Genomic DNA, 57,671 nt, shown 5'->3' with positions numbered 1-57,671 from the left:
GTGGTAAATTTGGAGAAAAATTCAACTATTAAATCACCTTCTTCTATTATTAAATTGGGTAATAATGGCACTGTAAAAATTATCCGTAAGTAAAAAAACAGAAATTCCAGACATTCTTGTTGGGGAGTTATACCAGGCTTGACAATTCAATGCGGAAGTAATTAAAATTATGACCCTAATAAATTACAAAGACAATTTAAAAGACCCCATCTTCTTAACTATTGCTGAAGCGGCAAAGGAACTTTCCGTTGATAGCTATCTAATTGGTGGATATGTCAGAGATCTTTTACTGGGAAAGGGTAAATCTAAGGATATTGATATTGTTGCCGTTGGTAGTGGGATTAAGCTCGCTAAAAAAGTTGCTTCAAAACTAAGTGGAAACCCAAAAGTTTCAGTTTTTAAGAACTTCGGTACAGCAATGTTAAAACACCACCACTTGGAAATAGAATTTGTGGGTGCCAGAACGGAAAGTTATTTGAAAGATAGCCGAAAACCCATTGTAGAAGATGGAAGCCTATTAGACGACCAAAAGAGGCGGGATTTTACTATCAATACTTTGGCCATATCCCTCAATGAATTGGATTTTGGTGACTTAATAGATCCGCTTAATGGAGTTAATGATCTTCAAAACAAACTAATAAGAACTCCTCTGGATCCATCGATTACCTATTCTGATGACCCTTTAAGAATGATGAGAGCTATTCGTTTCGCTACTCAATTGGGTTTCGATATTGAATTAAAATCGCTTCAGGCGATTATAGAAAATAAGGAACGAATAAAAATTATTTCTGAAGAAAGGATAATTGATGAATTGAATAAAATTTTGGCATGTGATCAGCCGTCCATTGGTCTTAAACTTTTATATAATACTGAATTATTGCCCTATATCCTGCCGGAATTGATTGCTTTGGAAGGAATTGAAGAAGTTGAAGGCCAGCGCCATAAAGATAATTTTTGGCACACCCTCGAAGTTGTCGATAATATTTCGAAAACTACTGATAATCTATGGTTGCGTTGGGCAGCACTGCTCCATGATATTGGCAAGGCCCCTACCAAAAGATTTGACAAAAAGATTGGATGGACGTTCCATGCGCATGAATTTGTTGGTTCTAAAATGGTGTTTAAATTATTTAAAAGATTACGTATGCCGCTGAACGACAAAATGAAATTTGTTCAGAAAATGGTTCGTATGAGCTCCAGGCCAATAATTCTTTCACAGGATCATGTGACAGATGCCGCTGTGAGAAGGTTGGTATTTGATGCAGGTGATCATGTAGATGATCTAATGACATTATGTGAAGCAGATATAACGACCAAGAATCCTAAGAAACAAAAAAAATACAAGAACAATTTTAAAATTGTAAGACAAAAAATAATTGAGGTTGAAGAACGTGATCACCTTAGAAATTTTCAACCACCCATAAGTGGGGAGGAAATTATGAAAACCTTTGATCTAAAGCCCTCTAAGGAAATTGGCATCATAAAAGATGCAATTAAAGAGGCGATTCTGGAAGGTGAAATTCCAAATGAATTCGGTCCGGCCTATGAATTTATGATAAAAAAAGGTGAAGAATTAGGGCTTCACAAAAAGCAGGAATAAGGAATTTGTGTTGTCTTAATTATAGTAATTTTGCTAGTTAAATAGAGCTCGTATGCAGAAGAATTTTAGAAAAATCGCCAAAATTTCTTTGGTTTTGGTTTATTTGGTGATTATTGCCGGAGCCGTTGTGCGAATGACAGGAAGTGGTATGGGCTGTCCTGATTGGCCTAAATGCTTCGGGTATTATATACCTCCTACTGAAGCATCTGAACTTGAATGGAAACCGAACCACGATTATAACAAAGGACAAGTAATTATTCTGAATGAAACCCTGCAAGTTGCAAAAGAAGATTTAAAGACTTCAGATGTTTTTGACACCACTAATTGGGAAACATATACCAAACACGATTATGCAGAGTTTAATCCATGGCATACCTGGATCGAATTTATAAATCGCCTTTTGGGCGCCCTGGCAGGTTTGGTCATCTTAGTGCTTGCAATCTCTTCAATAGGATATTGGAAAAAGAATAAAGGTATAACCGCAATATCATGGCTGTTGGTTTTATCCATGGGCTTTCAAGGTTGGTTAGGTGCTACCGTGGTTTATTCGGTTCTGGAACCGGTAAAAATTACCATACATATGGTTATGGCCCTATTTATTGTAGCATTATTGGTATATCTTCTCTTCATTACAGATACCCGTCCTCTGCAAAGGACATATGACAAAAATGTAGCAATAGGTTTTTGGGTGGCATTAGCTATTACTTTGTTTCAAATCGTTATGGGAACGCAAGTCAGGCAGTTTGTGGACCACCAGATAGATTTATTTGGTGAAAATGACAAATCTATGTGGCTTCAAGATCCCTCAATTCAATTTTACGTTCATCGCTCCTTTTCAATTTTGGTTGTACTGGTAAATGTATCCCTTGCATATTACATCACTCAAAAGAAATTGGACTTTTCTAAATTTAAATGGGTTTTAGGTATTCTATTCCTTGAAGTAGTCTCCGGGGTTGTGATGTATTATTTTGATTTTCCATTTGCAAGTCAACCGCTTCATTTAATATTGGCGGCCCTGCTCTTTGGCATTCAATTCTATTTGGTTTTGGAAGCCACAAAAGTTATAAGAAGTCATAAAACTTCTTAACTTTGCCCCCACCAATAATTGAAAATTAATGATTTATAAAATCAGGATAATCCTGGATACACCGGAAGACATCTTCAGGGATCTGGAAATAGAACACCATGCTACTTTAGAAGATTTTCATAACGCTATAACCCAAGCCTTTGGTTTTTTAGGTAATGAAATGGCTTCTTTCTACCTATGTGATGAGCAATGGAACCAGGACGAAGAAATTCCTCTTTTCGATACAAGTGAAAACGGTGCTGATGTGCGTTTGATGAGCGAAACTACCTTGGAAGAAGTGTTAACCGAAGAGTCGCCCAGGCTTATCTACGTTTATGATTTTTTAAGCATGTGGACCTTTTTTATTGAATTAGCAGATATTGTTAAAAAAGAAGATGGAATGTCTTATCCAAATGTATTATTCAGCTTTGGTGAATTACCTGATGCTCCGCCGGAAAAGAAATTTGAGTCTGATACATCATTTAATTTTGATGAACCCCTGGATAATTACGACGATTTGGATTTTGACGAAAATTGGAATTAACTTGGCCGTTGCAGGTACTCGATTACCAATATCCGTAAATTCCTTATTTAACTATCCTAAAGATTACCTCTGAACCTATTTTATAAAACATAAATAAAATCCCCAATAATTAATATGATAAATCTATATCCCTGTCAAATTCAATGTATTTCACTTCACCGTGTAGGCAACAAAAGCAAAGCGGAACCTGTGTTCCTATCCCAGGCGCCCTATAGCCCGGATGATGAAACTACCGGTTTATTAAAAGAGTACTTTTTTAAACCTTTCCGGGAAAAAGAAGAAAATTATTATCAATTGGCTCACGAAATTGATCTTGAATTCAATGAAGTTTACAAACTGGTCACTGAAATTTTTGAAGAGCCGGAAAAGGCTCATCAAGTCTCAATAAATCTGACTAAACATCTCTATGAGCAATCCAACCATCCCCATATTAAAAGCGGTGAAGTTTATATTACACATTTGACCGATATACTTCTGGATAATAAAAAAACAGATGCTATCGGGATCTTTAAGAGTGAAATAAAACAGGATTTTCTTCAATTTTCCGAAAACGACAACAATCTTAATCTTCTTGTTCAAGAAGGAATTAATCTGAATAGGCTGGACAAAGGTTGCCTAATATTCAATGTGGACAAATCAGAAGGTTATAAAGTTTTATCCATTGACAGTAATAGATATGATGCTAAATACTGGTTAGAGAATTTTCTGGGCGTGAATGTATTGGCCGATGACAATTTTTATACAAAGAACTATCTGAAATTTTGTCAAAATTTTGCTAAAGACGTCGTACTTCCTGCAGAAGATAAAAAACAGGAAGTCATGTTTATGAACAGGGCTGTGAACCATTTTGCAAAAAATGATTCTTTTGAAGAAACTAATTTTCTGAATGAAGTACTGGAAAACCCTGATCTTATTCCGGAATTTAAACACTATAAAACAGAGAAAGGCCCAAAGTATAGCATCGAAGATGTATCAACCTTCGATATTGCCAACAAAGCAGTGTCCGAGACGCGCAAAAAAATAAAAAATGTAATACAATTAGATACCAATATACAGATCAAAATGGATTTTATTAACCCTGAATCTGCAGAGAGATTTGTAGAAAAAGGATGGGATGAAGAAAGACAGATGTATTATTACCTGGTCTATTTTAACAAAGAACAAAAAACCTGAGTTTTAAGGCAGTTTAATTTTCTTTTCAATGATTTGCTTCATGCTGACATCCTCATAATTACGCTTCACAAAATCAAGCGCTAGATCCAATAATTCACCCATGGTTGTGCACTTCTTGAAATTAACATCCAGGGTTAGTTCATAGATCTGCTTGCTCAATGTATCAATATTTTCGGGAAGTGAAATGTCATCAGATTTACAAATATTCACCAGTTCGTTAATTCGGTCACCAGAACTAATAATCCGCTTTGCTACTATAGATCGCTCCTCAATCTTATACTGATCTACAGAATCTCTTTGAAGCTTGTTTTGTACCATTTGAACCATAATGTAGTTCTCCTTGAAAAATTGAGGCCGGTACACCTTGAGTTTACCTTCAAAGCTTTGTTGATCAAAATCTATAGCCCTGATTTTATAGACCACGTGGTCAAAATCATGCATTGGAACAATCACATAATTATATGATCGCATGTCGCCTAAAAGCCTGATCATACATCTTTCATTAAATTTTACGAATTCCTTAGCCAATTGTGCTTTTTCAGATTCTGTACAATTGGGAAGCATATCTTTAATAAAAACATCTCCCGGTATACCTGCAATATGCTCCTCTATAAGTGTATCCTGATGAACCAAAAAGTTTAAGTTATAAGGAGATAACATATGTTCTAATTCCAAACCATAAATTCGTGAAGCATCTGTTTTTTTAATGTAGAAATATAAAAAGTTATCATTGAGAATATTCCTCACCTTAATCCGGAAAGGCCTGGAATTACCAAAAGTGCAAAAATCTACGGCATCAATATTTAAATATTGGAAGATTCGATCACTACCGTCAGAATGCAAAATAGAATATACCTGTTTCAGGCTCTGATCAATTTCAAGTCTTTCAGAATCGGAGTAATACACTCTTACCCATAGCGTATCCTCCCCGTCGTCATCATATACTACAACCGAACCAGCAAAACGCAACAGGTCTTCATAAAAAATTGGTATTTCAATTTTCCGATTATACCGGTCCAAATAAGCGTCCAACTTTGGACTTACGGGATAGGCTGGTTTTTTCTTCGACATTAATCGCTCTCCGGACATAACTAATTTTATTAATTCATTGCTTTTGTAACAAAATAACGATTTAATCGTCAAGTATACTAGATGCAACCCAAAAACTCCATTCTAATTTGGAAACAATTTTAACAGTAAACAATCTTACAAAGAAATTCGGATACCTTACTGCAGTTAAGGATTTATCATTTTCAATTGAAAAAGGCAATGTTTATGGAATACTTGGGCCCAATGGAAGTGGAAAATCTACAACGCTTGGGATAGTATTAAACGTAGTGAATGCGACTAATGGGAGTTTTTCCTGGTTTGATGGTACTATCTCTACCCATGATGCCCTGAAAAAAGTTGGAGCAATAATTGAGCGTCCTAATTTCTACCCCTATATGACTGCCATACAGAATTTGAATTTGGTCTGTAAAATTAAAGAAGTACCGGAAGACTCCATAAAGGATAAATTAGAACTAGTGGGATTGTGGGAAAGGAGGAACAGCAAGTTCAGAACGTATTCACTCGGAATGAAACAACGCCTTGCTATTGCTTCTGCCTTATTAAATGATCCTGAAATTCTAATTTTAGATGAACCAACCAATGGTTTGGATCCTCAGGGAATACATCAAATTAGGGAAATTATAAAGAAAATAGCTTCGCAGGGAACTACTATACTTCTTGCTTCGCATTTATTGGATGAAGTAGAAAAAGTATGCAGTCATGTGGTTATTTTAAGAAAAGGAGCGAAACTATATTCCGGCCGTGTTGACGGTATGCTGGCTAGTTTTGGATTTTTTGAATTAAAGTCAGATAATAATGAGGAATTGATAAACTTCTTAAAGGAGCATCCAAATTTTGATGAAATTAAGACAGAAAACGGAATTATTACTGCTTTTCTGAAGAAGGAGATGAACGCAAGTGAACTGAATAACATACTCTACAAAAAGGGGATTGTACTCTCTCATCTGGTTAAAAGAAGAGAAAGTCTGGAAGAACAATTCCTTACCCTGACTGAACATCAAACGGTTTAACTTTCCAAACAAAAATAATAATGAAAAGGTTATTGCAGATAGAATTTATAAAGCTTTGGAACAACAGATCAAGTAAGATTCTGATTATCTCCTATTTCGTACTTCTCACTTCAATAGCATTGGTTGCAGCCATTAAATTTGACATAGGGCCGGTAAAATTTCATTTAGCAGAACAGGGGATTTTTAATTTTCCTTATATCTGGCATTTCAACACATTTATAACCGCTTTTTTTAAACTATTCCTTGCTATAGTGATTGTCTCCATGATGGCCAATGAATACAGTAATAAAACGATAAAACAGAATTTGATCGATGGCCTTTCTAAAAAGGAATTTATCTTGTCGAAATTCCTTACCGTCATTTCATTTGCCTTAATTTCCACAGTCTTCGTCTTTGTAGTATCAATGATCCTGGGACTTATTTATTCCGATTATAATGAAATCTCCATTATTTTTTCTGATATGGAATTTCTGTTGGCTTTTTTCGTTAAACTCGTTGGATTTTTTTCATTCTGTTTGTTCCTGGGAATGCTTGTGAAGCGATCAGCCTTTGCACTGGGTTTCCTGGTTCTATGGCAGGTTTTCGAGGGATTTGTGAGAGGGATGATTCGCTGGAAATTGTTTGATGGTGAAACTACCGATGCTATCATGGGCTTTTTCCCTTTGAATTCAATGTTTAATCTGATTAAAGAACCATTTTCCAGGCTCAGCGCTGTTCAGACAGTTGCCGATCAAATAGGAGAAGAAATTTCGCTTGATTACCATGTTCATTTTCATGAAGTACTCATCGTCATTGGTTGGACTGCTATTTTTATCTATTTATCGTACGCTTTGCTTAAAAAGAGAGATTTGTAGTATCTTGTGGTGTTTGGAAGAACACTATGAAAAAGATCAGGACACTATTGCTCTTTCTGATACTTTGCCCCTTTCTAGTCTTAGGCCAGGGCGAAGCTTCCAATTGGTATTTCGGTGATAAGGCCGGTTTGCGGTTCAATAATGATGGTAGTGTTACATCCCTTACAAATGGTAAAATAAATACTTTTGAAGGTTGTGCCGCAATATCTGATACTTTTGGTAATCTTCTTTTTTATACTGATGGAATCACTGTTTACGACCAAACAAATGAAATAATGCAAAATGGACAGGGCTTGTATGGCGACTCTTCAAGCACACAGTCCGCATTAATCGTTCCTAAACCCCAGGATCCCAATCTGTACTATATTTTTACTGTTGACACTACCATTTCTGAAACAGATCCCGATTATGGGCTGAATTATTCTGTTGTAGATATATCAATGAATAATGGGAGGGGCGCTGTAATTCAGAAAAATATAAATTTATTAAGAGACTGTTCTGAAAAAATATCGGCAGTTCTTAAAGACTGCTCAGATAATTCAATATGGGTTCTTACACTGGCATCGGCAAATGGAGGAGTTGGAAATTTAAATACCTTCTATAGCTATGAAATCAACAGTACAGGTGTAGTAAACACTCCTGTCAAAACTACATTCAATGATTTATTTGTCAATGACCCCAGAGGCTATTTAAAACTATCAGCAGATGGAACTAAAATAGCAAGTGCCAATGTGATTAACGGACTCTTTATTTATGATTTCGATGCCACTACGGGTGTGCTTAGTAATCAGCAAAGAATTACAATAAATACACCTTATCAATTCGCATACGGAATTGAATTTTCTCCAAACAGCAATTATCTATATGTGCATTCCTCAAATAACATTTTGGATAATTCTGCTCAATTATCCCAACTACTGCAATACGACCTCACGGAAACTGATATTTCGGCTTCTGAAGTAGTTTTAGATTCCAGGGAGATATTCAGGGGTGCCCTTCAAATGGCTAATAATGGAAAAATATATAGAACCATCGCGGCAAATTATTTTCAGGGTTCTCCATATTTAGGAGCCATTAATTTTCCGGATGAAAAAGGAGCTGCCTCCGAATATGAACACAATGCTATAGAATTAGATGGGAATGCCACTCAGGGCCTGCCTCCTTTTATTCAGTCGTTTTTCGGTAAAACACAACTGGTACTGAACTCCGATGGAACCAGGAGTAGTACCCTTGCGAAATGCACAGGAGATTCGTTTAGACTGGAAGCTGAGGAAATACCGGGAGCAACTTATTCCTGGTTTAAAGATGGCTTACCAATAACGGTAACAACCGGTTATTTTTATGAATCAACCAATGCTGACCCGGACGATTCAGGACGATATAGCCTGGAAATTACTACACCCAATCCTTCCGCATGTCCTATCCTGGGCGAAGCATTGGTGAATATACTTCCTGTTCCCGACCCACTACTATCCCTGGAACTATGCGATTTTGATGTTATCAACTCAAATGATGGTATTACTACTATTAATTTGGAAACTATAAACGATGATCCGGAAATAACATTTTATTTCTATGAAAGTGTCTCGAACCGTGATAACGACATTAGAATTTCTAATGTTTCTGAGTATCGGAACACTTCCGCTTTTAACCAGATGCTATATTACAGAGCTGAAAATATATTGGGATGCACCTATTTTGGGGAACTTCAGCTACAAATTTCCCCGGTAACTATTGCAACAAGTCCTTATGGACCTTTTTACGGCTGCGATGAGATTGCCGGCGATGATATCCTTTTGAGCAGCTTTAACCTTGAAACCATCGCTGAAAACTATACGACCAACGAAATTAGGTTTTATGAAACGTTGGAAGATCTATTTTTAGAGCAAAAGGAATTAGCAAATCCTTACGTCTCTGAAAGTTCTGTAATATATAGCCGGATAGAGAATTCCGGAGAATGTCCTGCTGTGGATATTATAGAATTAGTAGTTACGGAATCTCCTGTTTTAGCGTTGGAAGAAAGCTATATCCTATGTGAAGGAACTGAGCTTCCCATCAAAGGTCCTGAAGGTTTTAATTCCTACAGATGGTACCAACAATTGAATAACCGTGAAGAGTTGGTTACAGAAGGTCAAACGGCAATTTTTACTGAAGGAGGTGACTATGTCCTGGAAACTACTTTTCTATATAATATCGATGGTAAGGAAGTCCGCTGTGAAAATAGTGTAGATTTTACCGTTATCCTTTCGAGTAAACCAATTATCAGAAATATTGATATTGTTGATTTTTCAACTAACAATTCTATTGAAATTGATGTCGCGGGAGCAGGCTTGTATGAATACTCTATTGATGGTACTTCCTTCCAGACCGAGAATACTTTTTCCAACATTGAACCAGGTTTTGTAACCCTGACTGTACGAGACACAAATGGTTGTGGGGAGACAGAACAAGAAGTATCGGTTATGGGCTATCCCAAATTTTTTACACCGAATGGCGATGGTATAAATGACCGCTGGCAAATTACAGGGTTAAATGAACAGTTTCAGCCTAAAGCTTTGATCGCAATTTTTGATCGTTATGGGAAAATTGTAGCTCAAATTGATGCCGGAGATGAAGGATGGAATGGAACCTCGAGCAGTAATATCCTCCCGGCATCTGATTATTGGTTTAAATTAATATTGCAAGATGGCAGGGAAATTCGAGGGCATTTCGCCTTAAAAAGATAAGCTTGTTCACAAAATAAAAGGTTTTGATATTGGATATTGAAAAATATAAATGAAGTTAATTAAAAGCAACATATTATTCCTGATAGTTCTGGGGCTTTCATTTAATACCTGGGCACAGACCTGTAATTCCCCGGTATTGACTTCTCCTGTTGATGGTGCAGTAAATGTACCTGTGAATTCAACCATTACCTGGGATGCTGTGGTTGGTGTGCCTGGTTATGTTATTTCTATCGGTACTACCCCCGGGGGAGTAGATATTGTAAATCAGGTTAATTTGGGAAATTCCCTTTCTTACACTCCTCCTTTCGGTTTACCTGAAAATACTCAGATTTATGTAAGCATAACACTTTTCTTTTTTGATGCCGATATTCCTGATGTTGTATGTCCAGGTGAATCCTTTACAACAGAAGATGTTACCAGTCCACCGGCATGCACGACGGTTACCAATCCTGCTGATGGTGCAACCAATGTAAATATCGCTGCCAATATTGTATGGAACTATTCTCCCACTGCTACAGGTTATAGAATTTCCCTTAGTACAGTACCAGGTGCAGGTAATATTGTAAATAATGAAGACATAGGTAATGTCCTGTTTTACAACCCAACGATGGATTTTTCACCCAGCACTGAGATATTTGTTCAAATCACGCCTTATAATGAAAATGGTGATCTGTCACCTTGTCCGGAACAAAGTTTTACAACCGGGACAATAGCCACGGCACCGGGTTGTACAAGCCTTACTAATCCTTTGGATGGAGCCATAAATGTACCCCTTACACCTTTAATAGAATGGACTGACATACCTGATGCTGTGGGATATAGAGTAACTATTGGCAGTTCTCCCTTTACGGCAGAAGTTCTGGACAACGTTATTTTTACTACAAATTCTACATTTGTAATCGACTTTGAGCCAAACTTAACTTTTTTTATTACCATAATTCCATTTAATGCCGCGGGGGATGCCATTGGTTGCACCCAGGAGTCTTTCTCCACCATAATCGGATGCGGCCCCTATTTTGATTCAGTAACAGGGGAACTTGTCATAATAAATCCGGATATATCCTTCCCAGACACAATTTCTTTTTGTCAGAATGAAATACCATTTACAGTTTCATCGACAGATATGGCGGAAGGTTTTAGATGGTATAAACGTGACGAATTTGGAAATGAAACCCTAATCTCCGGAGGTACACAGGTATCCCTCTCAGAAGCAGGAGAATACAGGTATGAAGCATATAATACAGTAATGCAGGCCAGTGGCACTATAGAATGCCCCTCATCACAAGTCTTCAATGTGATATCATCGGAAATAGCAACTATCAATTCAGTTTTGATAACAGAACAGCCAACAGGAATTGACATTACCGTGGATGCAAGCGGAATTGGTAATTACGAATATGCTTTAAATAACATAGATGGACCTTACCAGGATAGTAATGTTTTTAACAATATCCCCGCAGGTTCGTATACGGTTTTTGTCAGAGATAAAAATGGATGTGGAATAGCACAGGAAAGTGTGGAACAGGATTTAACTTTGGAAGGCTTCCCCAAATTCTTTACTCCAAACGGCGATGGGATTAATGATTTTTGGCAGTTCATTCCAACCCCTTTAAGCGGTGAAATAAACATAGACGTCATATATATATTTGACCGATATGGAAATTTATTGGCGCAAATAGAACCTTCTGCTAATGGTTGGGATGGCAGTTTTAATGGCAGGCCCCTACCCTCTTCTGATTATTGGTTCAGGGCAATTTCAGAAAGTAATGGTCAAATACAAGGTCATTTTGCATTAAAAAGATAATAAGAATTGAGCAGCCTCATGGGCTTATAAAATGAAAAAGTCAATACTTATCATAATATTTATATTTAAGGCAGTTACGGCCATTGGTCAGGAATGTCCCAGGCTTACCAGTCCCGCTGATGGTTCTTTGGGAGTCCTTGTAAATACTACTATTAACTGGCCCCCTGTCCCGGGTATAATTGGATATTTGGTGTCTCTTGGGACCACACCTGGCGGCGGTGATATTCTGAACAGGCGTTCCGCCGGCCTTACCAATAGTTACACCCCTGAAGTGGGTCTCCCGGAAAACACCACCATCTATGTTACAATAAGTTTGTTTTTGTCTAATGGGCAGCTTATAATTTGTACAAGTGAGTCCTTTACAACTGAAGATGTTACCACCGCACCACCATGTACTTCATTGACAGAACCACTGAATAACGACGGGAATGTTTCAGTAAAAACAGAACTCAACTGGGGCTATGCGCCTACTGCTACCGGATATAGAATATCTGTTGGCACCATGCCGGGAGCCACCGATTTAATTGATAATTTGGATGTTGGAAATGTATTGAGCTATAATCCTTCGGATGATTTACCGCAGGATACACCTGTTTATGTTACCGTAATTCCATATAATGAAAATGGGGATGCCGGATTATGTAATGAAGAAAGCTTTACGACCGGAAATGCCGTTATAGATTGCAATGCCTTTTTTGATCCGGTAAGCGGTGAAATTATCTCAAGAAAACCTGAAACCAATTTACCCGGTCAGATTGGCTTATGCAAGAATGAGTTACCAACTCTATATAGCAGTATTGATTCGGCAGAGGGCTTTAGATGGTACAAGGTAAATGATGACGGAACTGAGACTTTACTATCATCAACAGCAACAGTCTCTTTGTCTGAAGTAGGCCCTTATCGCTACGAGGCCTATAATTTTGTTGAACAGGGTGGGGAAACCTTTGAATGTGCAGTATCCCAGGAGTTCAACGTAGTATTATCAGAAATAGCACAGATTACCTCCGTTTCCGTCGAACGCCAAATCGATGGTAAAAGAATACAGGTGGAAGTTAGCGGGCTTGGTGATTATGAATATGCGCTGGACGAAATTGATGGGCCATATCAGGACATGCCAATATTTAACAGGGTTTCGGAAGGTACCCATATCATATATGTCAGGGATAAGAATGGATGTGGAATCGCCCAACGTTTGGTTGAAAGGGAATTGACAGTTGATGACTTTCCTAAGTTCTTCACCCCCAATGGTGACGGGATTAACGATTTTTGGCAATACATTGCCCCGCGTGAAAGAAATGAAATTCAACTGACTTATATTCAGGTTTTCGACAGGTATGGCAACTTTTTAACTCAGATTATGCCAAATTCAAAAGGATGGGATGGTACGTTCAATGGCCAACCACTTCCTTCTTCAAGTTATTGGTTTAGAGCAAAGGATAATTTAAATAATGAAGTCCAGGGATTTTTTGCCTTGAAGAGATAAACCATATTTAACAATTGTCCTGCTAAGAAAACTATCGACCCTTTTGTAACTTTACCAAATGAAATTTAAGGTAGTATCAGAATTTGATCCAACAGGAGACCAACCCGAAGCCATAAGCCAGTTAACGGAAGGCATAGAAACCGGGGAACGCTATCAGACATTATTAGGTGTTACCGGATCCGGTAAAACATTTACGGTGGCTAATGTCATTCAAAGTGTTCAACGTCCTACTCTTGTTCTTGCCCACAATAAAACATTAGCAGCCCAGTTATATTCAGAATTCAAGCAGTTTTTTCCGGAAAATGCTGTTGAATATTTTGTCTCTTACTACGATTACTATCAGCCGGAGGCTTATATCCCAACTTCCGGATTATACATAGAAAAAGATCTCTCTATTAATGAGGACATTGAAAAACTGCGCTTAAGTGCCACTTCGTCCCTGTTGTCGGGAAGAAGAGACGTTATTGTCGTGGCATCAGTTTCCTGTTTATATGGCATTGGCAATCCGGCAGAATTTCAAAAAAACGTAATCTCAATTGAGAAAGATCAAATTATTTCTCGTACTAAATTCCTTCATCAACTTGTACAAAGTCTTTATTCAAGGACAACGGCCGATTTTAGAAATGGAAATTTCAGAGTAAAGGGTGATGTGGTAGATGTATTTCCAAGTTACGCTGATCATGCTTTCAGGATTCATTTTTTTGGAGATGAGATAGAAGAAATTGAAGCTTTTGATCCCTATAAAAATAAAGTGCTGGAGATCTATGAAAACCTCAACATTTATCCTGCAAACATGTTTGTTACCTCTCCGGATATCCTGCAGGATGCTATTCATCAGATTCAGGGAGATTTGGTCAACCAGGTGGATTATTTCAGAAGTGTTGCCAAACCACTTGAAGCGAAACGGCTGGAAGAACGTACCAATTTTGATTTAGAAATGATCCGTGAATTAGGTTATTGTTCCGGCATCGAAAATTATTCAAGATATCTGGATGGTCGTGAACCCGGAACCAGGCCATTCTGTCTGCTGGACTATTTTCCGAATGACTATTTAATGGTTGTTGATGAAAGTCATGTTACTATTCCACAGGTCCACGCTATGTACGGAGGTGACAGGTCTCGAAAAGAAAATCTGGTTGAATATGGATTTCGCCTACCGGCAGCAATGGATAACCGGCCTTTGAAATTTGAAGAATTTGAAGCACTTCAAAACCAGGTAATCTATGTTAGCGCTACCCCGGCAGATTATGAATTGCAACTTAGCCAGGGGGTATTTGTAGAGCAGGTCATTCGTCCGACAGGTTTATTGGATCCGGAAATAGATGTTCGTCCAAGTTTAAATCAAATCGACGATTTGGTTGAAGAAATTCAGCAAAGGGTGGAACTGGACGAGCGGACACTGGTAACAACACTTACAAAAAGAATGGCTGAAGAACTTGCCAAATATCTAGCCCGAATTAATATAAGATGCAGATATATACATAGTGATGTAGACACTTTGGAAAGGGTTGAAATCATGCAGGATTTGCGAAAAGGTGTGTTTGATGTCCTTATTGGTGTTAATTTGTTAAGAGAAGGACTCGACCTGCCTGAGGTATCTCTGGTAGCTATATTGGATGCAGACAAAGAAGGTTTCCTGAGGAGCAACCGTTCATTAACACAAACGGTGGGCAGGGCAGCCCGCCATTTAAACGGGAAAGCCATTATGTATGCCGACAAGGTTACGGCAAGTATGCAAAAAACAATTGACGAGACTAACTATAGAAGGGAAAAGCAAACAAACTACAATTTAAAAAATAATATAACCCCCAGAGCACTAAATAAGAATTTGGACAGCGCCCTTGCTAAGAATTCTGTTTCAACATATCATTTTGAAAAAGAGGAAATTAGAGCAGAGGAACCCGACTTGCAATACATTACAAAAGAGCAAAAGGAAAAATTGATACGTGATAAGAGAAAAGCTATGGAAAAAGCAGCAAAAGAATTAGATTTTATGCAAGCTGCTAAATTCAGGGATGAAATAAAAATGCTTCAAAACCTGACATAAAAAAAGAGCGCCCTGAATAAACAAGACGCTCTTCCTAACTAACCAACTAAACAAACAAACCAACATGAAAGCCCGTTAGGAGGGCTCCTCATACTTTATGAATCCTTATTTCCCAATTTCAATCAATCTCTTGGGCTTGGGAAGTGACTCTTCTTTCTTAGGTAAAGTGAATTTTAAAATTCCATTATCATATGAAGCTTTAATTCCTTCTTCATCAATAGTTTCAGGAAGAGTGAAAGCCCTTTTAAAGGATGTATAAGAAAATTCCTTACGGGAATAACCATCTTCTGTGGCTTCTTCTTCTTTTTTGATTTCACTGGAAATTGTCAAAACCTGTTCATCAATTTCAATGTTAAAATCTTCTTTTTTTCTCCCGGGAACTGATAACTCCAGTTCAAAACTTGTTTCGTTTTCAAGAATGTTTACAGGAGGAAATGTCCCACGATAATTTTCCAGACCCCCAAACCAATCAGGTTTAAAAATTTCATTCATCAGGTCAGGAAATACTAAATTGTTTCTTCTGATTATACTCATTCTTTTATATTTTTTAATTAAGACTATTTATTTGATTAGTAATAGACAAATGATATACCAAGTTTATTTAACTGCCGTTTTGACTTGCTTTAAGTAGTTATTGATGCCATTATGGCGTAATTATAAGATTTTAGGGTATTCGATAGCGCTTCAATAATCGTAAATCTTATTGGAAACAAGGTATTATATAATCAGGAAAGTAGTATTGAGCAGAGGTAAATGCTCAAATCTAATTGTAATGTGCTTTAAAAATATTGATAAGTACTTCGGGTGGAATTATTTTGTCCGGATAATCATGCATAACAGTAAGTACCTGTTCTATTGCAGAAGGAGGTAAGCCCATACCCAGGCCTATATTGTGTAATTTACCTATTTCAACAAGATGTTGTTCCTGGTCTACATTCATTAGTAATACCAATCTGTGAAATTGCAGAATACGATCAGCTTGTGTTTTAGGAACGATGATTTTTGCCTGATTTTCGACAAGCGAATCAAATGTTTCCTTGGCAATATCCAAGCCATCAGCTACGCTTAAAAGAAAATTATATTCAATATCTTTTAAAGCGTGATCAGCTTTTGCAAAGGCAATCATTTCGGATAAAATACTAAGCTTCTCTTTATAGGTACTCATCACCTTGATTATTAAACCACTCTTGAACAGGTCATAAGTATAACATTAAAATGACCAATTTCGTATAAATAATGTACCCTTAAATCCAAAAATTTAGATTGCATGGTAATTTATAATACCTTGCATAAAATAGCGGTTATGACGAATAACGACATATTAAAAAAACTTCGGGTAGCACTAATGCTTCGTGATGATGAAATTGTTGAAATTCTTGAATTAGTTGATTTCAGAATTTCCAAAAGTGAGATAGGTGCATTTTGCCGTAAAGAGGGACATCCCAAATATCGTGAATGCGGGGATCAGGTATTGAGGAATTTTCTTAATGGGTTGGTAATTCATTTGAGAGGAACAAAGGAAAATCCAAAAAACCCAAAGGAAGTTTTGAATAAACCTAAAGCGCAGAAAAGCATTCCTGAAAGAAAGTTTGACAAACCAAAGAAAAAGCCAGATTTAGGTTATGTCAAATACAAAAACAAAAAAAAGTCCTGAATTTCATCAGGACTTTCCTATAACACAACAGGGTTTTATGCTGTAATCCTAACAGGCAACTTATACATTTTGCCTTGTTTAACTTCCTTTAGTTCAACTTTTTTGTAATTCAGTTTACTTTTGACAAATAATTCTAAATCTTTATCATTCGTGTCTACTGAAATCACCACAATTTCACCTTCACTATTCACTGTAAAAAGAACCTGGCCGGTTAAATCGTAATTGTCAACTGCCAAATTATTTTCATTCAATAGTTCCCAAATTTGTGTGGAAAGATTTTTTTGGGGATCTGTGTTGTCAGAGGTACTTGCTAAAAGATTTCCGGAAACAAGTAGAGCTGCAGCTACCAGGACTAAACTGATTTTTTTCATGACTTTGATTGTTTAATGATTGATGAATAAATTAATTATATACTAAAAGAGACGGTTATTAATTGGAATTGTTACAGTAGAATTAATTTTTAACATAAATTTAAAAAATAGTGTTTTGATATTTTCCTGAATAAACACCAACCAAACGGATGACCATTAAGAGACCTTTTAGCTATAATGAGCGGCTGATTCAAATCCCCAAATGATGAGTTGTAAAACATAAAAAGGGCAACGTTTAACACGTTACCCTTATCACAATTTGGAAAATTTATGCAACCTATTTCTAAGCTAAAACTTCTTTTACTTTATCTGCTGCCTCCTGGAATTGAACAGCAGAGTGTACGGCAAGTCCGGAATTATCAATAATCTCTTTGGCCAATTCGGCATTTGTACCTTGCAGACGGACAATTATAGGTACTTTTATTGCATCCCCCATATTTTTATACGCATCAACCACGCCCTGAGCTACCCGGTCACATCTTACGATACCGCCAAAGATATTTATCAGAATAGCTTTAACCGCACTATCCTTTAAAATAATTCGAAACGCTTCTTCCACCCTTTTGGCATCTGCCGTTCCTCCTACATCCAGAAAATTAGCCGGCTCGCCTCCTGCCATTTTAATAAGATCCATTGTGGCCATGGCTAATCCTGCACCATTCACCATGCAGCCCACATTACCATCCAGATCAACATAATTCAGCCCAACAGCACGTGCCTCAACCTCAATAGGACTTTCTTCACGTAAATCACGCATTTCGGCGTACTGCTTCCTCCTGTACAATGAGTTATCATCAATGGAAACTTTGGCATCTACCGCCATTATTAAATTGTCTGAAGTCTTTAATACAGGGTTTATTTCGAACAAATTTGAATCACTCTGATCATATGCTTTATATAGGGACGTGACAAATTTTGTCATCTCTTTAAAAGCCGTTCCGGACAATCCCAGATTAAAGGCTATTTTTCTCGCCTGGAATGGTAATAATCCAACTGCGGGATCAATTTCTTCAGTAAAAATCAAGTGTGGTGTTTTATCCGCTACTTCTTCAATATCCATACCTCCTTCGGTAGAATACATAATCATATTTCTGCCACTGGCTCTATTTAATAAAACTGACATATAAAATTCGCTGGTTTCGCTCTCTCCGGGATAATAGACATCTTCTGCGATGAGTACCTGATGTACTTTTTTACCTTCGGCAGAAGTTTGAGGAGTTATTAGGTTCATTCCAATAATCTTCCCTGAAATTTCTTCAACTTCCTTTAAACTTTTAGCCAGCTTTACACCTCCTCCTTTGCCTCTTCCTCCTGCATGAACCTGGGCCTTAATCACAAACCATTCGGTTCCCGTCTCAACCATAAGTTGCTTTGCAACATCTACAGCTTCCTTTGGGTTATGAGCGACAAGTCCTCGTTGAATTCGCACTCCAAAACTTGCTAAAATTTCTTTTCCTTGGTATTCGTGAAGATTCATATGATATGTGTTGAACGTTAGGGAGCAAAAATAGGAAACCGACCGCATTTACCCTAATAAAACCATAATTAGGCAAAATCTTTTTAAGGAACTTCAAAAAGCCGGGATAATTGGGTAAGTAATTGATCTGATTTGATGATTTTAAGGCTGTATCCTTAGATTTTAAATTTTTTAAAATCCAATGGATCAAAATTCTTAAAATGACCATTCAACTCAATAAGTACCTTGGTACGGTTTACTTCATTCAGAACCCTTATTGTAGTTGCCAAGTGATTCATTATAAATTGTAATCGCTCCTTTTCACTGGCTATCTTCAAGAGTTCATATTCCTGTTCAAATGACAGGCCCATTTTATGAGCCAGGGTATAGCTATTAAACATTTCTATTTCAATCGGTGCAAAAGGAACATCCATCAAATGATAAAGCTCTTTTAATTTTTGATATACCTTTTGTTTGGCGTCTAATTCACTGTCTTTTATATTCTCAATAAACCGTACTTCACCACCGGCATACAACCTATCATTCATTGTACTATTAAAAGAAATTACTTTAAATGCCTGCCTTGCCACACAATTGATATCCATTGCACCACCTTTGTAGGTATTCACGACTTCTATTAACTGTACCTCTGTCCCATATTCTATATTTTCATCAATATAAACTGGTATACCAAAAGTAATAGCTTCTTTGCGACAGTCATTGATTAGTTGTTTATAACGATCCTCAAAAATGTGTAAAGGCACTTTTTCACCGGGAAAGAAAACGGATTGTAAAGGAAAAAAAGGTAGTTTCATTTTAAATATTTTTCTAAAAATACGAAGGGAAATACATTGTCACAAATAGCATATACCTTATAATTGTTTTATTTATAACATTTTGTTTTATTTATAATTTTTCTTAATTTAATTTTGTGCAATAAGGACAAGTATTTTAGTTTTGCCTTAAAGCGACACAATTATGAAGCATTCTGATCTATTGAACATTGCTGAAGAATTTGGAGATCCCATTTATGTCTACGATTCGGAAAAAATAATATCTCAATTTAAAAGGCTCACCAATGCCTTTAAAAAGGTTAGAAAGTTAAAGCTAAATTACGCCGCAAAAGCGCTTTCCAATCTTACTATCTTAAGGTTGATGAATAGCCTGGGAAGTGGTTTGGACACGGTATCCATACAGGAGGTTAAACTTGGATTACTCGCTGGTTTTAAGCCCGAGGCAATAATCTATACACCCAATGGAGTTTCATTGGAAGAAATTGAAGAAGCAGCCGCCTTAGGAGTACGCATAAATATTGACAACCTGTCTATCCTGGAACAATTTGGTAACAAACACCCTGATATTCCGGTATGCATAAGAATAAATCCCCATGTAATGGCCGGAGGGAATTCTAATATCTCCGTAGGCCACATTGACTCAAAATTTGGTATTAGCATCCATCAAATTCCTCACCTACTCCGCATTGTCGACCTAACCAAGATGAGGATCAATGGCATACATATGCATACAGGGAGTGATATCCTTGATATTGATGTGTTTCTATATGCCTCTGAAATTCTTTTTGAAACTGCCAAAAACTTTAAAAATCTGGACTTTATTGATTTTGGGAGTGGGTTTAAAGTTCCTTATAAAGCAGGAGATATTGAAACCAATATTGAGGAGTTAGGGGAAAAATTAAGTGGACGGTTCAATGAATTTTGTGAGGAATATGGTAAAGAACTTACACTGGCGTTTGAACCTGGTAAGTTCCTTGTAAGTGAGGCGGGGTATTTTCTTGCCAGGGTAAATGTTGTTAAACAAACCACTTCTACTGTTTTTGCAAGCGTGGACTCTGGTTTTAATCACTTCATTCGTCCAATGTTATATGGAGCTTCTCATGAGATCATCAATATTTCCAATCCCAAAGGAAAGGAGCGCTATTATTCAGTGGTTGGGTATATCTGCGAAACCGATACGTTTGGCAATAACCGGAGGATTAATGAAATTACAGAAGGCGATATCCTCTGTTTCAAAAATTCAGGTGCGTATTGCTTTACCATGGCAAGCAATTACAATTCCCGATACAGGCCTGCAGAAGTATTATGGCATGAAGGTAAAGCCCTATTAATACGTCAACGAGAATCTTTTGATGATCTTATTAGAAACCAAATTGAAGTCAAAGATCTGTTTGAGAGGAAGAGTGAAAAAGCACCAGTGAAATAAAGAACCTAAATTTTCGTTAGTTTTGGTATAGTATTTGGACTATTAAATCAAATCAATTTTTATGAAAATTTGCCCCCTATCAATTAATAAGTGCTTTCTTTTTGTCACACTGTGCTTCTTGACTTTTACAGCAAACGCCCAGGAAGTTAAATGGCTAAGCTGGAATGAAGCTGCCGCTCTGGCTGCTTCAGACAAGAATCCTAAGAAAATATTCATTGATGTTTATACCGATTGGTGCGGTTGGTGTAAAAAAATGGATAAAGACACTTTTCAAAATGCCCAAGTTGCAGAATACATGTCCAATAACTTCTATATGGTAAAACTGGACGGAGAAGGAAAAGAGTCTATAGATTTTAAGGGTAAAACCTACAAATATGTCCCTTCAGGGAAAAGAGGTTACCACGAATTGGCTGCAGCATTACTGCAAGGAAGGCTGAGCTATCCAACTGTGGTTTTTTTAGATGAGCAGCTTAATATGTTATCTCCTGTACCAGGGTATCAAAAACCAGATCCATTCTTAAATATTGCGCGATATTTTGGGGATAATATCTATCTGGAAAAAGACTGGAAAACCTATAGTGGTGAGGTAAAATAGTTTAACGACTGTAATTGGGAGATTCTTTTGTAATTGTCACGTCATGCGGATGACCCTCATTAATTCCGCTTGCGGTAATCTTTACAAATCTGCCATTCTCTTTTAAAGTTGCAATATCTTTGGAGCCGCAATAACCCATCCCTGCCCTGAGGCCACCGACAAATTGATGGATACTTTCATATAGTTCTCCTTTATAAGGAACACGTCCCACGATGCCTTCAGGTACTAATTTATTGATATCATCTTCCACATCCTGGAAATAACGATCTTTGCTTCCCTCTTTCATAGCCTCAACAGAACCCATACCGCGGTAAGATTTAAATTTTCGACCTTCATAGATTATGGTCTCTCCCGGTGATTCTTTGGTTCCTGCTAATAGAGATCCCAGCATAACACAATCAGCACCAGCAGCTATTGCCTTCGGGATATCTCCGGTATAACGTATTCCTCCATCTGCAATTACAGGAACACCACTTCCTTTAATAGCAGCAGCAACTTCCAATACGGCTGAAAATTGCGGAAACCCGACACCGGCCACCACTCTGGTCGTGCAAATTGATCCTGGCCCTATCCCTACTTTGACGGCATCAGCCCCGGCCTTAACCAAATATTTGGCAGCATCAGCCGTGGCAATATTACCTACAATCACATCTAGCTCCGGAAAATGCTTTTTGACATCCTTAAGTATACTAACTACACCTTTGGTATGCCCATGGGCAGTATCTATTATTACTGCATCTACACCTGCTGTTACCAAAGCTTCCGTTCTTTTTAAGGCATCCGGCGTTACCCCTATTGCTGCAGCTACCCTTAACCTTCCATATTTATCCTTATTGGCTATTGGTTTTTGTGTCAGTTTTGTGATATCACGGAAGGTAATAAGTCCAACCAGTTTATTTGAATCATCAACCACCGGTAGTTTTTCAATCTTATTCGCCTGGAGGATATCCTCTGCCTGTTCCAATGAAGTGCCTTCAGCTACTGTAACCAAACCAGATTTGGTCATAACTTCGGCGATAGGACGGCTATTATTCTTTTCAAATCTCAGGTCCCTGTTGGTGACAATCCCAATAAGCTTCTGATCTTTATCAACCACTGGAATACCACCTATACTATGTTCGCGCATGCTCGCTTTGGCGTCTCCCACCAATGCATCGAGATGAAGCGTAACCGGGTCTAAAATCATTCCGCTTTCCGCCCTTTTCACCTTTCGAACTTTCATGGCTTGTTGTTCGATTGTCATATTCTTATGCAGCACCCCAATACCTCCTTCGCGAGCCATGGCAATAGCCATTTGTGATTCTGTTACTGTATCCATAGCTGCTGAAACAATAGGAATATTAATGGTAATATTCTTAGTAAACTTTGTCTGAATATTTACTTCCCTGGGTAATATTTCTGAAAAGGCAGGGACGAGGAGTACATCATCATAGGTGAGACCTTCTCCAAGAATTTTATTAAGGTGAGCTTCCATGGCAATTAAGGATTAATTGCGAGCAAATATACACTTTTTTATGGTACGCTTCTTTTACCATTTTCCATTTAATAATGGATTAAGTTTTTTTTAGTAATCCTAAGTACCTGAAAACCAAAATAGAACTTATTTTTATTTTTATTTATTCTAAATAAGCTTTGGAGATCCAAAAAAACAGTTATAAATTCGCTCTTTAAATAGGATCTATTTATAATTAGTCTAAATAAATGAAAACCATATTTGCCTTTATCTGTTTAAGTTTAATTATCACATTAACTTACGGTCAATCTACCCCTCCATATACACAACAAAAGGATTCCAACCTGGTAAAATTAGATGAAGTTGTCATTTCTGCCAATGCCATTTTGGGAAGTAAGTTTCAGGCCAAAAACAGGACGGGATCTGCCTATTTCGTTGCGCAGCCCGAATTGCTTAAATTTAACTATACTGATATTAACCGTGTACTGCGTTCCGTGCCCGGAGTAACCCTTGTTGAGGAAGATGGTTTTGGTTTGCGGCCCAATATAAGCCTAAGAGGTACCTCTCCCGAAAGAAGTGCTAAAATAACCTTGATGGAGGACGGCGTACTTATTGCGCCCGCACCCTATAGCGCACCTGCAGCATATTACTTTCCCTCAGTTGCAAGAATGCAGTCAGTAGAAATCCTAAAAGGTAGCAGTCAGGTACAATATGGACCTTTTACGACAGGGGGCGCCATAAATATGATCTCTTCTGAAATTCCTGAAACTTTTAGTGCTTCGCTTCTGGCCAGTTATGGAAGCTATAATAGTGGCGAATTACGCGCGAAGCTTGGAGGCTCGAAAGAAAGATTTGGTTATCATATAGAATACCTGAATTTTAATTCTGATGGATTTAAGGAACTGGATAACGGGGGCAACACAGGCTTCGACAAAAATGATTTGGTCGCTAAATTCAGGATTAATTCAGCTTCCAAGGCAAAAGTTCGGCAAGTCCTGGATCTTAAATTTCAATATTCGGATGAAGATTCGAATGAAACATATGTAGGCCTGACAGATCAAGATTTCGAGATTACACCATTCAGAAGATATGCCGGTTCTCAAATCGATGAAATGGTAAATGATCATATACAAGCTGCAGCCACATATATTCTGGATTTTAGTGATTATTTTCATATTACTACAACAGCCTACTACAATGGCTTTAGTAGAAATTGGTATAAATTAGATGCCGTGACTTTAAATGGGGAACGAAGAGGTATTGCAAGCATTCTGGAAGATCCCCTAGGCAACGAAGCCTATTACAATGTTATCTCAGGGAATCAAAATGAAGAGGGTGACGCTTTGTCTGTAAAAGCCAATAACAGAAAATATGTCTCCAAGGGAATACAAACCAAATTCGATTATCATTGGAATGGGAAAAACACGTTTCACGACCTGGAAATTGGGGCGCGTTTTCATTTTGATAAAGAGGACAGGTTTCAGTGGGTAGATGATTATGGGATTAATAATGGGGTAATGTTTTTGACTACGGCCGGGATCCCGGGCACCAATGCCAATCGTATTAGTGATGCCAATGCCTTTTCTACATATGCTTTGTATAAATTGAAATATAAAGATTTAACACTTACACCGGGGTTACGGTATGAAAATATGACTTTGGGAAGAATAGACTATGGCAAAAACGATGTCTTAAGGACAGGTAATGAAGACCTAAAAACACGTGAGAATTCTGTAGATGTCTGGATTCCCGGGCTGGGCTTTAACTATAACTTCAATCAAATTTCGGTCTTCGGTGGAGTTCATAAAGGCTTTTCACCCCCTACCAGTGCCGAAGGAGAGAAACCGGAGGAAAGCGTGAATTATGAATTGGGTTCGAGATTTACTTATGGAAATTTTTCAGGAGAAGTAGTTGGATTTTTTAATGACTACAGCAACCTGTTGGGAAGTGATTTGGCAGCTACAGGAGGAACTGGCAGTTTGGATCAGTTTAATGCCGGTGAAGTAAATGTAGCAGGAGTTGAAGTCCTTTTAAATTATAATCTCCTTACCAATAATGATAAATTAAAACTTCCCATAACTTTTGCTTATACATTTACCCATACTGAATTTAAAAGCAGTTTTGATAGTCCCAACGATATTTGGGGTGAAGTGAATGCAGGTGATGAATTGCCTTATATTCCCAAAAATCAATTTAATGCTATAATTTCACTAGAGCATAAAGCTTTTCAGTTAAATCTCAGTGGAAGATATAATGGCGGCTTTAGAACTAAGGCCAGTAAAGGTTCTATTCCGGCAAACGAACTGGTTCCATCAAGCTTTGTAGTAGATTTCTCCGGAAAATATATAATCAATAAGCACTTTAGTGTAAACGGAAGGATCATCAATCTCTTTGATGAAACTTATGCCGTGTCCAGAGTACCTGCCGGACTTCGCCCCGGACATCCTTTTGGGGCCTACATCGGAATCTCACTGGTATACTAATTGACCTCTGAAAATTTTAAAAGACGCCAGCGGACTACTGGTAATCCGCAAATAGTTCCCTGGCTTTATTGTAAGCAGCTTCAAATGGCATCCATTGGACCCCGGTATATGACTTATGGGTAGTGAAAAATGAAAGCATTTTTTCCGTAGGCATATTCCCGGTTAATTCATCTTTTGCCATGGGACAGCCACCAAAGCCTTGCACTGCGCCATCAAATCTGCGACATCCTCCATTATAGGCGGCTTCTAGTTTTTCATGCCACTTTGAAGGAGTGGTATGCAGGTGAGCCCCAAATTCTACTTCAGGGTATATGGGGATTAAATGGGAAAATAAGTAATTAATGTCTTCAGGAGTAGAGGTTCCAACCGTATCAGACAGGGATAATATCCGGGCTCCCATATTCGCCAATTTTTCGGCCCACTCTCCAACAATTTCAACACTCCATGGATCACCATAAGGATTTCCAAACCCCATAGAGAGATAAGTTACCACTTCTTTATTGGTTGCGTCCGCTATTTCAAGGATTTCATCCAATACATCAATAGACTGTGCAATTGTCTTATGCGTATTTCTCATCTGGAAATTCTCAGAAATAGAAAAAGGATAACCCAAATAGTTAATTTCGGGATGTTCAATTGCCTGATTAGCTCCTCGAACATTAGCGACGATAGCTAACAATTTGCTCTTCGAAGTTGACAAATCTAACTTTGACAACACTTCTGCAGTATCTGCCATTTGTGGTATGGCCCTTGGTGAAACAAAACTGCCAAAATCTATGGTATCAAAACCGCACCCCAGCAATGATTGGATGTACGATACTTTCCTCTCCGTGGGAATAAAACTTTTAATGCCCTGCATTGCATCTCTGGGGCATTCAATAATCTTTACTTTTTCAGGCATTTGGCAAATCTAGTCTTCACCAAAATTAATACTATTTATTCGATATTAATAAGTAGATCCCTATACCGCAAAATACAACGATTTGCAACCACTTTAGAAATATCTCAATTCCTGAATGTTTTTTGATTTCACTTGCAATAGATCCGGAAAGTACCGCTATTGATGAAAACACCAGGATTGTAACAATCATAAATAAAATACCAAGAACAAAAAATTGAACTACTGTACTCAAATCTTTACTAAAAAGAAATCCCGGAAAAAAAGCAAGAAAAAAAACAGTGACCTTTGGGTTAAGTACGTTCATTATAAAACCTTGCCTGAAGAGTTGGCTTAAAGACTTTTTAGGAACCTTTGTATTGGTCAAAGTTATATGCCTTTTGTCCTTATATACTTTATAAGCCAAATAAAACAAATAGAGTGCCCCAAAAACCTTAATAATTAAAAAGACTTGATCGTTTTCCTTAATTAATGCGGATACCCCAAATGCCAGTAAAGCGGTATGAATTATGCAACCTGTCACAAGACCTGCAGTTGTTGAAAGCCCGTATTTGATACCGTTGGATATACTTTGCGTTAAAACAAATATATTATCAGGTCCAGGGGATATAGCGAGCGCTGCGGTTGCCAAAATGAATCCCGAAAGTATTTCGTAGTTTATGTCGATTATTTAGTTGTATTTTGGTCTAAAATACAAAAGTTAGCCGCTTTTCTTTATCTTTCAAAAATTTAATTCATGAAAACTAAATTACTGTTGATGTTAGTGGTACTAGGCCTGGCATCAATTAGCTTTGCTATTTTAAAAATGGAGAAAAAACCAAATCAGAGCAAAACTGAACTGCATAGTCCGAAGGACAGTGTTTTAAGACATGTGGTTCTTTTTAAGTTTAAAGAAGATGCGACTACAGAACAATTAAAATCTTTTGAAAAGGCCTTTGGTGATTTACCAGGGAAAATACCTGAAATTTTAGATTTTGAGTGGGGTTTAAACAACAGCCCGGAAGGATTGGATAAAGGTTTTACCCATTGCTTTTTTGTGAGCTTTAAAAATGAAGAAGATCGCGCCATGTATTTGCCACATCCAGACCACAAGGCGTTTGTTAGTCTTATTGGGCCTTCAGTAGATGATGTCCTGGTAATCGATTATTGGACCAATTAAAAATTGGGATATTATTTTAATATTGATGCATCAAAGATCGTATTTAACTGAATCTTGTTGTTAGTGCCTAAGATTGATCCAAAATGGCCTTGTTTATCCTTTTTACCAAAGCAGGTCCTTCATAGACAAACCCGGTCCATAACTGAATTAAATCTGCCCCTGCATCTAATTTTTCCAATGCGTCTTCAGCAGAATGAATACCCCCCACTCCGATTATTGGAAATGCCTTACCACTCTTTTCAGATAAGAACCTAATTACTTCTGTACTTCTTCTTGTCAGAGGTTTTCCGCTTAAACCACCTTTTTCCTCAACAAGAAAGTCGTCTGATTTAAGGTTTTCCCTGGCAATTGTAGTATTCGTGGCAATAACCCCATCAATTTGAGATTCCTTAATAATTTGAATGATATCCATTAGTTGAGCATCCGTAAGGTCAGGTGCTATTTTCAAAAGAATGGGTTTTTCCGCAAGTTGCTTATTTTGTGCATATTTATGGTTCTCCATCTTTAAGGCCTTTAAAAGTTTTGTAAGAGGTTCTTTATCCTGTAGTTCCCTTAGGCCCGGGGTATTTGGAGAGCTTACATTTACTACGAAATAATCCACATGATCAAAAAGAGCCTCAAAGCATATCAAATAATCCTTTGTAGCAAGTTCATTCGGCGTATTTTTATTTTTTCCAATATTCCCGCCTATAATAACTTTGTGCTTTTTCTTTAAATTCTCAACAGCAGCTAGCACCCCTTTATTATTAAATCCCATCCTGTTTATTATGGCCTGATCTGCCTTTAATCTGAAGAGTCTCTTTTTTGGATTCCCGGCTTGTGGTTTAGGTGTTAATGTTCCAATTTCTATAAATCCAAATCCAAAATTGGAGAGTTCATTATACAATCTCGCATCTTTATCAAATCCTGCAGCAAGACCAACAGGATTTTTAAATTTTATCCCAAAAACCTCTCTTTCCAGGCGTTGATCTTCAATAAAATAAATAGATTGGAAGAATCCGGCTAATCCTATTCCTGAAACGAACTTTATAAGTTTAAATGAAATGTGGTGTACTTTTTCGGGGTCTAATAGGAATAACAAGGGTCTGATCAGGAGCTTATACATAGTCAAAAAACTTTGCTCAAAAATACAAACTTCGTCAAGTTTTAAAGCCTATAAATAATTAATTTGCCAAACTCGTGATGTTAAAATCACTCGGGTGTTTTAATTTCCTCGGAACTGATACCAGCAAGTGGTTTACGCGCGGCCTCTTCGCACAAACTAATATATCTGCGGTATTGATTTTCATTAAGAATTCCCAGGAGTTTTTGGTCGCATTTTTTTGAATTAGAAATCATCTGATCACGCAGTGGTTTAAATTTTTGTGCTAAGCTTTGTATTTCTTCGGGATTACTCTGTGGATGCTTTTCCAAAAGATTGTCAATTTGTTCCCGGATGCCTTCATTGGACATTTTTAAGTCCTGAATCCAGGTTTCCATTTGCACCAACTGTTTGTCATTAAGTTGAAATACTTTTATTATGGTTTCTGTGTCCTTACCTCCAATACCTAAAGTACAATCCATCAATTGGGCAAAAGATGATAGAGTAAAAAAGAAAAGCAGGATACTGTGGGTATATATCAACTTCATGGCAGCAAATCCTTAAGGGAATTATCAATTAAACTTCTATATAAACAGTATTTTTGATTAAAAATTATACTTCTTTCAACTTTATCAAAATAAAAAAAGCTACCAAAGATGGTAGCTTTTCAATTTATTCCGGTAAATGGATTATTTTAAGATAAAATTGACTCTTGCAAACAAAAATCTTCCTCCAATACCAAATTGTTGCGCTCTCCGAGACCAATCAAATCGACCACTGCTCCTGTTATTTCCGCCATCTGCTAAAACTTCAGCTGCTCTGTCCGGATAGGTATCAAATAAGTTGTTTGCTCCAACTGTAAATGTAAGTGAGGGCGTCGCTTTGTAACTCACAGAAAGATCCGTTACGAATTTGGTGCCAAAAACCTGTTGCCTGTCAATATTTGTAGTTGCTTCTGTAACTTTTCCAAAATATACCCCTCTTAAAAAGAATATCCATTTGTCTGAAGACAGGTTAAAAGTTAAATTCACTTTTGTTCTGGGCACTGCTTCTTCCAGATAAATCCTGCTATCTTCAGGGAAGTAGGTATCTACAAGACCGGCGTCCTCAAGAACCTGTGACGCCTTTATATCACCTACCTGTTGAGTTTTGGAGAAGGTAGCTGCTAAAACCGAATTAAGCATCCATCCATCCCAGACATTAGCTCTTTGGGTCAATACTAAATCTATACCCCTGGATTCTGTGTCAATTGCATTGGCAAAAAATGAAGCTGCCGAAGCATTTGCCTGTCTAAGAAGATCATCCAATTCTGATCCTGTACCCGGACCTACGAACTGTCCTGTATACACCACCCTGTCATTTATTCTAACAAAATACCCATCGCCCGTAATGGTAAGGTTGGCTGCAGGTATTTGAGCTGTTAAACCTAAACTAACACTGCTCGATGTTTCTTCTTTTAAACTTGGTATTCCAAGAAGATTGGCAGCCCTACTGTCATTGGAAAAAGTACCCACCTCTTGTGGGTTTCCATTCTGATCAAAAATGGTAGAAGTAGAATTAAAATATATTTGATGAAGAGATGGCGCTCTAAATCCAGTATTTACAGCACCCCTAAGATTAATTTCATCAGTAATTTTAACCCTTGAAGAGAGTTTGAAGTTAATAGTAGATCCAAAATCACTGTAATTTTCAAAGCGGGCGGCTAGATTAACAAGAACATTTTCAGAAAAATCGGCTTCCAAATCCAGATATCCAGCTATGCTGCTACGGCCCCTGGATAATTCATTATTAGGACTAAAACCAGGAAACACCTGTGAACCTCCCGGCCTGGCACTTCCAAAGAAATCCTCCGACGGCTGTTGTGTAGCAAGTGTAATGACTTCTCCGGCTGCGGTATATTGCGCATAAGATGATTCCTGTCCGGCAACAATTTCATAGGTCTCCAATCGGTATTCTCCACCAAAAGCAACATTAAAACCACTAAAGATATCATCATAAAACTGAGTTATATCGAGGTTGGTCGTATTTTGTGCGAAGGAAAATCCACCCGCATCAAAAGTAGTGGGTGATGCACTTTGGAGAGAAGCATTAAAGGTATTTCCTATAGTATAAAGAAATGCATTCTTTCCATAGGTATTACTGAAATCTACACTCCAGTCCCCTATTTTTCCTTTTATACCAACTGCTATAGATTGATCTTTAATATTAGAATTTATTTCCGGTAGAAATCCGTTGAGATATGCTGGTGTAAAGGTTCTACTCTGATTAGGAAGCCTGTAAAATCCAGCGGAATTTCCTGTTCTAGAGCTTATTCCGGCAAAAGAATAAAGTTCTGTTCCGAAGTCGTCTAAGGGAAGTGCAAAATTAGCAAAAAATCGACCCCCTCTTAGGGCAGACTGCCCTACTCTCATATTAAAATCACTTCTTACCAAACCTCTTGCCGTTAATTCAGACTCTGTATTATCAACTGAGAGTATTGGTTGTAATTCTGCTTTAGTAGTTGCTGTACCTGTATCAATCCCTGCGGCATTTGCATAAAAAAGTACATCAGTTACATCATCATCTAATAAGGCTGTTAAATCGTAACCATCGTTGTTTGCAAATCGCTCTACAGTATTGTATTGATTAAATACATCCCCTTCCCATTCTTTCATCCGGCTATAGTCCTGACGAACATCGAAATCTCCTGAAAAATTAATATATCCTCCTCTTTCACCCAAAGAAATCCCATAACTCCCGGCTATATTAGTAGCTTCGCCATCTGAGCCACCCGTTTGCCCATTGGCATTCTTTGAAAAGTTCGCACCAGTAGTTACAGTGAGATTTAATTCCCCTGAACCCTTATTAAGTATAATATTGATTACTCCTGCAATTGCATCCGACCCATATTGTGCCGCTGCTCCATCCCTTAGTACTTCAACACGTTGTATAGAAGCTGCAGGAATAGCATTTAAATCTGTCCCTACACTTCCCCTACCAAATGTACCATTTACATTTATGAGTGAAGATGTATGTCTTCTTTTACCATTTATTAAAACCAATACCTGATCTGGTCCCAAACCCCTTAAAGAGGCAGGGTCTATATGGTCTGTACCATCCGAAATGGTTTGGGTATTGGAAGTAAATGAAGGCGCCACGTAATTTAAAATCTGATTCAAATTTACCTGTGGACCAACACTGGCTAATTCCTTAACATCAATGACATCTACAGGAACCGTGCTCTCTGTTGCAACCCTGTTGGGGTTACGTGAACCAGTTATAATTACCTCACTCAATTCCAATCCAGATACCAGGGTAACATTCAAAATAGTACTATTTGCCAAAACTTCTAAAGGCTCATACCCAATAAAAGACACAATTAGCCTGTCTCCCAGGATAGCATCTATAGTAAATTTGCCATCAAAGTCTGTAGTTGTGCCTATGCTAGTGCCCTTTTTTACAACTGAAGCTCCAACAAGGGGTATCCCCTGATCGTCTGTAACTGTTCCACTTATCTGCCCGTTTGCAATGCCAATAGCACCGAAAACCAGGACCAAAATAACCAAGTAATGTTGATTCATAACTTATCTAATTTGAGTTAATATTTCTATAAGGTAGTTAAAACTTACCCTAAACCTCCCATTTTGTTGGTTTATCTTCATTTGGTTCTTGATCTTTACAGACATTTATTATCCAGTTTCAGGCTTTAAAGTAATATTGTAATTTTGACACAAACTAAGTGCTATGCAAAAAATAATTGACCGTTTTATTAGCTATGTTGCCATAGACACCCAAAGTGATCCAAACTCTAAAAGTACGCCCAGTACTGAAAAGCAATGGGTACTGGCAAACAAACTAGTGGAGGAATTAAAAGAAATAGGCATGGTAGATGTATCTATTGACAAAAATAGTTACATCATGGCTACACTACCATCAAATATGGATAAAGAAGTCCCAACGATTGGTTTTATTTCTCACTTTGATACCACGCCCGATTTTTCAGGAACCGATGTCAAACCCCGAATAATTGAGAATTATGATGGTAAAAGCATCATACTGAATAAAGAAAACAATATTGTCCTATCACCGGATTATTTTGATGACTTAGTTCAATACAAAGGTCAAACCCTAATAGTAACTGACGGGACTACACTCCTTGGGGCAGATGATAAGGCCGGGATAGCTGAAATTATTACGGCCATGGAATATCTGGTCAATCACCCGGAAATAAAGCACGGTACAATTAGAGTCGGTTTTACACCTGATGAAGAAATTGGCAGGGGAGCCCATAAATTTGATGTTTCTAAATTTAACGCGGATTGGGCCTACACCATAGACGGAAGCCAGATAGGAGAATTGGAGTACGAGAATTTCAATGCCGCCGTAGCCAAAGTAACGGCAATTGGCAAAAGTGTACATCCCGGATATGCAAAGGGAAAGATGGTGAACGCAATAAGCCTGATCAACGAAGTAATTACACAATTACCAAAAGATGAAGTCCCCGAATGTACTGAAGACAGGGAAGGCTTTTTTCATGTAAATCACCTTCAGGGTGAAATAGAAAAAGCTGAACTTGAACTCATAATCCGAGATCACGACAAGGCTCTTTTCGAAGGCAGAAAGAAGCTGCTAAACGACATAGTAGAAAACCTAAATAAAAAACATGGTAATTTCTTATCCGTAGAAATTAACGATCAATACTTTAATATGAGAGAACAAATAGAACCTGTTTTTCATGTTGTTGAAATTGCCAAGGAAGCCATGGAAGTATTGGATATTAAACCAATTATAAAACCAATTAGGGGAGGTACAGATGGTTCCCAATTAAGTTTTATGGGACTCCCCTGCCCTAATATTTTTGCAGGCGGACATAATTTTCATGGTAAATATGAGTATGTTCCTGTTGAAAGTATGGAAAAAGCAGTAGAAGTAATCGTAAAAATTTGCGAAATTGTAGCTCGTAACTAAAAAGATATATGCCTGATCAGGAAGAAATTGAAGCTTATTTTTCAAAAGATCAAAAGTTCAGGGAGGGAATTATCCAGCTTAGAAAAATTGCCCTTAGTACCCAACTCGTAGAAACTCTAAAATGGGGTTCTCCTGTGTATACGATTAATAACAAAAATGTTCTGGGAATAATGGCTTTTAAAAATCATTTTGGGTTATGGTTCTTTAATGGGGTATTTTTAAGTGATCCCAAAGGTGTTCTGGAAAATGCGCAGCAAGGCAAAACCAAAGCCATGCGTCATTGGAAATTTAAGTCAGTAGATGCAATTGACAAAGCGACTGTTCTGGCCTATATTCAGGAAGCTATAGAAAATCAAAAGAAAGGAATGGCAATAAAGCCATCCCGAAAGAAAGAAACCATCATGCCCAAACTATTGAAGGATTGTTTACTGGCAGATAAGGACCTGGACAAAAATTTTACGGCGCTTACCTCATATAAACAAGGTGAATATTGCGAATATATTTCAGAGGCCAAGCAGCAAAAGACCAAGGAATCAAGATTACAGAAGATCATTCCCATGATTTCTGCGGGTTTGGGGCTAAATGATAAATATAGATAACCAGGTGATTTTCTATCCCCCGAATTGTTGTCCAATATTTAAAAATCGCAACCTATCCTTTAATTATCTTCATCCTTTGGGTAATTCCCAGCCATTATGATATGATGCCATCATTATCTTATTAGCTTCATCATCGGTAAATTGAGCTCTATTTTCATCCCAATATATTCGGTTTCCGGATTTGTAGGCTACATTTCCCATATGTGAAACCATGGCAGCATCATAACCTACCTTAATAGGTGCATTCAGGTTTTTGGGGTCACCTGCTTTTACAGCCTCAATAAAATTCTTGGTATGAAGATCCAATCCACTGCCTTGATTTTGTTGTAATGGAAGAGCCTCCATACGCGGAATACCTTCTTTGCCCCAACCTTGAAACTCCTTTTCAGGGATTACTTCCCAACCTTGCCTATCCAAAACTAGAGTACCATTATTACCAATAAAAGCGATCCCGTGATTTCTGCCGTAATTACCTCCGTCAATTCCGGTTGCATGCTCCCATAATATAGAAAAATCATCATATTCAAAAACAGCTTGTAATGAGTCTGGTGTTTCTGAAGCATCATCCGGGTATGCAAATTTACCGCCAAGGGCCATTACAGATTTGGGCGTACCCGCTTTCATTCCATATAAGGCATAGTCAATAAGGTGAACGCCCCAATCCGTCATAAGACCTCCAGCATAATCCCAAAACCATCGGAAATTGAAATGAAATCTGTTTTGGTTAAATGAACGCTCAGGTGCAGGCCCCAACCACATTTTATAGTCAACCCCTGAAGGGGCATTCTCATCAGCCAGAATAGGTACGGGTTTCATCCATCCCTGATATGCCCAAGCTTTTGCCAATCTGATTTCACCCAATTGACCTGAATGGACAAAATTAATAGCATCTACAAAGTGAGGCTGGCTTCTTTGCCATTGTCCAATTTGTACAATCCTATTACTCTTCTGAACAAGGTTGAGCATAATCTCACATTCCTGCATGGAGTTAGCAATAGGCTTTTCGCAATACACGTCTTTACCGGCGCTTAAAGCATCTGTCAATTGCAGACAATGCCAGTGATCCGGGGTTCCGATAACCACAAAATCAATATCCTTATTGTCTAACAATTTCCGATAATCTGTGTACCAATCGGGTTTCTTGACACCCGCTTTTTCGAGCTCGGATGTGCGCCTGGAAAGTACATTTTCATCGATATCACAAAGTGCAATAATATTGACTTCGTTAATTTTTAAAAGCGAAAGCAGGTTACTGAATCCCATGCCATTACAGCCAATGAGTCCCATATTAATCCGATCATTAGGGCCAACTTTCTTGCGCATTGAAGCAAGTAATTCTATTGGAAACAAAAAGGAAGCGCTGGATCCCAGCAGGAATAATGAACTATTTTTAATAAACTTTCTTCGGTTAGTACTCATATGATAGTATTCTTGTTTGCTTCAAGATACATAATTTCCGAAAATTATCAGGTCAAAAAAAAACACCGGGTAAAACCGGTGTTTCTGTAGTAAGTATCCTAATTCTTATTTTTCTTTAGGTGCGGCATTTAGTTTGCTGCTCATTTCCATGGAAATTGCAGACCTGTCAAATTTTAATCTTCCTGCCATCGTCTCTATAATGCATGAAAAATCCTTATCGTTTAAATCCACAACTTTACCATGCAGGCCACTTTTTGTAACAATTTTATCACCTTTCTTTAAGGCCTGTGCAAATTTCTTTTCATCCTTTTGACGTTTCATCTGCGGGCGTATCATAAAAAAATATGCTACGGCAAAAATGAGAATCATTGGAAGAAATTGTCCTATATCACCCATAATTTATTGTTGAGTATTGCTCTTCTTATTTTACAGGTCCTGCTTGGGTAGGTCCTGCGTCTTTTGGGTTAACAAATGCCTTGATTCTCAATATTTCCTGTCCTTTTTCGGTATTCGCAGTCAACGTAATCGTCTTTGTTACCTGATTTTGACCTGAACCATTAAACTTGACAAGAAGTTCCCCATCCTCACCAGGAGCAATAGGATCTTTTGGTGGATTAGGCACTGTACACCCACAACTACTAGTTGCATTTGTAATGATTAATGGTGCATTACCTGTATTTGTAAAAGTAAAAATAGTTTCCTGCGGAGTACCTTGAGTAATAGTCCCGAAATCATGTTCCGTTTTTTCAAAATACATTACAGGCAGGTTTTTCGCCTGCAAGTCTCTTTCTGCCGCTACTTCTACATTTTCGGTGCTTACTTTGTTCGAAGCTTTCTCCTTACATGAGCCAAATGATAACGCCCCTATTAAACCAAGGGCAATAAATAGTCTATTCATTTTAAATAAATTTAAGATTCGCCTGCAAAATTAAGGAATATTTATTTATAATAATCCTCTTCCTGTTTTTTTAAGTTTACCGCTTGCCCTATATTCCTTTACCAATTTATCTAAAATACCATTAATGAAAATGCTACTCTTTGGCGTAGAATATTCTTTGGCAATTTCGAGATACTCATTAATAGTAACCCGTTCCGGAATAGAGGGGAAATTAGTAAGTTCACAAATAGCCATTTTTAAGAGAATAGCGTCTATGTCTGCAATTCTGTCCTTATCCCAATTAGGTGTTTTTACCTGAATTTCTTCTTCAAATTTTGTGTTGTTTAAAAGTGTTTTTGTCAACAATTGCTCTGCAAAAACCATATCATCCGAATCTTTTAACAGCTTTGGCAGAAAGAAGGATTGACCGGATTCGGCATTGACTTTCCTCAATTGTTTTAAAACAAAGGTATTTACCAGTGGAATGTCGTCTACCCATGTTAATTTATCATCTTCAAAGTATTCGTAAATCCTTTCATTCGGGGCAATTACTTCCTTAAAAAGATGTACAATAAGATTTTTATCTTCAGTATAATTACTATTGTCAAGAAGCATGTACTCCTCGTAGATTTCGTTTTTTTTAATTTCACGAAACACGATTTTAACGTAATCCTGATGAAGGTCCCAATTCTTTAATTTCCTTTTAACCAGTTCATCGTGCAACAACGTATTAGTGCTAATTTTATTAAGCAAGGCATTGTTCAGAAACTTATCGGGATTTGGAAATTTCTGGACATCTTCATTTAAATACTTCTTGGAAGAAAGTTTGATGAAATTAGCTTCCATCTTATGAAGTTCAGCCAGAAGGCTTAATACAAGCAGGTAAAGATTATAGGTATTGTCAATGCTTGTACGGAGAAATTTTTTTTGTTTTTCTAATGATTCATCGTGTGATAAGGTTAAGGCATAAATACACTGCATCACTTTTACCCGGATTTGCCTTCTTGTAAGCATTTTAAAGAACCTTCTTTTATATTGTTAGAACAAAACGCAGCAAAAATACTAATCTATTTTAATTCCCATCCTAATTATCGTTTATTCTTATAAGTTTTATAACATTTGGTTTGGGACCAATCCGCTATATTTGTCCTTCGGTTATAACCCAACTGTATTACCAGCCATTTTAATGAAAGAGCTCAGGCATTTAGATAAATACTTCAAAAAATATTGGTTTAAAATACTTGTAGGAATTATTATCACCATTATTGCACGGATATTTCAATTGGTAATGCCTTCTTATGTAAAGAAATCCATTGAAGTTGTTGAAAATTATGTAGCCCTGGAGATTGCAGAACCTCAGGCAAGGGATCTTCTTTTACAGTATATCCTCATCATTGTTGGGGCGGCCTTATTATCTGGATTCTTTACTTTTTTGATGCGGCAGACAATTATAAATGTTTCCAGATACATTGAATACGACCTTAAAAACGAAGTTTTTGATCATTACCAGCTTTTGAGTCTGAATTTCTACAAAAGTAATCGTACCGGTGACCTCATGAACAGGATAAGTGAAGATGTTGGGCAAGTGAGGCTTTACACAGGGCCCGCTATAATGTATGGAATTCAGACACTAACCCTATTTGTTTGTTTGATTCCTTTAATGTTTATTAAAGCGCCAACTATTGCCTTTTATTCATTATTACCGCTGCCTATACTTTCCGTATTGATTTACCAGATTAGTAAAATTATTCATAAACGAAGCACCAGGGTACAGGAATACCTCTCCTCGTTATCTACTTTTGCCCAAGAGTCTTTTTCAGGAGTATCTGTTATAAAAGCTTATGGACTGGAGCCACAGGTAAATGCCGAAATGACTTTGCTGGCCAATGAAGGAAAGGAAAAAAGTATGGACCTGGCTAAGGTAAACGCCTGGTTTTTTCCTTTGATGATTTTGTTAATTGGAATCAGTAACATTTTTGTGATTTATGTAGGTGGGAAACAATATATCAATGGTGAAATTTCGTCAATCGGTACTATAGCAGAATTCATCTTGTATGTAAATATGCTTACCTGGCCGGTTGCCATCGTTGGATGGCTCACTTCTATTGTACAGCGGGCCGAGGCATCTCAAAAACGGATAAATGAATTTTTGAAAGAACAACCGGAAATAAAGAACGAAATCGAAGACGAAACTCCGATAGAAGGTGCTATTGAATTTAAAAATGTCACATTTACCTATGATGACACAAATATTACAGCACTTAAGGATATCTCGTTTAGCATAAATAAAGGCGAAACCGTTGCATTTATTGGAAAAACAGGTTCGGGGAAATCAACGATCCTGGATCTGGTGGCGAGGCTCTATGATACTTCATCAGGTGATATATTCATCGATGGCGTACCAATTAAAAAATTAAACTTACACAGCTTAAGAGCTTCTGTTGGTGCAGTTCCCCAGGACGCATTCCTGTTTTCCGATACTATAAAGAATAATATAAAATTTGGCAAGGAAGACGCGACAGAAGATGAAATCCTTGACGTAGCACGCAAGGCCGCGGTACATGAAAACATCATGGGATTTACAAAAAAATATGATACAATACTTGGTGAACGTGGAATTACTCTAAGTGGCGGTCAAAAACAGCGTGTCTCAATAGCTCGTGCATTGTTAAAAGAACCAAGTATCTATCTGTTTGACGACTGTTTGTCTGCAGTGGATACTGAAACTGAAGAGCAAATATTATTTAATCTTAAAGAAGCCGCTCAATCAAGGACTACTCTTATTGTTAGTCACCGTGTTTCTTCCGCCAAAAATGCAGATAAGATAATCGTACTTGAAGACGGAAAAGTACTCGAGGAAGGCACTCATAACAAATTATTGGAAAAAGATGGCTATTACAAGGAGCTATATATCAATCAACTATCGGAGAAAGAAAACTAGAAAAATGTTGCTGGATAAGCTTTTTTTTTACATTTTTGAAGATATTTTAAGCACAAATACTAACTAGATATTTAACAAATGAGCGATAAAGATTTAATGGATCAGGAAGAAATTTTTTCAAAAGTATTAAGAGCTGGGAGAAGGACATATTTTTTTGACGTTAGAAGTACAAAGGCCGGAGATTATTATCTGACAATTACCGAGAGTAAAAAATTTACCCATGACGATGGTTCCTTCCACTATAAAAAGCATAAGATTTACCTATATAAAGAGGATTTTCAGTCCTTTAGAGAGATTATGGAAGAAATGATGGATTATATAATTGCCGAGAAAGGGCAGGAAGTCATTTCGGAAAGGCATCAAAAGGATTTCAAAAAAGAAGAGCCAAGTCAAAATGGTGAGGTTTCTTCCAAAGACAAATTTACCGATTTGAATTTTGATGATATCTAAACACAAACTTAAAATAACATTCAAACGATCTTTGTTTTCAAAGGTCGTTTTTTATTTTTATACCCTAACGAACTAAACCCATAGCTAAAATGAGAAATACCCTCACCGCATTTCTTCTGATCTTCTCTTTTATCGGCACTGCGCAGAACGCAATTGATCTAAACTATTATTTACCTCAGAATGTTACCTATGACGAAAAGATACCAAGGCCAGCCGATATCATAGGGCATGAAGTAGGTGAATGGCATGTAACACATGATAAGTTGGTATTTTATATGCAGACTCTGGCAGAGAAAAGTAATCGTATAAGTATTGAAAACCGGGGATCCACCTTTGAAGGGAGACCAATCTTATTACTTACTATTACGTCACCTAAAAACCATGCTAATCTGGAACAGATAAGGAAAGAGCATATTGCACTTACTGAAAATGGAAATACAACAGCTGCTATTGAAAATATGCCTGTAATAGTATATCAGGGATTCTCCATTCACGGTAACGAACCCAGTGGAGCAAATGCAGGATTGGCTTATGCATACTACCTGGCGGCAGCACAGGGCTCTGAGATTGATACCTTACTCGAAGATTTGGTCATTCTTCTGGATCCGTCATTTAATCCGGACGGACTCCAGCGCTTTGCTTATTGGGCCAATACCAATAAAAGTATTAACCTCAATGCAGACTCCAATGAAAGAGAGTATCATGAGGTTTGGCCGGGTGGCCGAACTAATCATTATTGGTTTGATATGAATCGGGATTGGCTTCCGGTACAATTGCCTGAAAGTCGGGCCAGAATAAAAACATTTCATCAATGGCTCCCTAATATCCTGACAGATCACCATGAAATGAGTACTAATTCTACATTCTTTTTTCAACCGGGAGAGCCTACAAGGGTACATCCCTTAACTCCAAATAAAAACCAGGAATTGACTGCTGAAATTGGGACTTACCACGCCAAAGCCTTAGATAAAATTGGTTCCCTCTATTATTCAGAAGAAAGATATGATGACTACTACTATGGCAAGGGATCAACCTTTCCTGATGTCAATGGCGGTATTGGAATCTTATTCGAACAGGCCAGTTCCAGAGGTCATGTCCAGGACACAGAAAATGGAATACTTACTTTTCCGTTTACAATTAAAAATCAATTTACAACCGCATTATCTACCATAGAGGCTGCACAGAAAATGCGTGTAAAAATACTTTCTTATCAGCAAGAATTTTATGTCAATATGCGAAGCGAGGCAGCAAAAAGCAAAACGAAGTCAATCATTTTTGGGGAAAGCAAAGATGCGGCCCGAGCCTGGCACCTGGCTGAAATACTTGACAGGCATAATATTAATTTCCACGAACTACAAACTGATGTAACTATTGGCGGTAAATCATTTAAAAAAGAACATAGCTATGTGGTTCCTATGAATCAGAAAAATCATCGACTAATAAAAGCTATTTTTGAGAAACGGACCACATTTAAAGATAGTTTGTTTTATGATATATCGGCATGGACCTTTCCACTTGCATTTAATGTTGACTATGCTGAATCAGAATCTCTGAAAAATACCGGACCTCAAATCAATGAGCTTAAACCTCTGACGGGCTCGGTAAGTGGTCAAAGTAACTATGCTTACTTGTTTGAATGGCATGAATACTACGCCCCTAGAGCATTGAATCGAATTTTATCCAAAGGACTTAGGGCTAAAGTTGCCAAAGACCGCTTTAAGTTGGAAAACAATTCCTATGATTATGGTACCATAATGATTCCAGTACAAAACCAATCTTTAAACAGTGATGAATTATACAACTATTTAAAAGCGCTGGCTAAAGACAGTAATATTAAAATATCAGGAGTTAGTACCGGACTAGCACAGGGGATTGATCTTGGAAGTAATGATTTTGATCCTATTAAAAAACAAAAAGTAGCTGTAGTAGTTGGTAGTGGTATTCGTTCTTATGATGCCGGTGAGATTTGGCATTTATTTGACACACGCTATAATATGAAGCTTTCTAAACTGGATACTGAATATCTTAATACTGTTGATTTGAGTTCATATACAGATATTATAATCCCGAGGTCATCAGGCAATAATTTAAATGACAAAATGATGGCCAAAAAGTTAAATGAATGGGTGAAAGACGGAGGAACACTCATTGGGTATGGAAATATAGCTAATTGGTTTAGTGAGCATGAACTAATGGACTTGAATTTTAGAAAAGACACCCTGGAAGCCAGGGATATATCTTTCGGACAGAAAGCCGATTATTTAGGAGCACAAGTTACCGGTGGAGCCATCTTCGAAGCTAATCAAGATCGCTCCCATCCTATTAATTTTGGATATAAAAACAATAAGATCTCATTGTTTAGGAATTCGAATGTTTATATAGAACCAGATAAGGATAGTTATAATAACCCAATTCTTTACACCAATCAGCCTCTTCAAAGTGGTTACATTTCGGAAGAAAATCTTGAACTGATAAAAGGAAGTGTTCCATTTAAGGTAGAAAAACTTGGTAAGGGACGTGTGATACTGTTTACAGATAATACCAACTTCAGAGCATTTTGGTACGGGACAAATAAATTACTGATGAACGCTATCTTTTTTGGAAAAATAATGTAATAAGTTCTAATTTTTTATAAATTGAAAAAATGGCCAGAACAGCAAGTAATATGATGCCTTTGGGTACAGTTGCACCCAATTTTATACTGCCGGATACCATTACCGGCAAAACAATGACCCTTAATCAAATAAAAGGTGAGAAAGGCACAGTAATCATGTTTATATGCAATCACTGCCCTTTTGTTAAACATGTAAATCCGGTAATAGCGGAATTAGCAGATAAATACCAATCAAAAGGGATCGCTTTCGTAGGAATCTCCAGCAATGATGTGGAAAATTATCCGCAAGATGCGCCTCATCTCATGAAACAAACGGCAATTTCAGAAAAATATAGTTTTCCATATTTGTATGATGAATCGCAGGAAGTGGCCAGGGCATATGAAGCTGCTTGTACGCCCGATTTCTATCTTTTTGACGAGAAGCTGAGTCTTATTTACAGAGGGCAATTAGATGATTCCAGACCTGGTAATGAAATTCCTCCTACGGGTATTGACTTAAGTAATGCGCTTGAAGCACTACTAAATAACACACCTTTAAATCAGGTACAAAAACCAAGTATAGGTTGTAATATTAAATGGAAATAAATATTAGACCTGTTACCCCGGCAACCTGTCCTTTGTATTGTAATCTGGGAATAAAAGCATACAAAGAGCATTATTTGCATTTATGGAAAAACAGTGATCCTTCACCCTATATTCAAAAGAGCTTTACTATGGATATGGTGAACTCTGAATTGAAAGATAGTTCATCCTATCTATTTCTTATATATTCGGGCGATAAGGCTGTTGGAATTCTAAAAATAATTAAAGACGCCTCAATTGCTCCCTATAGCTCTAAGCAAGCCATTTTTTTGGAAAAAATATACCTCTTAAATGAATATTCAGGCAAAGGGCTGGGAGGCCATGTACTGAGTTGGGTTGAAACCTATAGCCTTAATTCAAATAAAAAAATTCTATGGCTGGAAACGATGCAGAAAGGACAAGCTTTGAATTTTTATCTTAAAAATGACTTTAAAATACTACGAGCAAAGAATCATCCCATGAAGGAAGTTTTGTTAGATCATAAACCAATGTATGTACTTTTTAAAAAACTAAAGAACACTTGATCCTAGTCATTCTTAATTGACATACACTAATCTTAGAAAGTCAAATCCAGTTATTTTTTTCCAATGCGTTTTTAATATGCCTGTAATGATGATTGCCATGCCATGCATAGCGACCTATATTTTCCTCTAATGAGGTAATTTCCTTGTTGTCCGGATGAAAAAACCCTCGTTTCAAATCCGCATCAGTTAGTCCTTTGAGTAGATATACCAATTTGGCATGCACCGCTTTGAGATGATTTATTGAAAGATCAATAGGTGCTGTACGGGTATCAAAAAGTTCTGCCCATTCCTTTTCAAAATAAGGTTTTATGATTGGAGACTGTTCTGTTAACCCCCACTTAAATCGAATATAACTATTGTGGTGACTATCCGCTACATGGTGAACTACCTGTCTGATTGTCCAACCTCCCTTTCTATAGGGTGTATCCAATTGAGAAGGAGATAATCCCTTTACTAAAGATTCCAATTTATTTGGGAAATACTCTAAGACAGCAATCCAATCGGCAACTTGTTCTCTTGAAATTGTCGCAGGAACTTCAAACTTTCCAATTGGATATTTTAATTCTTCAAGTTTAGCTTTTTCCATGCTTCAAAAATAGTGATTTTGATTTCCCTATATTAAAACCAACCAATGGCCTATCATCTTATCTATTATATTGGGATTCTAAATTTGCGTAAATTTTAATAGTAAATTAACCCGGAACTGTCAGCAATAATATAATTATCCAGTAAATTTATGGACTTTTAAATTCTAAACTCAAATTATTTATTATGGCAACAATTCGATTGGGTGACATTGCCCCTGATTTTACAGCTGAAAGCTCTTTAGGCATGATTAATTTATATGATTATTTAGGTGACGGATGGGGGATTCTATTTTCACATCCGGCCGATTTTACGCCTGTATGTACTACAGAATTAGGAACAGCTTCTAAATTTAAAGCAGAATTTGACAAACGAAATGTAAAGATGCTGGCCCTAAGCGTTGATGGCAAAGATTCCCACAATGAATGGATTAAAGATATAAATGAGACTCAAAGTACTATTGTAAACTTTCCCATAATCGCAGATGAAGACAAAAAAGTATCTTCATTATATGATATGATACACCCAAATGCCGACAACAATCTTACAGTACGCTCGGTATATATTATTGCGCCAGACCGCACTGTAAAACTCATTATAACCTATCCTGCTTCTACTGGTCGTAATTTTCACGAATTATTGAGAGTCATTGATTCTCTTCAATTAACTGCCTATCACAAAGTGGCAACCCCGGCCAATTGGAACCATGGTGAAGATGTTGTCGTAAGTCCTTCCATTCCTACGGAAGAGGCAAGGAGTATGTTTGCAAAAGGTGTTGAAGAAATCAAACCGTACTTGCGCTTGACTCCTGATCCAACAGCATAGTTAAACAGTACCAATAATTTAAGCCTCCTTTAATCAGGAGGCTTAATTTTTACAAACGAACTTTTTAGACTATTAGACCCCTTAATTAAACATGTGCAACATTATGTAAAAAAAAAGAAAAGTGATAAAATCTGATAGAAAAAATTGTTTTGTTTATTCTTTTACCCAGGCTTGTTTAATTTTAATCTTATCACTTTACATATTATAGTCCCCTGCTGTTGACCAAACCTTGAAGGTCGATTTCTAAGTTTCATTGGTAGGGTTTATTTCCTCACAGATGTTATATTAACAAGAAGTTTCGCCAAATAACAATTATAACCAATTGCTATGACCTATTTTTATATCATATTATTTTTTTTGCTGGCAATCAATATTGTTCTTATTGTGTTTAGTGCCAACAAGACTAAATAAAAAACTTCTCCCAAAAATTTGAAAGAAGTTTTATCATACTTATATAAACATCAAGGTAGTTACCTCCTATTTGTTTAGATTTTAAGAATTGTTCTACTTAACATCTACTAGTTCAACATCAAATACCAGCGTGGCATTTGGAGGTATCACACCACCGGCTCCTGCACTGCCATAACCAAGTTCAGATGGAATAACAAATCGTGCTTTATCACCTACACTTAACATACCAATTCCTTCGTCCCATCCAGGTATAACCTGTCCTACTCCCAGTTGAAAATCTATGGGTTGATTACGCTTGTACGATGAATCAAAAACCTGTCCGTTAGGCAATGAACCTTCATAATGCACGGATACGGTATTACCTTTCCCGGCTTTATGACCATCACCTTTTTTAAGGATTTTATAGCGAAGACCTGTGTTAGTTTTATCAAAGCCGGAGGAAATCTTATCCAATTCGGCTTCTGCCTTTTTCTTTTCTTCCTGAAGTCTTAATTCACGGGAACTCTCAAAAGTTTTAAAAGCTTCAAGTGCATTCCAGGATTCTGCTTCTGTTCCAACGCGAACGATAGAAACTTTCTCAATTGAATCCCCCTGTGCGATTGAATCCACAACACTTTGTCCTTCCACGACATTTCCAAAAACGGTATGTTTATTATCCAACCACGGGGTAGCCACATGTGTAATAAAGAATTGACTTCCATTTGTTCCTGGTCCTGCATTTGCCATAGAAAGCACACCGGGTCCTGAATGCTTAAGGTCAGCGTGGAATTCATCATCAAATTTATAACCGGGATCACCTGTTCCGGTTCCCTGAGGACAACCACCTTGAATCATAAAATCAGGTATTACCCTGTGAAAGCTAAGACCATCATAATATGGAATGTCTTTAGGCTTGGCAGTATTCTCAAGTTTACCTTCAGCCAATGCCACAAAATTACCAACCGTTCCCGGTGTTTTCTCATAGGTTAGCTCTAATAGTATTTCTCCTTTAGTAGTATTGATTTTTGCGTAAATACCGTCTTGCATATCTCTTTTTTTTAATAAGCTGCAAAGGTAAGAAATTTAAGTTGACAGCCATCTATTTTATACTTCATATACCAAGGTATTTGACAGTCGTTTAAAACAGGAATGGCAATTTAATTCTCTTCTTGTGCAGAACCAGCGCTTGTACCATATTTATCAAATAGGTACACCAGGCTAGCCATGGTGGCGGCACCTAGTTCCAGTTCACGTTTGTTTACATGTTCAAATACATCATTTTCAGAATGGTGATGTTCAAAATACCGCTGAGAGTCTGGTCGTAAACCGGCAAGTACGATCCGGTCATTTTTTAAAGGGCCAATATCGGCCCCTGATGAACCTTTTACAAACGAATGAACTAAATATGGCTCGAAAAGAGGTTTCCAGGTAGCAACTTTGTTGAAATCAGCCTGTGAACAATCAAAGGAAAACCCCCTGGGAGTAAAACCTCCGGAATCACTTTCCAATGCAAATACATGGTTCTCTTTTTTATTTTCGGCAATCTCGGCATACGTTTTTCCGCCCCTTAAGCCATTTTCCTCGTTCATAAAGAGTACCACACGGAGTGTTCTCTTGGGTTTGTAGCCGATCTTTTTGAGTAGCCTAAGCACTTCCATACTCTGAACACAGCCAGCTCCATCATCGTGAGATCCATCACCGAGATCCCAAGAGTCCAGATGTCCTCCAACTAAGATAATTTCGTCGGGATAAAGACTGCCTTTAATCTCTCCTATTACATTATAAGATTGAACATCTTGCAATTGCCGGCAGTTTTGTTTAAAATAAAACTTAATTTCCCGATCAAGTTTTAAGGTTGTGCTTAATAATTCAGCCCCGTTCGTACTAATAGCTGCAGCCGGAATTCGTTTATCTAATGGAGTTTCCCCATAATTCATGGCCCCTGTATGAGGAAAATCGTCCAATCGAAGGTTCATAGACCTCACTATTACGCCTACAGCGCCATATTTTGCGGCTTGAGCAGCACCCGAAGACCTTTGATCTACCGCACCGGAGTAGGACTCAAAAGTTCTGATATTGGCGGGCTCCATAGGCCGATTATAAAAGACTATTTTACCTTCAATTTCACTGCGTCCAAGTCTGTCCAATTCTTCAAAACTGCGCACCTCAACAATATTCGCCTTAAGTCCCCCTAAGGGAGTAGCAACGGACCCTCCCAATGCACAAATGGGTACATTGCTGGTGATACCCGGTTTACTTTCTATATAGGCAAAGGCAGGAGCTCCTCTAACCCATTTTGGCACCATTACAGGTTGCAACCAAACGCGATCTAACCCAAGGGAATCCAATTTCTTTTTGGTATATTCTACAGCCTGTTCAGCCTGAACGGAGCCAGATAGTCGTCCCCCGATCTGATTGGACAAGTAATTCAACCAACTATAGGCCTCGCCCTGGCTAAGGGAAGTGTCATATATTGCTTTGAGTTGTGCTTTATCTTCCGTCTGGGACCAGGAAGGTCCGGCCAAAAGAAGTAGTAGTAGGCATAAATATTTCATTGTTCTTTTTCCAATTGGGATTTATAGATTTCAATATTAGCCTTTATTTTATCATCAAGCTCTGGTTCCTCTATATCTTTGTATTTTTTTAACGATTCTAACAAAATAGTAGCAACGATTAATCTGGCTGCATTTTTATTATCAGAAGGAATTACAAACCAGGGTGCCGAAGGCTTGGAGGTCCTATTAATTGCTTCCTCATAACATTGTTGGTAATTATCCCATAACGCACGTTCCTTCAGATCCCCGGGTGAGAATTTCCAGTTCTTTTTCTGCAATCTTAATCTCCTTAACAACCGATACCTTTGTTCTTCTTTTGATATGTTTAAAAAGAACTTGAAAATTAGAGTTCCATTTTCTGCGATATGTCGCTCAAAATTGTTGATCTGTTCATAACGTTTGTCCCAGAAATCCTTATCAATATCTGCTACCGATAATACATTAGGGATATTCTCATTTAATATGTATTCAGGGTGGACCTTCGTTACCAATACATTTTCATAATGCGTTCTGTTAAATACACCAAATTTTCCTTTCGGTGGAAGAGCAATATAATGCCTCCAGATATAGTCATGATCCAGTTCCAGTTCCGTAGGTACTTTAAAACTATGTACCTGAACCCCTCTCACATTGCATTCCTTGAATATTTCACGAATAAGGCTGTCCTTACCTGAAGTATCCATTCCCTGAAAGCAAATGAGGACGGCATATCTTCCATGTGCGTATAGTGTATCCTGAAATTCTCCTAATTCTTCTCTTAATTTTTCGAGACTTTTTTTGAGTTCCTTGTCCGTACTATTAAGATCTTCGGAAGTATTTAGATCCGGGAGTTTAACATCAGAAGTTACTTGGTACGTTGCAATATCTATTTCCTTCATCTGTCCAATATATAATATTTTTGATCCCTATTTTAAAGGTAAATTCAAAAATAACCTTTTATCTACAATAAATTACCGTTGGTCCTTTAAACGGGAAAGTTAGGGTGCTTAATCGAATAAATAGGGCCTCGGGTTCCTTTCTCATTATTTTTACAAAGCCTAAATTTTACTAAATCAATACTTTAAGCTATGAAGGTCTTCAGAACCATGCTGATGTTACTTCTATTTTTCTCACTGTCTTCTTTTGATACTAGCAAAGCATGTGATTATGCAGGTTCTAATATTGGATATATAAAATCACAGACTGAGCGAGCTTTGGAAGCTGTGGATATCAATACTTCGCGTTTCTTTGCATATAAAGCTTTAAATGCCATCGAAAAATCGAAAGATCAAATTGAAGCCTGCGGTTGCAGTTATGCTAAAGAAAGCATTTACGAAGGTCTAGATAACCTGAAGAAGGCCACCAGAATTTCTTCTCTAAATGGAGCCAGAATCCTTCTAAAGCGTGCATTAGATAATTCTCTTGGAAGTCTGGAATCATTAAAGGAGCATGACGAGCACCATGGGAGCCTTTATGCAAATAATATCCTGGTAATGAATACAAAAACATCCGAAAAAGAAAAATTAGGGATGGTAATGCCAATAGGCAAAGAATTAGAACGAAAAATTGATCAGTCTCTCATAAATTATCAAAATTCTCTGAATGACGTGGTGAAAAGCGTAGAATGCAAAGAAGCCTATGAGTTTGCAAGTAAGATATATGATCATTGTGAACAGCAGCTTTTAAAGCCGGAACTAACAGAAGCCAAGAAATATTACAATTTAAGAACTAAAGAGATTACGGCCCTCGCCCTTGAACAATTAAAGGAATGCAACAATTAGATAATAGGTGTTCAAATAACCTATGTTTAATTTAACTTAATGACCGCAAAGCTATTTACTTGCAAATAGGGTTACATCTTTTTCTGATATCTCCGAACCACCTAGGATAGTAAGACGTTCCACAACATTTCTTAATTCACGGATATTTCCTGTCCAATCGTAACTTTTTAAAAGTTCCATCGCTTTTTTGGAAAACTTTTTGGTTACAACCCCTTGTTCAGAAGCGATTTTTGAAGCAAAATGTTCTATTAATAATGGAATATCCTCCCTCCTGCTATTCAAAGATGGTACATTTATAAGGATCACGGCCAAACGATGATAAAGATCTTCCCTGAATCTTCCTTCAGCGATCTCGTGTTGAAGATCCTTGTTGGTAGCTGCTATAACACGTACATCAACTTTGATATCCTTGTCGGTACCAACCCGCGATATTTTATTCTCCTGTAAAGCCCTGAGTACTTTCGCCTGAGCCGATAGACTCATATCACCAATTTCATCTAAAAAGATAGTACCTTTATTTGCTGCCTCGAACTTTCCTGCTCTATCCCTCACTGCCGAAGTAAAAGCCCCTTTGACATGTCCAAATAATTCACTTTCTATCAATTCAGAGGGGATTGCAGCACAATTTACCTCAATAAAAGGACCACCACTTCGCTCACTTTTTTCGTGCAGCCAATGAGCAACCAGTTCCTTTCCGGTACCATTGGATCCTGTTATTAAAACCCTTGCATCTGTTGGAGCAACTTTTTCTATAATATCCTTAATTGCTATTATCTCCTTACTCTCCCCTACCATTTGATAGTCTTTTCCTACCCGTTTTTTGAGAATCTTGTTTTCTCTGACAAGTTCTTTCCTATCGAGTGCATTTCTCACTGTTGTGAGCAGTCGGTTTAAATCAGGTGGTTTTGAGATATAATCAAATGCTCCTAATCTCATGGTATTCACCGCAGTATCCAAATCACCATGCCCCGAAATCATAATAAATGGTATCTCCGGACGTATTTTTTTCGCAGCTTGCAGAACTTCAACCCCATCCATTTTAGGCATTTTTATATCGCAAAGGGCAAGGTCATAATCTGCTTTTTTTATCTTTTCAAGACCAACGGAACCATCTTCTGCCTCCTCCACTTCATAGGTCTCGCTTTCTTCAGATAAAATCTTAACCAATACCCTTCGAATAGCTGCTTCATCTTCTATTACCAATATTTTTGACATGTCTTTATAATTAAAAAATTGAAATCTTAAATCCTGCTTTCCAGTATATACCTCCTGCTTTTTTGTCATTCAAGGTATAAACTTTTTTTCTATTGTCATTCCTTAACAGACCCCGCTGGTTAAGTGTAACCCCTGCAGTGGCATAGAATGACGAACGTTTCGTAATATTATATTGGTAACTGAAAGCCCCTACTATAGCCGATAGAGAAACAGAGGATCCAATTTCTCCATCCGGCAATAGGATGTCGTTTTGTACATTTACAAAATACCCGTCCAAAAATAATGCCATTCGTAAAGAGTGATTATCATTAATGTGATATCTTAAATCTGTTCTGGGTATTCCCAAAGAATAAGACCAAGACCTATGAAATCGTTTGTGATAATTAATGAGTGGTAATGGAAAAGGAAGGCCAGTTGTACTATTGTAGGTAAGACCTAATACTAACCTAAAGGGTTTATCAATATCTTTCTTCTCTTTCCACATAGTTGCAGTAAGATTTAATAGAAAATCATCTCCGCTCAGGCCATTTACTAAATTAGATGCAATTCTCGGAGTGGCAATACCTACGAAACGCCAGTCTTCATTTACTTTAAAAATATAGCCCAGATTAAGATCGATAATATATAGTGTACTCAGCTCACTGGCATCAAATGGATATTCCTTAGTAATTTCAAAATCAATTAGATTAAACTCACCGCCCAATACAAGATACTTGTCTAATCCAACTTTGACAGGAACATTCAGCAGTAATCGGTAACGTGAGGCATTGGTGCCTGAATCTCCTTTAGGCAGAGAAGTGTATTCGACCCTAAAAATATCTGTGCTTTGGGCAATACAAATACTATTTACCAAGAGCAGGAACCAGAATAGTCCGAATCTCTTTACCATTTTGTCATTCTAGCCCTACTAAATAAACTCATATTCTTGTATAAGTGGATGTTAGTTATTTATATGAATATCTCTCTGCGGGAAAGGGATTTGAATATTCTCCTCCCTGAATTTAGAAACAATTGTATAACGTATTCTGCTTCTAATTCTTAATGCTTTAAAACTGTCAGTAATATAAAAATGTAGTGAAAATAATAAGGCAGAATCTCCAAAATCATCAAAAAGAACAAATGGTTCCGGATTTTTTAAAACATCTTTCTCCTCTATCAAACAGGAAAGCAATATAGCCGTTACCAATTGTATATCACTTCCGTAAGACACACCCACCTTAATCTCTTCCCTGGTAACATTACTATTTTGGGTATAGTTGTATACAATATCACTCATGAACTTATGGTTGGGTATAATTATCACCCTATCATCTCTAGTAATTGCTCTTGTCGTTCTAAGTTTTATTTCAAGCACTTTACCAACCTTTCCTTCACTTTCCACGATATCACCCACCTGAACTGATTTATCCGTAATAATAAAAATTCCCCCTATAATGTCCTGAAACAAGCCTTGTAATGCCAGGCCTAATCCCACAAATAAAGCTGCAGATGCTGTAATAAGCAGGGTGATGTCTACCCCTCCTGCCCTCAAAGTAAATAGGATAACCAGGAGATAAACCAGGTATTTGATAAACTTAAAGATGCTATTAAACTTCAACTTATCGTCGCCATCCATTTTTTTCGTATAAAACCTTTTTACTGATTTTAACGCAAAATTGGTGAGAATGAAAGCTGTAATTAACAGGAGTAATAGTCCAATTGTTATATTAATTGAATTCTGCCCTTCACCCAAATGAAGCCCTATATTTAAGAACTCATTCATGGTCTCCCAGACATCTTCATTTATGAAATTCGTAATCTCTTCTGTTTCCTGATCTTGCATGATTAGTATTTTAACCATTTATAGAGCTCCTTATAGGTAGGCTTTTTACCATACATTAGAATTCCTACTCTGTAGATTTTTGCAGCAAGCCAAACAATAGCTATAAAAGTTATGATTAATGACAAAATGGATACCAGTAATTGCCATAGTGGAACTCCACCTTCACCAATCCCACCCGGCAAACGCATTAGCATTACAATTGGAGAGGTTAGCGGAAATAATGAGAAAGCGACGGCAATTGGGCCATGCGGGTTACTAAAGACAGAAAAAAATCCGACATATATGGCCAGCATTAAAGGTAATATTATCGGAAAAATAAATTGTTGGGTATCAGTTTCATTATCCACTGCGGCCCCAATAGCGGCGTAAATAGAACTATAAATCAGGTAACCCAGAATAAAATACACCAGAAAAAAGGAGATAAGCATAAACCAGGGTATTTGTATAAGCTCAAGGGCATATAATTGCATCGTATCTGCTGGTCCCGGAATAGGAGAAATCGTATTCATAGGATTAGGACCCATAGCTGCCTGACCACTTAGCCCCGTAAGGTCTACCCCAAAAATTAAGAACACCGCCAACAACAGTAAAGAAGCTGAAACAATCCAAATAGAAAACTGTGTAATTCCTGCCAGTGATGTCCCAATAATTTTACCCAGCATTAGTTGAAATGGTTTTACCGAAGAGATGATCACCTCAATTATGCGACTTGTTTTTTCTTCAATAACACTTCGCATAACAAAACCGCCATAAATTATAATAAACATCATTATCAGGTAACCAAAACCTCCGCCAATAAAGGCTTTCATTTCATTGATCCCCTTTAGATTTAACTCCCCTGTAAAAGTTGCGGTATTTATCTCAAATTGGTCATTAATGGTGGCAAATTCCTCGGTAGACACTCCAATATCTATTAATTTACCTTGTCTCAAGCGTTCTTCAAAGATATCTTCTATGGAACGGAGGACCATTGTACTGGGAGGTTCCTTCGAATAAAAGAAAGAATTCTTTGCTACGTCTTCAAGGGTGAGCTCATCAGGAATATGCAACAAACCAAAAATTCCAAGGCTCGAGGTCGAATCTTTAGCAGCCTGTAAGGATAAATCCTTAAATTGAATATAGGATGTTCTTTCAGTAGAATTGAAATCTGTTGAAAAATAATTGCTTTCATTGAGTACTGCAATAATTCTCTTCTGACTATCATTTACTTCCGTGAGATAAGCAATAAGTACGATCATCCCCACCATTAGAATGGGACTGAGAAAAGTCATTATAACAAATGATTTATTTCGCACTTTGGCAAGGTATTCACGCCTTATAATAAGTGACAATTTATTCATGTTCATTTTTTTGTTGTACCGTTTGAATAAAAATATCATTAGCAGAAGGGATGGTTTCCACAAAACTATTTACGCTAGCTTTTGAAGATAATAATGCCAAAAGAGCTCTGGTATCATCTGATGGCAATTGAACTGTAAAGTCTAATTGCTTCCTGTGGCCATCATATTGTGAAGAAGAAACATCAAATTTTTCTGAAATCAGTTTTAAGAAATTCTCACCATTTTCCAATTCCAATCCAACTCTGAACAAGTTGTTTTTATATTGTTTTTTGATGTCTTCAAGTTTTCCATCCAATATCTTTTCAGCATTGTGCAAGAGGGCGATATATTCGCATAGTTCTTCTACCGATTCCATACGGTGCGTAGAAAATATAATCGATGTCCCTTTATCCCTTAATTTTATGATCTCATCCTTTATTATATTGGCATTAATGGGATCGAAACCGCTAAATGGTTCATCAAAAATAAGGAGTTTCGGTTCGTGCAGGACAGTTACAATAAATTGAATTTTCTGTGCCATGCCTTTTGATAATTCCTGAATTTTACGGTTCCACCAATCACTTATCTCCAGCTTATCAAACCAATACTTAAGTTTCTGTTTTGCATCTGTTTTAGTCAAGCCTTTCAGTTGGGCTAGATAAAGTGCCTGCTCCCCCACTTTCATACTTTTGTAAAGCCCTCTTTCTTCGGGAAGATAACCAATAAGCGCTATATGATGGGGCTGTAATAATTCGCCGTCAAAAATAATTTCGCCGGAATCCGGATACGTAATTTGATTTATTATTCTTAGGAGTGTAGTCTTTCCTGCTCCATTGGGACCTAAGAGTCCGTAAATACTATTCCTTGGTATTGCCAGTGAAACGTCATTAAGAGCAATTTGATCTCCAAATTTTTTAGTAACATTACTTGCTACAAGGATATTATTCATTCAGATAATATTTATGCATTTTGTAAAGGGTTTAAAATTCGCTTTGAATTAAGCCGGAATCACTTACCACTAGTATCTCAGTGCATATTATAAGGCTTGGAATACCGTTTCTGTTATAATTACCCTTCAATAGGATTCAAAGATATAGAAATGGATTAAAATGCTTTTGTATTTCAGTGTATTTTGTTGAAATCACAAGTTATTGGGCTACCAGAGTCTTTATTTTTCTGACTAAATTATTTAAAAAAAATTACATCGCCATTCACAATGTGTTATTGTATTCCTCAGAGTATTTATTGAAAATATGGATACCACAATGGAATTATAAAGCCCTGAATTTAAACACCATACCTATAAAAAAGCAAAACCCACCCTTAAAAGATTAAGGATGGGAAAAAAATTGCTATGAAAAAGAAAATTAACATTGGTTTCCCAATATTGCCTCAAATATACGTTTTTTATTTAAAAAGAAAACTTTAATTCGTTAAGAGAACATATCTTTTACTTTTTCAAAAAAGGATTTATCCGAATTTTCAGGCTTGGGCTGAAAATTCTCATTATTTTGCATCTTCTTGAAAAATTCGCGCTGTTCTTTATTTGTTTCCTTCGGTGTCCATACATTCACATGTACCAAAAGGTCTCCTTGGCCATAGCCATTAATACTAGAAATTCCTTTTCCTCTTAATCTTAAAATTTTCCCGGATTGAATACCAGATTCCAGTTTTATGCGAACCTGGCCTGTTACCGTATCTATTTCCTTCGAAGTACCGAGAACAGCATCGGAAATACTTATATAAAGATCATAGTGCAAATTGTCCCCTTCTCTTTTTAAAGTGGGATGTTCTTTGGTTTCAATAGCAACGAGCAAATCACCGGATATTCCATTCCCGGGTGCTTCGTTCCCTTTACCGGAAACTTTTAACTGCATCCCATCTTCTACACCTGGTGGAATTTTTATAGAAACTGTCTCTTCTACTATTTTTAAGCCCTGAGCATCAGCATCTGATGGCCTTTTATCTATTATTTGCCCACTTCCACCACAACTGTTGCAGGTTGTTGCCGTTTGCATCCTGCCTAAAATTGTGTTGGTTATTTTACTAACCTGGCCTGCTCCCTTACACGTTGTACATGTCTTGTAAGTTACTCCGGATGCTTGCTTTTTGCGCTTTACCTTAACCTTTTTCTCTACACCTTGAGCTATCTCTTCCAGATTTAAGCTAACGCGAATTCTCAGATTACTCCCTTTCATTCTTCTCTGGCCGCCACTGAACCCGCCGAATCCGCCAAATCCGCCTCCAAACGCACTTCCAAATATATCCCCGAATTGACTGAAGATATCATCCATATTCATTCCGCCACCACCAAATCCACCTCCTTCGAATGCCGCATGTCCATATTGGTCATACCTGGCTTTCTTATCCGGATCACTTAGAACTTCATATGCCTCGGCCGCTTTTTTAAACATTTCCTCCGCTTCAGCGTCGCCCGGATTTTTATCTGGATGAAACTCAATCGCCTTTTTGCGATAAGCTTTTTTTATCTCAGCTGCAGATGCATTTTTTGTAATACCCAATATTTCGTAGAAATCCTGCTTCATATTTCCTATGTAAATTTAATTCCCAACTACCACTTTTGGGTGTCTGATTATTTTGTCTCCCAGTTTGTAACCTTTTTCGACTACATCTACTATCTTACCTTTAAGTTTTTTGTTCGGGGCCGGTATTTGCGTAACAGCATCATGAACTTCAGGGTCAAAAGAATCTCCCTCTTTAGTGACTATTTCCTGTAATCCCTTATTTTTAAGGGTTTCCTTAAATTTGTTGTTAATTAGGTCCACACCTTTAAACAACTCTTTGTCTGTAGATTTAGAAATCTCTTTTAAAGCACGATCAAAATCATCCATGATAGGCAGCATTGCTGTCATTACCTCTTGTCCAGCCGTTTTAAAGAGATCCATTCGTTCTTTTGAAGTCCGCTTTTTATAATTTTCAAATTCCGCAAAAAGCCTTAAAAATTTGTCTTTTTCCTTCCCAAGTTCATCCTGCAATTGCTCTTCTATAGATTTACTCTCTTCCTGATCTTTATTTATTTCTGATTCTAAATCCAGCTCATTGTTCATTTCCTGTACCTCCTGATCATCGGGAATAATCTCATTTATCTCTTCTGACTTATCTTTTTTATTCATTTGGTGTAGCTTTATATAAATCTCAAATTAAGATGGCAAAAGTACTGCCAATTCTTGAAAAATGTCAAAATGTCACAAAAAAACATCCTATTTTCAGGATGTTTTAAAACAAGTCATCATAATTTTATTAAAATCTACACGTATTCTTTGGCCATTATTCCATTAGATTGGTCATTTTGGCTTTGAACCAAGTATAAATCCTCCAGAGATTTACAAATATTATTAAACTGAAAATTAAAGCCTTGTTTTTCGATTTTCTTACTGCTTACCCTTTGACTGGCAAATAAAAGGTAGGACATTTCACCAAGGATAAGGTTCATGACAAATCTAGGAACGTTTGGCAAAAACAACGGCCTTTCCAATAC

Annotated in this window: 53 protein-coding genes (1 of these 53 running past the window's edge); 25 read left to right on the top strand and 28 right to left on the bottom strand. The window is 37.3% G+C overall.

All coding sequences use genetic code 11. The features are described from left to right. From Q0X77_RS02195 to Q0X77_RS02175, 5 genes are all read left to right on the top strand, one after another. Positions 1-93, top strand: the 3' end of a protein-coding gene (locus Q0X77_RS02195) for an L-threonylcarbamoyladenylate synthase (protein WP_297792436.1). The gene continues 471 nt to the left of window position 1, outside the view; 93 of the gene's 564 nt are visible here — the last part of the coding sequence; its start codon lies off the left edge, out of view; it ends in the stop codon at positions 91-93. A 76-nt stretch (positions 94-169) separates the two neighbouring features. Then, complete coding sequence (locus Q0X77_RS02190) at positions 170-1,600, top strand: HD domain-containing protein (RefSeq protein WP_297792434.1); 1,431 nt, start codon at positions 170-172, stop codon at positions 1,598-1,600. Between the two features lie 52 nt (positions 1,601-1,652). Beyond that, positions 1,653-2,687: a heme A synthase gene (locus Q0X77_RS02185; RefSeq protein ID WP_297792432.1), complete on the top strand. Its 1,035-nt coding sequence runs from the start codon at positions 1,653-1,655 to the stop codon at positions 2,685-2,687. A gap of 28 nt (positions 2,688-2,715) precedes the next feature. Continuing rightward, entirely contained in the window at positions 2,716-3,210 is a 495-nt protein-coding gene (locus Q0X77_RS02180) for a hypothetical protein (protein ID WP_297792430.1), read from the top strand. Positions 3,211-3,324: 114 nt separating this feature from the next. After that, a complete protein-coding gene (locus Q0X77_RS02175; protein WP_297792428.1) occupies positions 3,325-4,383 on the top strand; it encodes a nucleoid-associated protein in 1,059 nt (352 codons plus the stop codon). Positions 4,384-4,386: 3 nt separating this feature from the next. Here the strand turns inward: Q0X77_RS02175 and Q0X77_RS02170 are convergent, their stop codons facing one another. Next, the gene (locus Q0X77_RS02170) at positions 4,387-5,472 is read right to left on the bottom strand and encodes a hypothetical protein (RefSeq protein ID WP_297792425.1); all 1,086 of its coding nucleotides are present in this window, start codon (positions 5,470-5,472) and stop codon (positions 4,387-4,389) included. Positions 5,473-5,561: 89 nt separating this feature from the next. Between Q0X77_RS02170 and Q0X77_RS02165 the strand changes: the two genes are divergently transcribed. From Q0X77_RS02165 to uvrB, 6 genes are read left to right on the top strand one after another with little or no spacing between them, the layout of a single operon-like run. Continuing rightward, entirely contained in the window at positions 5,562-6,464 is a 903-nt protein-coding gene (locus Q0X77_RS02165; protein WP_297792423.1) for an ABC transporter ATP-binding protein, read from the top strand. A 20-nt stretch (positions 6,465-6,484) separates the two neighbouring features. Beyond that, positions 6,485-7,318, top strand: a complete 834-nt coding sequence (locus Q0X77_RS02160; RefSeq protein ID WP_297792421.1) for an ABC transporter permease — start codon at positions 6,485-6,487, stop codon at positions 7,316-7,318. A 26-nt stretch (positions 7,319-7,344) separates the two neighbouring features. Continuing rightward, positions 7,345-10,044 carry a T9SS type B sorting domain-containing protein gene (locus Q0X77_RS02155; protein ID WP_297792419.1) on the top strand — a complete coding sequence of 900 codons (2,700 nt, stop codon included), beginning with the start codon at positions 7,345-7,347 and terminating at the stop codon, positions 10,042-10,044. Positions 10,045-10,093: 49 nt separating this feature from the next. After that, on the top strand, positions 10,094-11,848 hold the full coding sequence (locus Q0X77_RS02150) for a T9SS type B sorting domain-containing protein (protein WP_297792417.1): 1,755 nt from the start codon (positions 10,094-10,096) through the stop codon (positions 11,846-11,848). Positions 11,849-11,879: 31 nt separating this feature from the next. Next, positions 11,880-13,331, top strand: coding sequence for a T9SS type B sorting domain-containing protein (locus Q0X77_RS02145; RefSeq protein WP_297792415.1), 1,452 nt, complete (start codon positions 11,880-11,882; stop codon positions 13,329-13,331). 58 nt (positions 13,332-13,389) lie between these two features. After that, the gene (gene uvrB / locus Q0X77_RS02140; RefSeq protein ID WP_297792414.1) at positions 13,390-15,378 is read left to right on the top strand and encodes an excinuclease ABC subunit UvrB; all 1,989 of its coding nucleotides are present in this window, start codon (positions 13,390-13,392) and stop codon (positions 15,376-15,378) included. 105 nt (positions 15,379-15,483) lie between these two features. Here the strand turns inward: uvrB and Q0X77_RS02135 are convergent, their stop codons facing one another. Together Q0X77_RS02135 and Q0X77_RS02130 are read right to left on the bottom strand one after the other, a co-directional pair. Beyond that, positions 15,484-15,912 carry an Hsp20/alpha crystallin family protein gene (locus Q0X77_RS02135; protein ID WP_297792412.1) on the bottom strand — a complete coding sequence of 143 codons (429 nt, stop codon included), beginning with the start codon at positions 15,910-15,912 and terminating at the stop codon, positions 15,484-15,486. 229 nt (positions 15,913-16,141) lie between these two features. After that, positions 16,142-16,543, bottom strand: coding sequence for a TerB family tellurite resistance protein (locus Q0X77_RS02130; protein ID WP_297792410.1), 402 nt, complete (start codon positions 16,541-16,543; stop codon positions 16,142-16,144). Between the two features lie 138 nt (positions 16,544-16,681). On the opposite strand from Q0X77_RS02130, the gene Q0X77_RS02125 reads away from it, so the two are divergent. After that, complete coding sequence (locus Q0X77_RS02125; RefSeq protein WP_297792408.1) at positions 16,682-17,032, top strand: DUF1456 family protein; 351 nt, start codon at positions 16,682-16,684, stop codon at positions 17,030-17,032. 35 nt (positions 17,033-17,067) lie between these two features. Here the strand turns inward: Q0X77_RS02125 and Q0X77_RS02120 are convergent, their stop codons facing one another. From Q0X77_RS02120 to Q0X77_RS02110, 3 genes are all read right to left on the bottom strand, one after another. After that, positions 17,068-17,403, bottom strand: a complete 336-nt coding sequence (locus Q0X77_RS02120) for a hypothetical protein (protein ID WP_297792405.1) — start codon at positions 17,401-17,403, stop codon at positions 17,068-17,070. 283 nt (positions 17,404-17,686) lie between these two features. Further along, positions 17,687-18,880, bottom strand: coding sequence for an ADP-forming succinate--CoA ligase subunit beta (gene sucC, locus Q0X77_RS02115; protein WP_297792403.1), 1,194 nt, complete (start codon positions 18,878-18,880; stop codon positions 17,687-17,689). 155 nt (positions 18,881-19,035) lie between these two features. Beyond that, a complete protein-coding gene (locus Q0X77_RS02110) occupies positions 19,036-19,674 on the bottom strand; it encodes an LON peptidase substrate-binding domain-containing protein (RefSeq protein ID WP_297792401.1) in 639 nt (212 codons plus the stop codon). 163 nt (positions 19,675-19,837) lie between these two features. Here Q0X77_RS02110 and lysA point away from each other — a divergent pair, with 163 nt between their 5' ends. After that, on the top strand, positions 19,838-21,079 hold the full coding sequence (lysA, locus tag Q0X77_RS02105; protein ID WP_297792399.1) for a diaminopimelate decarboxylase: 1,242 nt from the start codon (positions 19,838-19,840) through the stop codon (positions 21,077-21,079). Between the two features lie 61 nt (positions 21,080-21,140). After that, positions 21,141-21,674, top strand: coding sequence for a DUF255 domain-containing protein (locus Q0X77_RS02100; protein ID WP_297792397.1), 534 nt, complete (start codon positions 21,141-21,143; stop codon positions 21,672-21,674). 1 nt (position 21,675) lies between these two features. Here the strand turns inward: Q0X77_RS02100 and guaB are convergent, their stop codons facing one another. Beyond that, on the bottom strand, positions 21,676-23,148 hold the full coding sequence (gene guaB / locus Q0X77_RS02095) for an IMP dehydrogenase (RefSeq protein ID WP_297792395.1): 1,473 nt from the start codon (positions 23,146-23,148) through the stop codon (positions 21,676-21,678). 227 nt (positions 23,149-23,375) lie between these two features. On the opposite strand from guaB, the gene Q0X77_RS02090 reads away from it, so the two are divergent. Beyond that, positions 23,376-25,610 carry a TonB-dependent receptor gene (locus Q0X77_RS02090; RefSeq protein WP_297792392.1) on the top strand — a complete coding sequence of 745 codons (2,235 nt, stop codon included), beginning with the start codon at positions 23,376-23,378 and terminating at the stop codon, positions 25,608-25,610. Positions 25,611-25,644: 34 nt separating this feature from the next. Here the strand turns inward: Q0X77_RS02090 and Q0X77_RS02085 are convergent, their stop codons facing one another. Further along, entirely contained in the window at positions 25,645-26,511 is an 867-nt protein-coding gene (locus Q0X77_RS02085) for a hydroxymethylglutaryl-CoA lyase (RefSeq protein WP_297792390.1), read from the bottom strand. 31 nt (positions 26,512-26,542) lie between these two features. Continuing rightward, a complete protein-coding gene (locus Q0X77_RS02080; RefSeq protein WP_297792546.1) occupies positions 26,543-27,169 on the bottom strand; it encodes a LysE family translocator in 627 nt (208 codons plus the stop codon). Between the two features lie 75 nt (positions 27,170-27,244). Between Q0X77_RS02080 and Q0X77_RS02075 the strand changes: the two genes are divergently transcribed. Then, the gene (locus tag Q0X77_RS02075; protein ID WP_297792388.1) at positions 27,245-27,667 is read left to right on the top strand and encodes a Dabb family protein; all 423 of its coding nucleotides are present in this window, start codon (positions 27,245-27,247) and stop codon (positions 27,665-27,667) included. Positions 27,668-27,734: 67 nt separating this feature from the next. On the opposite strand, the gene Q0X77_RS02070 is transcribed toward Q0X77_RS02075, so the two are convergent. The 3 genes from Q0X77_RS02070 to Q0X77_RS02060 all read right to left on the bottom strand — a co-directional run bounded on the left by Q0X77_RS02070 (position 27,735) and on the right by Q0X77_RS02060 (position 32,308). Continuing rightward, a complete protein-coding gene (locus Q0X77_RS02070; RefSeq protein WP_297792386.1) occupies positions 27,735-28,772 on the bottom strand; it encodes a quinone-dependent dihydroorotate dehydrogenase in 1,038 nt (345 codons plus the stop codon). 86 nt (positions 28,773-28,858) lie between these two features. Next, on the bottom strand, positions 28,859-29,230 hold the full coding sequence (locus Q0X77_RS02065) for a hypothetical protein (RefSeq protein ID WP_297792384.1): 372 nt from the start codon (positions 29,228-29,230) through the stop codon (positions 28,859-28,861). Positions 29,231-29,437: 207 nt separating this feature from the next. Then, entirely contained in the window at positions 29,438-32,308 is a 2,871-nt protein-coding gene (locus Q0X77_RS02060) for a TonB-dependent receptor (RefSeq protein ID WP_297792383.1), read from the bottom strand. 163 nt (positions 32,309-32,471) lie between these two features. Here Q0X77_RS02060 and pepT point away from each other — a divergent pair, with 163 nt between their 5' ends. Both pepT and Q0X77_RS02050 read left to right on the top strand, forming a co-directional pair. Next, positions 32,472-33,695, top strand: coding sequence for a peptidase T (pepT, locus tag Q0X77_RS02055; RefSeq protein WP_297792381.1), 1,224 nt, complete (start codon positions 32,472-32,474; stop codon positions 33,693-33,695). Between the two features lie 8 nt (positions 33,696-33,703). Continuing rightward, a complete protein-coding gene (locus Q0X77_RS02050; RefSeq protein ID WP_297792379.1) occupies positions 33,704-34,294 on the top strand; it encodes a DUF1801 domain-containing protein in 591 nt (196 codons plus the stop codon). 69 nt (positions 34,295-34,363) lie between these two features. On the opposite strand, the gene Q0X77_RS02045 is transcribed toward Q0X77_RS02050, so the two are convergent. The 4 genes from Q0X77_RS02045 to nusB all read right to left on the bottom strand — a co-directional run bounded on the left by Q0X77_RS02045 (position 34,364) and on the right by nusB (position 37,604). After that, positions 34,364-35,713 (bottom strand): Gfo/Idh/MocA family oxidoreductase, encoded by a 1,350-nt coding sequence (locus Q0X77_RS02045; RefSeq protein WP_297792377.1) that lies wholly within the window; start codon positions 35,711-35,713, stop codon positions 34,364-34,366. A gap of 105 nt (positions 35,714-35,818) precedes the next feature. Then, positions 35,819-36,109, bottom strand: a complete 291-nt coding sequence (yajC, locus tag Q0X77_RS02040; protein ID WP_297792375.1) for a preprotein translocase subunit YajC — start codon at positions 36,107-36,109, stop codon at positions 35,819-35,821. Between the two features lie 25 nt (positions 36,110-36,134). Further along, on the bottom strand, positions 36,135-36,611 hold the full coding sequence (locus tag Q0X77_RS02035) for a DUF1573 domain-containing protein (RefSeq protein ID WP_297792373.1): 477 nt from the start codon (positions 36,609-36,611) through the stop codon (positions 36,135-36,137). Positions 36,612-36,656: 45 nt separating this feature from the next. Beyond that, on the bottom strand, positions 36,657-37,604 hold the full coding sequence (gene nusB / locus Q0X77_RS02030) for a transcription antitermination factor NusB (RefSeq protein ID WP_297792371.1): 948 nt from the start codon (positions 37,602-37,604) through the stop codon (positions 36,657-36,659). A 172-nt stretch (positions 37,605-37,776) separates the two neighbouring features. Here nusB and Q0X77_RS02025 point away from each other — a divergent pair, with 172 nt between their 5' ends. The 5 genes from Q0X77_RS02025 (at position 37,777) to Q0X77_RS02005 (ending at position 43,701) form a co-directional block, all read left to right on the top strand. Then, positions 37,777-39,531: an ABC transporter ATP-binding protein gene (locus Q0X77_RS02025; protein WP_297792369.1), complete on the top strand. Its 1,755-nt coding sequence runs from the start codon at positions 37,777-37,779 to the stop codon at positions 39,529-39,531. 78 nt (positions 39,532-39,609) lie between these two features. After that, positions 39,610-39,981, top strand: coding sequence for a PUR family DNA/RNA-binding protein (locus tag Q0X77_RS02020; RefSeq protein WP_297792367.1), 372 nt, complete (start codon positions 39,610-39,612; stop codon positions 39,979-39,981). Positions 39,982-40,070: 89 nt separating this feature from the next. Then, positions 40,071-42,596: a M14 family zinc carboxypeptidase gene (locus Q0X77_RS02015; RefSeq protein WP_297792365.1), complete on the top strand. Its 2,526-nt coding sequence runs from the start codon at positions 40,071-40,073 to the stop codon at positions 42,594-42,596. A gap of 29 nt (positions 42,597-42,625) precedes the next feature. Further along, a complete protein-coding gene (locus Q0X77_RS02010) occupies positions 42,626-43,180 on the top strand; it encodes a thioredoxin family protein (protein WP_297792362.1) in 555 nt (184 codons plus the stop codon). Continuing rightward, positions 43,171-43,701 (top strand): GNAT family N-acetyltransferase, encoded by a 531-nt coding sequence (locus tag Q0X77_RS02005; RefSeq protein ID WP_297792360.1) that lies wholly within the window; start codon positions 43,171-43,173, stop codon positions 43,699-43,701. The genes Q0X77_RS02010 and Q0X77_RS02005 overlap by 10 nt, the downstream gene beginning before the upstream one ends. Positions 43,702-43,741: 40 nt before the next feature. Here Q0X77_RS02005 and Q0X77_RS02000 read toward each other — a convergent pair whose 3' ends face one another. Further along, positions 43,742-44,287: a YfiT family bacillithiol transferase gene (locus Q0X77_RS02000; RefSeq protein ID WP_297792358.1), complete on the bottom strand. Its 546-nt coding sequence runs from the start codon at positions 44,285-44,287 to the stop codon at positions 43,742-43,744. 185 nt (positions 44,288-44,472) lie between these two features. On the opposite strand from Q0X77_RS02000, the gene Q0X77_RS01995 reads away from it, so the two are divergent. Next, positions 44,473-45,111: a peroxiredoxin gene (locus Q0X77_RS01995; protein ID WP_297792356.1), complete on the top strand. Its 639-nt coding sequence runs from the start codon at positions 44,473-44,475 to the stop codon at positions 45,109-45,111. 504 nt (positions 45,112-45,615) lie between these two features. On the opposite strand, the gene Q0X77_RS01990 is transcribed toward Q0X77_RS01995, so the two are convergent. From Q0X77_RS01990 to Q0X77_RS01980, 3 genes are all read right to left on the bottom strand, one after another. Continuing rightward, entirely contained in the window at positions 45,616-46,548 is a 933-nt protein-coding gene (locus Q0X77_RS01990) for a peptidylprolyl isomerase (RefSeq protein ID WP_297792354.1), read from the bottom strand. A 110-nt stretch (positions 46,549-46,658) separates the two neighbouring features. After that, positions 46,659-48,056, bottom strand: coding sequence for a M20/M25/M40 family metallo-hydrolase (locus Q0X77_RS01985; protein ID WP_297792351.1), 1,398 nt, complete (start codon positions 48,054-48,056; stop codon positions 46,659-46,661). Beyond that, positions 48,053-48,934, bottom strand: coding sequence for a PPK2 family polyphosphate kinase (locus tag Q0X77_RS01980; protein WP_297792349.1), 882 nt, complete (start codon positions 48,932-48,934; stop codon positions 48,053-48,055). The genes Q0X77_RS01985 and Q0X77_RS01980 overlap by 4 nt, the downstream gene beginning before the upstream one ends. 189 nt (positions 48,935-49,123) lie before the next feature. On the opposite strand from Q0X77_RS01980, the gene Q0X77_RS01975 reads away from it, so the two are divergent. Then, positions 49,124-49,816, top strand: coding sequence for a hypothetical protein (locus Q0X77_RS01975; protein ID WP_297792347.1), 693 nt, complete (start codon positions 49,124-49,126; stop codon positions 49,814-49,816). Between the two features lie 51 nt (positions 49,817-49,867). Here Q0X77_RS01975 and Q0X77_RS01970 read toward each other — a convergent pair whose 3' ends face one another. The 8 genes from Q0X77_RS01970 to Q0X77_RS01935 form a co-directional block, all read right to left on the bottom strand. Next, entirely contained in the window at positions 49,868-51,031 is a 1,164-nt protein-coding gene (locus Q0X77_RS01970; RefSeq protein WP_297792345.1) for a sigma-54 dependent transcriptional regulator, read from the bottom strand. 10 nt (positions 51,032-51,041) lie between these two features. Then, positions 51,042-51,920 carry a DUF6268 family outer membrane beta-barrel protein gene (locus tag Q0X77_RS01965; RefSeq protein ID WP_297792343.1) on the bottom strand — a complete coding sequence of 293 codons (879 nt, stop codon included), beginning with the start codon at positions 51,918-51,920 and terminating at the stop codon, positions 51,042-51,044. A 51-nt stretch (positions 51,921-51,971) separates the two neighbouring features. Further along, positions 51,972-52,853, bottom strand: a complete 882-nt coding sequence (locus Q0X77_RS01960) for a mechanosensitive ion channel domain-containing protein (RefSeq protein WP_297792341.1) — start codon at positions 52,851-52,853, stop codon at positions 51,972-51,974. Positions 52,854-52,855: 2 nt separating this feature from the next. Further along, a complete protein-coding gene (locus tag Q0X77_RS01955; RefSeq protein ID WP_297792339.1) occupies positions 52,856-54,193 on the bottom strand; it encodes an ABC transporter permease in 1,338 nt (445 codons plus the stop codon). Continuing rightward, positions 54,186-55,121 (bottom strand): ABC transporter ATP-binding protein, encoded by a 936-nt coding sequence (locus Q0X77_RS01950; protein ID WP_297792338.1) that lies wholly within the window; start codon positions 55,119-55,121, stop codon positions 54,186-54,188. Before Q0X77_RS01950 ends, Q0X77_RS01955 begins: the two co-directional genes overlap by 8 nt. Before the next feature lie 484 nt (positions 55,122-55,605). Further along, a complete protein-coding gene (gene dnaJ / locus Q0X77_RS01945; protein ID WP_297792337.1) occupies positions 55,606-56,718 on the bottom strand; it encodes a molecular chaperone DnaJ in 1,113 nt (370 codons plus the stop codon). A 15-nt stretch (positions 56,719-56,733) separates the two neighbouring features. Continuing rightward, positions 56,734-57,306 (bottom strand): nucleotide exchange factor GrpE, encoded by a 573-nt coding sequence (locus tag Q0X77_RS01940; RefSeq protein WP_297792336.1) that lies wholly within the window; start codon positions 57,304-57,306, stop codon positions 56,734-56,736. Positions 57,307-57,440: 134 nt separating this feature from the next. After that, positions 57,441-57,671, bottom strand: a 231-nt coding sequence (locus tag Q0X77_RS01935; RefSeq protein WP_297792334.1) for a DUF1731 domain-containing protein, incomplete at its 5' end; no start/stop codon positions are given.

The organism is uncultured Eudoraea sp., from assembly GCF_947258925.1.
In the GTDB taxonomy this organism is placed as follows: domain Bacteria; phylum Bacteroidota; class Bacteroidia; order Flavobacteriales; family Flavobacteriaceae; genus Eudoraea.
The sequence above is the reverse complement of the archived record's forward strand: the minus strand, read 5'-3'. Positions and strand labels throughout refer to the sequence as shown.

What these genes read in the sequence shown, in the direction of transcription:
- Q0X77_RS02005 (WP_297792360.1), top strand. Translation starts at nt 43,171, where the DNA reads ATGGAAATAAATATTAGACCTGTTACCCCGGCAACCTGTCCTTTGTAT.
- Q0X77_RS02130 (WP_297792410.1), bottom strand. Translation starts at nt 16,543, where the DNA reads ATGAGTACCTATAAAGAGAAGCTTAGTATTTTATCCGAAATGATTGCC.
- Q0X77_RS01990 (WP_297792354.1), bottom strand. Translation starts at nt 46,548, where the DNA reads ATGCAAGACGGTATTTACGCAAAAATCAATACTACTAAAGGAGAAATA.
- sucC (WP_297792403.1), bottom strand. Translation starts at nt 18,880, where the DNA reads ATGAATCTTCACGAATACCAAGGAAAAGAAATTTTAGCAAGTTTTGGA.
- Q0X77_RS02135 (WP_297792412.1), bottom strand. Translation starts at nt 15,912, where the DNA reads ATGAGTATAATCAGAAGAAACAATTTAGTATTTCCTGACCTGATGAAT.
- pepT (WP_297792381.1), top strand. Translation starts at nt 32,472, where the DNA reads ATGCAAAAAATAATTGACCGTTTTATTAGCTATGTTGCCATAGACACC.
- Q0X77_RS02180 (WP_297792430.1), top strand. Translation starts at nt 2,716, where the DNA reads ATGATTTATAAAATCAGGATAATCCTGGATACACCGGAAGACATCTTC.
- Q0X77_RS02050 (WP_297792379.1), top strand. Translation starts at nt 33,704, where the DNA reads ATGCCTGATCAGGAAGAAATTGAAGCTTATTTTTCAAAAGATCAAAAG.
- Q0X77_RS02120 (WP_297792405.1), bottom strand. Translation starts at nt 17,403, where the DNA reads ATGAAAAAAATCAGTTTAGTCCTGGTAGCTGCAGCTCTACTTGTTTCC.
- Q0X77_RS01940 (WP_297792336.1), bottom strand. Translation starts at nt 57,306, where the DNA reads ATGAATAAAAAAGATAAGTCAGAAGAGATAAATGAGATTATTCCCGAT.
- Q0X77_RS02020 (WP_297792367.1), top strand. Translation starts at nt 39,610, where the DNA reads ATGAGCGATAAAGATTTAATGGATCAGGAAGAAATTTTTTCAAAAGTA.
- Q0X77_RS02100 (WP_297792397.1), top strand. Translation starts at nt 21,141, where the DNA reads ATGAAAATTTGCCCCCTATCAATTAATAAGTGCTTTCTTTTTGTCACA.
- Q0X77_RS01980 (WP_297792349.1), bottom strand. Translation starts at nt 48,934, where the DNA reads ATGAAGGAAATAGATATTGCAACGTACCAAGTAACTTCTGATGTTAAA.
- Q0X77_RS01950 (WP_297792338.1), bottom strand. Translation starts at nt 55,121, where the DNA reads ATGAATAATATCCTTGTAGCAAGTAATGTTACTAAAAAATTTGGAGAT.
- guaB (WP_297792395.1), bottom strand. Translation starts at nt 23,148, where the DNA reads ATGGAAGCTCACCTTAATAAAATTCTTGGAGAAGGTCTCACCTATGAT.
- nusB (WP_297792371.1), bottom strand. Translation starts at nt 37,604, where the DNA reads ATGCTTACAAGAAGGCAAATCCGGGTAAAAGTGATGCAGTGTATTTAT.
- Q0X77_RS02070 (WP_297792386.1), bottom strand. Translation starts at nt 28,772, where the DNA reads ATGTATAAGCTCCTGATCAGACCCTTGTTATTCCTATTAGACCCCGAA.
- Q0X77_RS01975 (WP_297792347.1), top strand. Translation starts at nt 49,124, where the DNA reads ATGAAGGTCTTCAGAACCATGCTGATGTTACTTCTATTTTTCTCACTG.
- Q0X77_RS02170 (WP_297792425.1), bottom strand. Translation starts at nt 5,472, where the DNA reads ATGTCCGGAGAGCGATTAATGTCGAAGAAAAAACCAGCCTATCCCGTA.
- Q0X77_RS02075 (WP_297792388.1), top strand. Translation starts at nt 27,245, where the DNA reads ATGAAAACTAAATTACTGTTGATGTTAGTGGTACTAGGCCTGGCATCA.
- Q0X77_RS02015 (WP_297792365.1), top strand. Translation starts at nt 40,071, where the DNA reads ATGAGAAATACCCTCACCGCATTTCTTCTGATCTTCTCTTTTATCGGC.
- Q0X77_RS02025 (WP_297792369.1), top strand. Translation starts at nt 37,777, where the DNA reads ATGAAAGAGCTCAGGCATTTAGATAAATACTTCAAAAAATATTGGTTT.
- Q0X77_RS02010 (WP_297792362.1), top strand. Translation starts at nt 42,626, where the DNA reads ATGGCCAGAACAGCAAGTAATATGATGCCTTTGGGTACAGTTGCACCC.
- Q0X77_RS02065 (WP_297792384.1), bottom strand. Translation starts at nt 29,230, where the DNA reads ATGGATTGTACTTTAGGTATTGGAGGTAAGGACACAGAAACCATAATA.
- Q0X77_RS02160 (WP_297792421.1), top strand. Translation starts at nt 6,485, where the DNA reads ATGAAAAGGTTATTGCAGATAGAATTTATAAAGCTTTGGAACAACAGA.
- Q0X77_RS02090 (WP_297792392.1), top strand. Translation starts at nt 23,376, where the DNA reads ATGAAAACCATATTTGCCTTTATCTGTTTAAGTTTAATTATCACATTA.
- Q0X77_RS01970 (WP_297792345.1), bottom strand. Translation starts at nt 51,031, where the DNA reads ATGTCAAAAATATTGGTAATAGAAGATGAAGCAGCTATTCGAAGGGTA.
- Q0X77_RS02035 (WP_297792373.1), bottom strand. Translation starts at nt 36,611, where the DNA reads ATGAATAGACTATTTATTGCCCTTGGTTTAATAGGGGCGTTATCATTT.
- Q0X77_RS02000 (WP_297792358.1), bottom strand. Translation starts at nt 44,287, where the DNA reads ATGGAAAAAGCTAAACTTGAAGAATTAAAATATCCAATTGGAAAGTTT.
- Q0X77_RS02125 (WP_297792408.1), top strand. Translation starts at nt 16,682, where the DNA reads ATGACGAATAACGACATATTAAAAAAACTTCGGGTAGCACTAATGCTT.
- Q0X77_RS02150 (WP_297792417.1), top strand. Translation starts at nt 10,094, where the DNA reads ATGAAGTTAATTAAAAGCAACATATTATTCCTGATAGTTCTGGGGCTT.
- Q0X77_RS02155 (WP_297792419.1), top strand. Translation starts at nt 7,345, where the DNA reads ATGAAAAAGATCAGGACACTATTGCTCTTTCTGATACTTTGCCCCTTT.
- Q0X77_RS02045 (WP_297792377.1), bottom strand. Translation starts at nt 35,713, where the DNA reads ATGAGTACTAACCGAAGAAAGTTTATTAAAAATAGTTCATTATTCCTG.
- Q0X77_RS02145 (WP_297792415.1), top strand. Translation starts at nt 11,880, where the DNA reads ATGAAAAAGTCAATACTTATCATAATATTTATATTTAAGGCAGTTACG.
- Q0X77_RS02185 (WP_297792432.1), top strand. Translation starts at nt 1,653, where the DNA reads ATGCAGAAGAATTTTAGAAAAATCGCCAAAATTTCTTTGGTTTTGGTT.
- Q0X77_RS02175 (WP_297792428.1), top strand. Translation starts at nt 3,325, where the DNA reads ATGATAAATCTATATCCCTGTCAAATTCAATGTATTTCACTTCACCGT.
- Q0X77_RS02060 (WP_297792383.1), bottom strand. Translation starts at nt 32,308, where the DNA reads ATGAATCAACATTACTTGGTTATTTTGGTCCTGGTTTTCGGTGCTATT.
- Q0X77_RS01955 (WP_297792339.1), bottom strand. Translation starts at nt 54,193, where the DNA reads ATGAATAAATTGTCACTTATTATAAGGCGTGAATACCTTGCCAAAGTG.
- Q0X77_RS01965 (WP_297792343.1), bottom strand. Translation starts at nt 51,920, where the DNA reads ATGGTAAAGAGATTCGGACTATTCTGGTTCCTGCTCTTGGTAAATAGT.
- dnaJ (WP_297792337.1), bottom strand. Translation starts at nt 56,718, where the DNA reads ATGAAGCAGGATTTCTACGAAATATTGGGTATTACAAAAAATGCATCT.
- Q0X77_RS01995 (WP_297792356.1), top strand. Translation starts at nt 44,473, where the DNA reads ATGGCAACAATTCGATTGGGTGACATTGCCCCTGATTTTACAGCTGAA.
- Q0X77_RS01960 (WP_297792341.1), bottom strand. Translation starts at nt 52,853, where the DNA reads ATGCAAGATCAGGAAACAGAAGAGATTACGAATTTCATAAATGAAGAT.
- Q0X77_RS02110 (WP_297792401.1), bottom strand. Translation starts at nt 19,674, where the DNA reads ATGAAACTACCTTTTTTTCCTTTACAATCCGTTTTCTTTCCCGGTGAA.
- yajC (WP_297792375.1), bottom strand. Translation starts at nt 36,109, where the DNA reads ATGGGTGATATAGGACAATTTCTTCCAATGATTCTCATTTTTGCCGTA.
- uvrB (WP_297792414.1), top strand. Translation starts at nt 13,390, where the DNA reads ATGAAATTTAAGGTAGTATCAGAATTTGATCCAACAGGAGACCAACCC.
- Q0X77_RS01985 (WP_297792351.1), bottom strand. Translation starts at nt 48,056, where the DNA reads ATGAAATATTTATGCCTACTACTACTTCTTTTGGCCGGACCTTCCTGG.
- Q0X77_RS02190 (WP_297792434.1), top strand. Translation starts at nt 170, where the DNA reads ATGACCCTAATAAATTACAAAGACAATTTAAAAGACCCCATCTTCTTA.
- lysA (WP_297792399.1), top strand. Translation starts at nt 19,838, where the DNA reads ATGAAGCATTCTGATCTATTGAACATTGCTGAAGAATTTGGAGATCCC.
- Q0X77_RS02085 (WP_297792390.1), bottom strand. Translation starts at nt 26,511, where the DNA reads ATGCCTGAAAAAGTAAAGATTATTGAATGCCCCAGAGATGCAATGCAG.